The organism is Sinorhizobium chiapasense (assembly GCF_045277575.1).
GTDB classification, from domain to species: domain Bacteria; phylum Pseudomonadota; class Alphaproteobacteria; order Rhizobiales; family Rhizobiaceae; genus Ensifer; species Ensifer chiapasense_A.
This window is the reverse complement of sequence record NZ_CP144205.1, coordinates 1,982,004-2,037,472: the sequence shown is the minus strand read 5'-3', so window position 1 is coordinate 2,037,472 and position 55,469 is coordinate 1,982,004. Positions and strand designations below refer to the sequence as shown.

Annotated in this window: 53 protein-coding genes and 3 pseudogenes (2 of these 56 cut by a window edge); 29 read left to right on the top strand and 27 right to left on the bottom strand. The window is 63.6% G+C overall.

The features are described 5' to 3' along the window. The 3 genes from QM996_RS09955 to QM996_RS09945 form a co-directional block, all read right to left on the bottom strand. Window positions 1–788, bottom strand: the 5' portion of a protein-coding gene (locus QM996_RS09955; RefSeq protein WP_500267333.1) for an arylsulfatase B. The gene continues 745 nt to the left of window position 1, outside the view; 788 of the gene's 1,533 nt are visible here — the first part of the coding sequence; it begins with the start codon at window positions 786–788; the stop codon falls past the left edge of the window. 85 nt (window positions 789–873) lie between these two features. Further along, a complete protein-coding gene (locus QM996_RS09950) occupies window positions 874–1,122 on the bottom strand; it encodes a hypothetical protein (protein ID WP_500267332.1) in 249 nt (82 codons plus the stop codon). A 262-nt stretch (window positions 1,123–1,384) separates the two neighbouring features. Beyond that, window positions 1,385–1,984: a class I SAM-dependent methyltransferase gene (locus QM996_RS09945; protein WP_500267331.1), complete on the bottom strand. Its 600-nt coding sequence runs from the start codon at window positions 1,982–1,984 to the stop codon at window positions 1,385–1,387. 357 nt (window positions 1,985–2,341) lie between these two features. On the opposite strand from QM996_RS09945, the gene QM996_RS09940 reads away from it, so the two are divergent. Next, on the top strand, window positions 2,342–3,571 hold the full coding sequence (locus tag QM996_RS09940; protein WP_500267330.1) for an aminotransferase-like domain-containing protein: 1,230 nt from the start codon (window positions 2,342–2,344) through the stop codon (window positions 3,569–3,571). A 272-nt stretch (window positions 3,572–3,843) separates the two neighbouring features. Next, a complete protein-coding gene (gene recX / locus QM996_RS09935; RefSeq protein ID WP_500267329.1) occupies window positions 3,844–4,404 on the top strand; it encodes a regulatory protein RecX in 561 nt (186 codons plus the stop codon). A 21-nt stretch (window positions 4,405–4,425) separates the two neighbouring features. On the opposite strand, the gene QM996_RS09930 is transcribed toward recX, so the two are convergent. Together QM996_RS09930 and QM996_RS09925 are read right to left on the bottom strand one after the other, a co-directional pair. Beyond that, window positions 4,426–4,893 (bottom strand): group III truncated hemoglobin, encoded by a 468-nt coding sequence (locus tag QM996_RS09930; RefSeq protein WP_500267328.1) that lies wholly within the window; start codon window positions 4,891–4,893, stop codon window positions 4,426–4,428. Between the two features lie 123 nt (window positions 4,894–5,016). Next, window positions 5,017–5,526 carry an NUDIX hydrolase gene (locus QM996_RS09925; RefSeq protein WP_500267327.1) on the bottom strand — a complete coding sequence of 170 codons (510 nt, stop codon included), beginning with the start codon at window positions 5,524–5,526 and terminating at the stop codon, window positions 5,017–5,019. 281 nt (window positions 5,527–5,807) lie between these two features. On the opposite strand from QM996_RS09925, the gene QM996_RS09920 reads away from it, so the two are divergent. Both QM996_RS09920 and QM996_RS09915 read left to right on the top strand, forming a co-directional pair. Next, entirely contained in the window at window positions 5,808–7,475 is a 1,668-nt protein-coding gene (locus QM996_RS09920; protein ID WP_500267326.1) for an arylsulfatase, read from the top strand. A 112-nt stretch (window positions 7,476–7,587) separates the two neighbouring features. Continuing rightward, the gene (locus tag QM996_RS09915) at window positions 7,588–8,004 is read left to right on the top strand and encodes a GNAT family N-acetyltransferase (protein ID WP_500267325.1); all 417 of its coding nucleotides are present in this window, start codon (window positions 7,588–7,590) and stop codon (window positions 8,002–8,004) included. 52 nt (window positions 8,005–8,056) lie between these two features. Here the strand turns inward: QM996_RS09915 and QM996_RS09910 are convergent, their stop codons facing one another. The 5 genes from QM996_RS09910 to QM996_RS09890 all read right to left on the bottom strand — a co-directional run bounded on the left by QM996_RS09910 (window position 8,057) and on the right by QM996_RS09890 (window position 11,903). Further along, the gene (locus QM996_RS09910) at window positions 8,057–8,398 is read right to left on the bottom strand and encodes a DUF6616 family protein (RefSeq protein WP_065376314.1); all 342 of its coding nucleotides are present in this window, start codon (window positions 8,396–8,398) and stop codon (window positions 8,057–8,059) included. A gap of 176 nt (window positions 8,399–8,574) precedes the next feature. Beyond that, a complete protein-coding gene (locus tag QM996_RS09905) occupies window positions 8,575–9,366 on the bottom strand; it encodes a DUF1194 domain-containing protein (RefSeq protein ID WP_500267324.1) in 792 nt (263 codons plus the stop codon). A gap of 80 nt (window positions 9,367–9,446) precedes the next feature. Next, a complete protein-coding gene (locus QM996_RS09900) occupies window positions 9,447–10,265 on the bottom strand; it encodes an arginase family protein (RefSeq protein ID WP_500267323.1) in 819 nt (272 codons plus the stop codon). Window positions 10,266–10,413: 148 nt separating this feature from the next. Beyond that, entirely contained in the window at window positions 10,414–11,298 is an 885-nt protein-coding gene (locus QM996_RS09895; protein WP_500267322.1) for an NAD(P)/FAD-dependent oxidoreductase, read from the bottom strand. A 170-nt stretch (window positions 11,299–11,468) separates the two neighbouring features. After that, the gene (locus tag QM996_RS09890) at window positions 11,469–11,903 is read right to left on the bottom strand and encodes an Rrf2 family transcriptional regulator (protein ID WP_058322403.1); all 435 of its coding nucleotides are present in this window, start codon (window positions 11,901–11,903) and stop codon (window positions 11,469–11,471) included. 220 nt (window positions 11,904–12,123) lie between these two features. On the opposite strand from QM996_RS09890, the gene QM996_RS09885 reads away from it, so the two are divergent. The 3 genes from QM996_RS09885 to QM996_RS09875 all read left to right on the top strand — a co-directional run bounded on the left by QM996_RS09885 (window position 12,124) and on the right by QM996_RS09875 (window position 15,102). Continuing rightward, entirely contained in the window at window positions 12,124–12,774 is a 651-nt protein-coding gene (locus QM996_RS09885; RefSeq protein ID WP_500267321.1) for a LysE family translocator, read from the top strand. A gap of 189 nt (window positions 12,775–12,963) precedes the next feature. Continuing rightward, window positions 12,964–14,367: a DUF1254 domain-containing protein gene (locus tag QM996_RS09880; RefSeq protein ID WP_500270282.1), complete on the top strand. Its 1,404-nt coding sequence runs from the start codon at window positions 12,964–12,966 to the stop codon at window positions 14,365–14,367. 39 nt (window positions 14,368–14,406) lie between these two features. Next, window positions 14,407–15,102 carry an SOS response-associated peptidase gene (locus tag QM996_RS09875; protein ID WP_500267320.1) on the top strand — a complete coding sequence of 232 codons (696 nt, stop codon included), beginning with the start codon at window positions 14,407–14,409 and terminating at the stop codon, window positions 15,100–15,102. A gap of 50 nt (window positions 15,103–15,152) precedes the next feature. On the opposite strand, the gene QM996_RS09870 is transcribed toward QM996_RS09875, so the two are convergent. From QM996_RS09870 to QM996_RS09860, 3 genes are all read right to left on the bottom strand, one after another. After that, the gene (locus QM996_RS09870; protein WP_500267319.1) at window positions 15,153–15,509 is read right to left on the bottom strand and encodes a response regulator; all 357 of its coding nucleotides are present in this window, start codon (window positions 15,507–15,509) and stop codon (window positions 15,153–15,155) included. Between the two features lie 28 nt (window positions 15,510–15,537). After that, entirely contained in the window at window positions 15,538–16,521 is a 984-nt protein-coding gene (locus tag QM996_RS09865) for an HWE histidine kinase domain-containing protein (protein WP_500267318.1), read from the bottom strand. Window positions 16,522–16,688: 167 nt separating this feature from the next. After that, window positions 16,689–17,609, bottom strand: a complete 921-nt coding sequence (locus QM996_RS09860; protein WP_500267317.1) for a bifunctional helix-turn-helix transcriptional regulator/GNAT family N-acetyltransferase — start codon at window positions 17,607–17,609, stop codon at window positions 16,689–16,691. Between the two features lie 216 nt (window positions 17,610–17,825). Between QM996_RS09860 and QM996_RS09855 the strand changes: the two genes are divergently transcribed. Beyond that, window positions 17,826–19,562: an adenylate/guanylate cyclase domain-containing protein gene (locus QM996_RS09855; protein ID WP_500267316.1), complete on the top strand. Its 1,737-nt coding sequence runs from the start codon at window positions 17,826–17,828 to the stop codon at window positions 19,560–19,562. A gap of 120 nt (window positions 19,563–19,682) precedes the next feature. Continuing rightward, window positions 19,683–21,992 carry a rhodanese-like domain-containing protein gene (locus tag QM996_RS09850; RefSeq protein ID WP_500267315.1) on the top strand — a complete coding sequence of 770 codons (2,310 nt, stop codon included), beginning with the start codon at window positions 19,683–19,685 and terminating at the stop codon, window positions 21,990–21,992. Window positions 21,993–22,120: 128 nt separating this feature from the next. On the opposite strand, the gene QM996_RS09845 is transcribed toward QM996_RS09850, so the two are convergent. Continuing rightward, entirely contained in the window at window positions 22,121–22,642 is a 522-nt protein-coding gene (locus QM996_RS09845) for a DUF6428 family protein (RefSeq protein ID WP_500267314.1), read from the bottom strand. Between the two features lie 42 nt (window positions 22,643–22,684). Between QM996_RS09845 and QM996_RS09840 the strand changes: the two genes are divergently transcribed. The 3 genes from QM996_RS09840 to arsB all read left to right on the top strand — a co-directional run bounded on the left by QM996_RS09840 (window position 22,685) and on the right by arsB (window position 24,720). Beyond that, window positions 22,685–23,035 (top strand): ArsR/SmtB family transcription factor, encoded by a 351-nt coding sequence (locus QM996_RS09840; RefSeq protein WP_173517025.1) that lies wholly within the window; start codon window positions 22,685–22,687, stop codon window positions 23,033–23,035. Window positions 23,036–23,140: 105 nt separating this feature from the next. Continuing rightward, window positions 23,141–23,662: an arsenate reductase ArsC gene (locus QM996_RS09835; RefSeq protein ID WP_500267313.1), complete on the top strand. Its 522-nt coding sequence runs from the start codon at window positions 23,141–23,143 to the stop codon at window positions 23,660–23,662. Further along, the gene (gene arsB / locus QM996_RS09830) at window positions 23,662–24,720 is read left to right on the top strand and encodes an arsenic resistance protein (protein WP_500267312.1); all 1,059 of its coding nucleotides are present in this window, start codon (window positions 23,662–23,664) and stop codon (window positions 24,718–24,720) included. The genes QM996_RS09835 and arsB overlap by 1 nt, the downstream gene beginning before the upstream one ends. A 17-nt stretch (window positions 24,721–24,737) precedes the next feature. Here arsB and QM996_RS09825 read toward each other — a convergent pair whose 3' ends face one another. After that, window positions 24,738–25,643: a LysR family transcriptional regulator gene (locus QM996_RS09825; RefSeq protein WP_500267311.1), complete on the bottom strand. Its 906-nt coding sequence runs from the start codon at window positions 25,641–25,643 to the stop codon at window positions 24,738–24,740. 310 nt (window positions 25,644–25,953) lie between these two features. On the opposite strand from QM996_RS09825, the gene QM996_RS09820 reads away from it, so the two are divergent. The 10 genes and pseudogenes from QM996_RS09820 (at window position 25,954) to QM996_RS09775 (ending at window position 36,193) form a co-directional block, all read left to right on the top strand. After that, complete coding sequence (locus QM996_RS09820; protein ID WP_500267310.1) at window positions 25,954–27,399, top strand: MFS transporter; 1,446 nt, start codon at window positions 25,954–25,956, stop codon at window positions 27,397–27,399. A 573-nt stretch (window positions 27,400–27,972) separates the two neighbouring features. Beyond that, complete coding sequence (gene napE / locus QM996_RS09815; RefSeq protein WP_500267309.1) at window positions 27,973–28,161, top strand: periplasmic nitrate reductase, NapE protein; 189 nt, start codon at window positions 27,973–27,975, stop codon at window positions 28,159–28,161. Window positions 28,162–28,169: 8 nt separating this feature from the next. Further along, window positions 28,170–28,670, top strand: a complete 501-nt coding sequence (gene napF / locus QM996_RS09810) for a ferredoxin-type protein NapF (protein WP_500267308.1) — start codon at window positions 28,170–28,172, stop codon at window positions 28,668–28,670. After that, window positions 28,663–28,969: pseudogene (locus QM996_RS09805) on the top strand (chaperone NapD). Before napF ends, QM996_RS09805 begins: the two are co-directional and overlap by 8 nt. After that, complete coding sequence (napA, locus tag QM996_RS09800; protein ID WP_500267307.1) at window positions 28,944–31,451, top strand: nitrate reductase; 2,508 nt, start codon at window positions 28,944–28,946, stop codon at window positions 31,449–31,451. Before QM996_RS09805 ends, napA begins: the two are co-directional and overlap by 26 nt. 110 nt (window positions 31,452–31,561) lie before the next feature. Beyond that, entirely contained in the window at window positions 31,562–32,017 is a 456-nt protein-coding gene (locus QM996_RS09795) for a nitrate reductase cytochrome c-type subunit (protein ID WP_500267306.1), read from the top strand. Between the two features lie 4 nt (window positions 32,018–32,021). After that, entirely contained in the window at window positions 32,022–32,720 is a 699-nt protein-coding gene (locus QM996_RS09790; RefSeq protein WP_500267305.1) for a cytochrome c3 family protein, read from the top strand. Window positions 32,721–33,125: 405 nt separating this feature from the next. Beyond that, window positions 33,126–33,548: a YciI family protein gene (locus QM996_RS09785; RefSeq protein WP_500267304.1), complete on the top strand. Its 423-nt coding sequence runs from the start codon at window positions 33,126–33,128 to the stop codon at window positions 33,546–33,548. A gap of 199 nt (window positions 33,549–33,747) precedes the next feature. Continuing rightward, the gene (locus tag QM996_RS09780) at window positions 33,748–34,596 is read left to right on the top strand and encodes a hypothetical protein (protein WP_500267303.1); all 849 of its coding nucleotides are present in this window, start codon (window positions 33,748–33,750) and stop codon (window positions 34,594–34,596) included. Between the two features lie 160 nt (window positions 34,597–34,756). Then, a complete protein-coding gene (locus QM996_RS09775; RefSeq protein ID WP_500267302.1) occupies window positions 34,757–36,193 on the top strand; it encodes a DUF1254 domain-containing protein in 1,437 nt (478 codons plus the stop codon). 156 nt (window positions 36,194–36,349) lie between these two features. Here the strand turns inward: QM996_RS09775 and QM996_RS09770 are convergent, their stop codons facing one another. After that, a complete protein-coding gene (locus tag QM996_RS09770; protein ID WP_500267301.1) occupies window positions 36,350–36,706 on the bottom strand; it encodes an antibiotic biosynthesis monooxygenase in 357 nt (118 codons plus the stop codon). Window positions 36,707–36,831: 125 nt separating this feature from the next. Between QM996_RS09770 and QM996_RS09765 the strand changes: the two genes are divergently transcribed. Beyond that, window positions 36,832–37,719 carry a LysR family transcriptional regulator gene (locus QM996_RS09765; protein ID WP_500267300.1) on the top strand — a complete coding sequence of 296 codons (888 nt, stop codon included), beginning with the start codon at window positions 36,832–36,834 and terminating at the stop codon, window positions 37,717–37,719. A 115-nt stretch (window positions 37,720–37,834) separates the two neighbouring features. Continuing rightward, window positions 37,835–38,602, top strand: a complete 768-nt coding sequence (locus QM996_RS09760; protein WP_500267299.1) for an adenylate/guanylate cyclase domain-containing protein — start codon at window positions 37,835–37,837, stop codon at window positions 38,600–38,602. 56 nt (window positions 38,603–38,658) lie between these two features. On the opposite strand, the gene QM996_RS09755 is transcribed toward QM996_RS09760, so the two are convergent. Continuing rightward, on the bottom strand, window positions 38,659–39,060 hold the full coding sequence (locus QM996_RS09755) for a GFA family protein (protein ID WP_500267298.1): 402 nt from the start codon (window positions 39,058–39,060) through the stop codon (window positions 38,659–38,661). Window positions 39,061–39,310: 250 nt separating this feature from the next. Between QM996_RS09755 and QM996_RS09750 the strand changes: the two genes are divergently transcribed. Together QM996_RS09750 and QM996_RS09745 are read left to right on the top strand one after the other, a co-directional pair. Further along, complete coding sequence (locus QM996_RS09750) at window positions 39,311–40,870, top strand: sensor histidine kinase (RefSeq protein WP_500267297.1); 1,560 nt, start codon at window positions 39,311–39,313, stop codon at window positions 40,868–40,870. 445 nt (window positions 40,871–41,315) lie between these two features. Next, window positions 41,316–42,512 (top strand): TCR/Tet family MFS transporter, encoded by a 1,197-nt coding sequence (locus tag QM996_RS09745; protein ID WP_500267296.1) that lies wholly within the window; start codon window positions 41,316–41,318, stop codon window positions 42,510–42,512. 81 nt (window positions 42,513–42,593) lie between these two features. Here the strand turns inward: QM996_RS09745 and QM996_RS09740 are convergent, their stop codons facing one another. The 5 genes from QM996_RS09740 to QM996_RS09720 form a co-directional block, all read right to left on the bottom strand. Next, complete coding sequence (locus tag QM996_RS09740; RefSeq protein WP_500267295.1) at window positions 42,594–43,040, bottom strand: GNAT family N-acetyltransferase; 447 nt, start codon at window positions 43,038–43,040, stop codon at window positions 42,594–42,596. A 487-nt stretch (window positions 43,041–43,527) separates the two neighbouring features. After that, window positions 43,528–44,232, bottom strand: a complete 705-nt coding sequence (locus QM996_RS09735) for an RES family NAD+ phosphorylase (RefSeq protein WP_500267294.1) — start codon at window positions 44,230–44,232, stop codon at window positions 43,528–43,530. Next, window positions 44,229–44,633, bottom strand: a complete 405-nt coding sequence (locus tag QM996_RS09730; RefSeq protein WP_500267293.1) for an antitoxin Xre-like helix-turn-helix domain-containing protein — start codon at window positions 44,631–44,633, stop codon at window positions 44,229–44,231. The genes QM996_RS09735 and QM996_RS09730 overlap by 4 nt, the downstream gene beginning before the upstream one ends. Before the next feature lie 440 nt (window positions 44,634–45,073). Next, entirely contained in the window at window positions 45,074–46,123 is a 1,050-nt protein-coding gene (locus QM996_RS09725) for an aldo/keto reductase (RefSeq protein WP_500267292.1), read from the bottom strand. 548 nt (window positions 46,124–46,671) lie between these two features. Beyond that, window positions 46,672–47,352, bottom strand: a complete 681-nt coding sequence (locus QM996_RS09720) for a glutathione S-transferase family protein (RefSeq protein WP_500267291.1) — start codon at window positions 47,350–47,352, stop codon at window positions 46,672–46,674. A 380-nt stretch (window positions 47,353–47,732) separates the two neighbouring features. Between QM996_RS09720 and QM996_RS09715 the strand changes: the two genes are divergently transcribed. Both QM996_RS09715 and QM996_RS09710 read left to right on the top strand, forming a co-directional pair. Then, window positions 47,733–49,691 carry an elongation factor G gene (locus QM996_RS09715; RefSeq protein WP_500267290.1) on the top strand — a complete coding sequence of 653 codons (1,959 nt, stop codon included), beginning with the start codon at window positions 47,733–47,735 and terminating at the stop codon, window positions 49,689–49,691. A gap of 394 nt (window positions 49,692–50,085) precedes the next feature. Further along, the gene (locus tag QM996_RS09710; protein WP_500267289.1) at window positions 50,086–51,984 is read left to right on the top strand and encodes a YwqG family protein; all 1,899 of its coding nucleotides are present in this window, start codon (window positions 50,086–50,088) and stop codon (window positions 51,982–51,984) included. A 262-nt stretch (window positions 51,985–52,246) separates the two neighbouring features. Here QM996_RS09710 and QM996_RS09705 read toward each other — a convergent pair. After that, a pseudogene (locus QM996_RS09705) lies at window positions 52,247–52,396 on the bottom strand (DUF2277 family protein); the annotation flags it as partial. A 68-nt stretch (window positions 52,397–52,464) separates the two neighbouring features. Continuing rightward, a complete protein-coding gene (locus QM996_RS09700; protein WP_500267288.1) occupies window positions 52,465–52,797 on the bottom strand; it encodes a GYD domain-containing protein in 333 nt (110 codons plus the stop codon). A 212-nt stretch (window positions 52,798–53,009) separates the two neighbouring features. Here QM996_RS09700 and QM996_RS09695 point away from each other — a divergent pair. Then, a pseudogene (locus tag QM996_RS09695) lies at window positions 53,010–53,191 on the top strand (chromate transporter); the annotation flags it as partial. On the opposite strand, the gene QM996_RS09690 reads toward QM996_RS09695, so the two are convergent. From QM996_RS09690 to QM996_RS09680, 3 genes are all read right to left on the bottom strand, one after another. Then, entirely contained in the window at window positions 53,190–54,185 is a 996-nt protein-coding gene (locus QM996_RS09690) for a HupE/UreJ family protein (RefSeq protein ID WP_500267287.1), read from the bottom strand. The pseudogene QM996_RS09695 and the gene QM996_RS09690 sit on opposite strands and share 2 nt — an antisense overlap. Further along, window positions 54,182–55,033, bottom strand: coding sequence for a peptidyl-prolyl cis-trans isomerase (locus tag QM996_RS09685; RefSeq protein WP_500267286.1), 852 nt, complete (start codon window positions 55,031–55,033; stop codon window positions 54,182–54,184). The genes QM996_RS09690 and QM996_RS09685 overlap by 4 nt, the downstream gene beginning before the upstream one ends. 92 nt (window positions 55,034–55,125) lie before the next feature. After that, window positions 55,126–55,469: the end of a DUF3604 domain-containing protein gene (locus tag QM996_RS09680; RefSeq protein WP_500267285.1), read on the bottom strand. 1,597 nt of this gene lie beyond the right edge of the window; only the last 344 of its 1,941 coding nucleotides appear in the window; the start codon falls outside the window, past its right edge; the stop codon is at window positions 55,126–55,128.

Below are 55,469 nucleotides of genomic sequence, written 5' to 3'. Positions count from 1 at the left end.
TACTCCTGCGGCGCCTGGAATGGCGTATGCGGGGCGGTGAAGGCGAGATAGAGGAACAGGGGAGCAGCGGGATCGTGCCGTGCGACCACCCGCGCCGCCTCGTCGCCGATGAGGCTGTTGTCGAAGCCGGTTTCCTCGAGCGGCGTGTCGTCCCGGTACCAGTCCTTCACGCCATGCGAGGAATGCTTGAAATGGTCGATCTCCCCGACCAGCGCGCCGTAGAAGCTGTCGAAGCCGCGCTGTCTCGGCCAGTATTCCGTCTTGGCATGGCCGAGATGCCATTTGCCGACGAGAGCGGTCTTGTAGCCGGTATCCTTCAATGCCTGCGGCAGCAGATACTCGTCGAGCGCGAGCCCATAGGAGCCAGCGGCGGGAATGACGCCGGTCTGCAAGCCGTAGCGCAGGGGATAGCGGCCGGTCATGAAGGCGGCGCGCGACGGCGTGCACATGGGCTGGGTGTAGAACTCCTCGAATCGGGCGCCGGTCTCGGCCAGCCTGTCGAGGTTGGGCGTCTTGATGTCGGAACCGTGGAAGCCGACATCGGCCCAGCCGAGATCGTCGGCGATGATGTAGACGATATGCGGCGGCGTCGTGCCATTGGCAAAGGCCTGGCCAGGGGCGGAAAGCGCCGCAAGACCTGCCGGCAGCCCTGCGGCCATGGCGATCGCCGCGCCGCTCAGCAGCGCCTCGCGCCGCGTCAGGCCCTTGTCTTTCCTGTCGGCATTGGTCGTCGAGGCGGGCTTGCAGGCAGCCGCAGGATCGGCTCGCCCGGCATGAGACAAAGGCATGTGCACCCCCTTGGAAATCGACCCCTCATCGAGGTGGGCTTCATTTATTTGGTATTGCTAATATCTACACCTCCCGGTAGCGGCGTCAATTGGTGTCGCCGTGGGAAGCAGGCTCGGCCGCGGCGCCGAAGGAAGGCGACAGGCATGATGCGCCGATCGATTCCCGCGGGTGCAGCCATGCGTTCGTCGGGCAAGGCACGGCAAAAAAATCAGGGCGCCATGGTGCGCGAGCGGGGCCGGACCGAGATGTCGCCAGAAGGTTGTGTCTGTGCGGACGGCGGTTCATAAATTGTGCATTGCCAAAGGAAAAATGCTGCAATGCAAGAATATCCATGAATATTTCCCCGATGGTCGAAGTATAGTTATCGATGCGCCTTTCAATTTTCCTGAATCTGTGCTCTCATAGGTTTAGTTGGAAGGAGGAAATGCATGTTCTCGTTCTTTGAGCACTTCGCACTTTTCGACGCCCTGATCGTTGCTGCGATCTGCACCCTGCTGATCCTGAGTTACTTCAGCCGCGAGGCTTGAGGCAAAGCGGATTGAGAATTGTTGCCCGCCCTTCGCGCTTGGCCAGTGTCGCTTGAATATGCCGGGCGTCAGCCCGCGCGGATCGCAGACACATGCAGCCAGCGGGTCGGCTCGCCGTCGTAGCCGCCGCCATCCGCCTCGCTGATACCAACCTCCGACCAGCCAGCTTCCTCGAAACGGGCGTGCAGCCATGCCGCCGACGGGTAGTTGAAATAGCGGCCGAAGCGGTCGTGGTCCTCGGCTTCGCCGGCCTTGAAGCTTGCATGGAGAAGGCCGCGCGGGCGCAGAGCCTGGCGGAGGCGGGCGAGCACATCGCCGAGTTCCGCGCGCGGCACATGCAAGAGCGACGCTTCGGCCCAGATGCCGTCGAAGCGATCTTGCCAGTCGATCTCCTGAAACCTAACGACTTCGACCTTGCGGCCGATCCGGGCCTCGGCTTCACGCGCCAGCTCCGCCGAGCCGTCGCAGGCCGTGACGTCGAGACCTCCTTCCAGCAGCGCCAGGCTGTCGTGGCCACCGCCGCAGCCGAGATCGAGAACGGCGGCGCCGGGTGCAAGCCGGCGCATGAAGGCGTCAAGCCGTGCCGGTGGCTGGCGTTTCCGCCTCGCATAGGTGGCGGCGTTGTCGCGGTAGAAGGCGAGGGTGTCGTCTGTTTCGGGTTTTGTCATGGATGCTTTTTAGCTCTCGTCGCGGGAAGAAGTGAAGGGAACTGTTTTCTCCTGTTGAAGTCCGCGATTGTGGAGAGGCTAATCGATGATGATACCGGCGCTCCTTTCTCGCGGGCGGCAAGAGCGTAACGCGAGTGGCTTGCATTGCCCGGGGCCGCGTGGCATTCGGCTTGGACTGACGTACGTCGGGTCCTGGACGCTAGGTACAAAGAGCCCGAAAAGTCCGAAAAACGCACGAATTTAGGTCAATAATATTGACATAAATTAGCCGTCGTGGTCCTGTCGCTTCGCCGTCTGCAATGACGCGGGAGGAAGCGGAGAACCGCTTTCCGCACATAATCTCTGAGGAAACAACCCATGCTGGATTGGGAACACATATTCGCGACGCGCTCGAGCCGGATGCGCGCCTCGGAAATCCGCGAACTGTTGAAGCTGCTCGACCGTCCGGACATCATCTCGTTCGCCGGCGGCATTCCCGATCCGGCGCTGTTTCCGGATGCGGAATTCAAGGACGCCTATGCGGAGATCTTCGCAGGCCCGGCCGTCGGTGCGGCGCTGCAATATTCGGTCAGCGAAGGCTACAAGCCGCTGCGCGAATGGCTCGCCAAGCAGATGGCGGATCTCGGCATTCCCGCCGGCGCTGACAACATCTTCATCACCTCCGGTTCGCAGCAGGGCCTCGACTATCTCGGCAAGCTGTTCCTGTCGCCGAAGGATACCGCGCTCGTCACCTGGCCGACCTATCTCGGCGCATTGCAGGCCTTCAACGCCTACGAGCCGACCTATGACCAGCTGAACCCCAACGGCAACCGCACGCCGGAAGCCTACCGCCAGGCGGCGGGCGAGGCGGGCGGCCGCGTCAAGTTCGCCTATCTCTCTGCCGATTTCGCCAACCCGACCGGCGAGACCGTCGACCGGGCCGGCCGCGAGCGCGTGCTGGCGCTGGCCGAAGAGCTCGACATCGCCGTCATCGAGGACGCGGCCTACCAGTCGCTGCGCTACGACGGCGAGCCGGTTCCGCCGATCCTGGCGCTCGAAATCGCCAAGAAGGGCGACATCAACAACACCCGCACCATCTATTGCGGCTCGTTCTCCAAGACCCTGGCTCCGGGTCTTCGCGTCGGCTGGGTCGTCGCCTCGGACAAGGTGATCCGCAAGCTGGTGCTGATGAAGCAGGCCGCCGATCTCCATTCTTCGACGATCAACCAGATGGCGATCTGTACGGTTGCCGAGCGCGGCTTCGACCAGCAGGTGGCCAAGATCCACCGGGTCTACAAGCAGCGCCGCAACGCCATGCTGGCGGCGCTCGAAAGGTACATGCCGGACGGTGTTTCCTGGACGAAACCGGAAGGCGGCATGTTCGTCTGGGTCACGCTGCCGAAGGGCATGGACGGTGCCGCGCTGCTGGCGAAATCGATCGAGACCGCCAAGGTTGCCTTCGTTCCCGGCCGCGCCTTCTTTGCCGACGGCTCGGGCGAAAACACGTTGCGCGTTTCCTTCTCCTGCGCCAACGACCAGATGATCGACGAGGGCATTCGCCGTCTCGGCGACCTGATCCGCGGCGAAGTGGCGGCTCTGGCGGCTTAAGGCGCGCAATTTCCTGCCACTTAAAAAAAACGCGTCCGTTCCGGCGGGCGCGTTTTTCTTTTGGTCGGTGCAGCGCGCACAGGGAGAAGACCTCGAAACACTCTGAGTTGCTGCATGTCTTCGTCCTTAAATCGAGGTCGATTTAAGGAGACATGCAGTCGGCAATTGCGTTGCCCGCGAGAGTCAGGTCATGTCGCAGGCCGATGCGACGATGATCCGCCCGGATCGTGCGATCGTTGCTTTCTTGTTTCACTTCGAGGGGTAGGGCAGGCTTGGACCTCAACGACGAGACGGACGTAAGCGATCAACCGACGCCGCGCATGTATGCCTGGGCGCGCAATTCGGCTGCCTATCGGCTCGCCCGCCAGATGCATACGGAAAAGCAGCTTTTCGACGCGATTGCGCGCAAGGCGCGGGAGAAGTTCGAGGATATCAGCGTCAACCAGGTGGAACTGCTGGCGGCGGCGGCCGTGACTTTCGCCTATGACAATGGCGCGCTCAACGACCAGGCCTATGCCGAGGTCAAGGCCCGCTCGGCCATGCGCGGCGGCAAGTCGAAGCGGGCGATCGCGCAGACTCTGGCGCAGAAGGGCATTGCCAAGGACGATGTCGCGGCGGCCATCGAGGAGGCCGACGACCTCTATGCCGCCGTCGTTCTTGCCCGCAAACGCGCATTCGGTCCGTTCCGCAAGGCGGCGCTCGACGAGAAGCGGTCGGCAAAGGAGCTTTCCGCCTTTGCGCGTGGCGGCTTCAGTTCCGAGATCGGCAGACGCGTCTTCGCGATGTCGCTCGAGGAGGCGGAGGAAATCCTGATCGCGGGCCGCTTGCTCTGATGAGCGTGCAACGCCCGTCCTTCACCCGCGTTTCAGCGCGGGGTCGTCGAGCGCCGGATTGTAGAAGAGCGAGAGCGTCAGGCTTCGGGCGATGCGCTCGGCCGTTGCCATGAACCAGGCCTTGGCCTCCTGGTTCGGGGCGATGTCATCGAGCGTCGCGGAGAAAAGCGCCAGCCATTTCGGGAAGAGATCCGGCGTCATGTTGGCGACGCCGACATGGGCCTGCACCGGCTTGCCGCCATAGGCGCCGTTGTGGAAGGCGACGGCCGACCAGAAGCGCTTCATCTTTTGCATGTGCTCCGGCCAGCGCCCGGAAAGCCTGGCATCGAAGATGGGCCCGAGTTCAGGATGGGCCAGCACGCGCGCGTAGAACGTATCGACCAGATGGCCGATGAAAGTCTCGTCGACGCCGATCGCCTTCATGTCGGCTTCCGCCCGCTCCCGGATCGCCGCGACATGGGCGGCGCGGCCCTGCAGTTCGTCGTTCATCTCATACCCTCGGCTTTGCCGGTCTCATATAGTCGATGCCGCCGCCGGCGCCAAAGGTCGAACCGTCGATTGCGGCAATCTGTCGTCGACGGCGGGCGAGCGCTTGCGGCTTGGACGGCATGTTCAGCGCGGCACGAATTCGACCAGCAGAGATTTCAACTCGATTTCGCGGACACGGCGCGCGGCCTCGTCGGGGCTGACCCAGTCGAGAATGCGCTCGCCGCGCTCCTTGAAATCATCGGCGACTTCATTGACCTCGATCTGGAAGATATCGACCACGCAGGGTACGACGTCGCCGTTGTCGAGCGACTTGAGATAGGTATAGCTGCCGACAGGCTTCTTCCTGACCTTGCCGCGCACGCCCGCTTCCTGCCAGGCCTCGATCGCGGCGGCTTCATACGGCTTCTTGCGCTTCATCGGCCAACCCTTGGGAATGACCCAGCGGCCGCTCTCGCGCGAGGTGACCACCAGGATCTGGATGTCGCGGCTTCCCTTCACGCGGCGGAAGCAAAGTGCGGCGATCTGCTGGCGAAACGACCCGGAGAAAAGCTTCTCGGGCGATCTCGCAAGTTGCTGCAAGATCGTTCCGGCCTTGCCGGTCTTTTGCCCGCTGTCCTTCCTGGTCGGCTTCATGCGTTCCTTTTCTGTCGCGCGCCTTTCCCGAGCGCCTGCGATTTGCGGCGCGAATATTAATGGCAACCGCCTGTTACGCGGAAGCGGCTACCGATGGCAACCGGTTCGTCGAGTGCGTTTCATCCACCGAATAGTTGCGCCCGCGACACGGGCAACGCCGCGCGCCAGGCGTGCCCCTTCGTAACCGTTACGTACTTGCCCCGTCCTCGTTGAGGCGCATCATCTCGCTCAACCGAAAATCGCAGCATTTCACCCCATCGACTTGAGCCAAGGAGAAAGCGATGAGCGCGCATGACGGTAAGGCCAATTCCGCGACGGCCGAGAATGGTTGCGGGGTAACGGATGTCAGTCGCCGTGACCTGCTCCTGAGCGGAACCATCTTCGCGGCAGCCTCGCTGGTTGCATCCGGTGCTTCGGTAAGCCCGGCAAAAGCACAGCAATCCTCCTCTTCGAGCGGCAAGCCGCCGAACATTCTGGTGATCTTCGGCGACGATATCGGCATTCCGCAGATCAGCGCCTATACGATGGGGCTGATGGGCTACCGCACCCCCAATATCGACCGGATCGCCGCGGAAGGCGCCATCTTCACCGACAGCTACGGCCAGCAGAGCTGCACCGCGGGCCGCGCCTCCTTCATCCTCGGCCAGGAGCCGTTCCGCACCGGGCTGTTGACGATCGGCATGCCGGGCGATCCGCACGGCATCCAGGACTGGATGCCGACGATCGCCGATGTCCTGAAGACCAAGGGCTATTCCACCGGCCAGTTCGGCAAGAACCACCTCGGCGACCATGACGAGCACCTGCCGACCGCCCACGGTTTCGACGAGTTCTTCGGCAACCTCTACCACCTCAATGCCGAGGAAGAGCCGGAAGGTTACTTCTATCCGAAGGATCCGGAGTTCAAGAAGAAATATGGGCCGCGCGGCGTCATCAAGTCGAGCGCTGACGGCAAGATCGAGGACACCGGCGCACTCAACACCAAGCGCATGGAGACCGTCGACGAGGAATTCCTGGCGGCGGCCAAGGACTTCATCGACCGGCAGGTGAAGGCCGAAAAGCCGTTCTTCTGCTGGTTCAACTCGACGCGCATGCACATCTTCACCCATCTGAAGAAAGAGTCGCTCGGCAAGACCGGCAAGGGCATCCATGCCGACGGTATGGTGGAGCATGACGGCCATGTCGGCCAACTGCTGAAGCAGCTCGACGATCTCGGCATCACCGAAAACACCATCGTGCTCTACACGACCGACAACGGCGCCGAGCTGGCGCTGTGGCCGGATGGCGCCATGACGATGTTCCACGGCGAAAAGGGCACCACCTGGGAAGGCGGCTTCCGCATTCCGATGATGGTGCGCTGGCCGGGCGTGGTGAAGCCGGGAACACAGATCAACGAACCGGTAACGCTGATGGACTGGATGCCGACCTTTGCGGCCGCCGCCGGCATCGCCGACGTCAAGGAGGAGATGAAGACCGGATTCAAGGGTATCTCGAAGACCTTCAAGGTGCATCTCGACGGCTACGACCTGACGCCGTTGCTGAAGGGCGAGGCGAAGGAGCCGCCGCGCGACACGGTCTATTATTTCGACCAGGGCGGCAACCTCAACGCCATCCGCTGGAACGACTGGAAGCTGAGCTTTGCGATTGCCAGCCACGGCAACATCGCGACGGCGACCCGTGAAGTGCCGAGCTGGGCGCTGATCTCCAATCTGCGCATGGATCCCTATGAGCGCGGCATGGAAGAGGGCGGTGGCGCCACGGACTTCCTCGCCCGCAACATCTGGCTGCTGGTGCCGATCCAGGGTAAGATCAAGGCGTTCTTCGCAGACTTCGATCAGTACCCCTACCAGGCTGGAAACTCGCTGAATGCCAGCGGCATCAACTACGGCCTGCTGCAACAGCAGGCGGCGATGAAGAAGCTGAACGAGCTGGAGCAACTGACCCCACGCTGATCGAACAAACCCCGCCGCCGGCATGGGCTGGCGGCGGGCCCGCTTCCCCCCGAGGTGATTGCCTGGCGCAGCGCGTCGTACTAGCTTCTCGCGAAACTGGGGTAGCTGGGCCATGCAAATTCGACCTGCGGTCAAGGACGACCATCCGGCGCTCTGCGCGATCGACAGCGTTGCTGCCGACGATCCGAAGCGCAGCGACGACATCGCCAACTGGATCGAGACGGGCTGCTGCCACCTGGTCGAAATCGATGGCGCGCTCGCGGCCTATGGCGTGCTGACGTACCAGTTCTTTGGCCACGGCTTCATCGAGATCGTGATGGTCGGTGCTGCCTATCGCCGCCGCGGTCTTGGCGCTGCGTTGATTGCCTATTTCCAATCGATATGCGCCGGCTCGAAACTCTTCAGTTCGACGAACATGTCGAACCGTCCCATGCAGGAGCTCTTCATCAGGGCCGGTTTCCGGCCTAGCGGCTATATCGACAATCTCGACGAGAACGATCCGGAGATCGTCTTCTACAGTCCCCTCTAGCGATCGAGGCTTGAGGAGACCGGCTGTTACAGCGTGGGGAAACGGTCGAGCCCTATGCGGCTTCGCCGAGCTGCGTGAGGTGACCGGCGAAATCGGTGCCTTTGCCGCCGGCGTTGATGGTGTCGAAATACTCGTGCCAGCCCGATTGCGCGATCCCCGAAACGAGGGCCTCCAGTGCGGTGGCATCCGGGCAGCGCCACACCGCGAAGAAGGTCTGCGAGGCCGCATGCAGCTTGGACTGGTCGACCTTGCCGAAGGTGATCAGCTCCACGCCGAGCGCCGAGAGCGCCGGCATGGCGGAACCGATCGCGGTGAAGAACTGCTGGCGCCCCTGTCGGGAAAGGGCGAGCCACGCCGGTTTGGCGCTGTAGAGTTCGGTCAGGTAATGCGGCATGGTCTGCTTTCGTGTCTGTTTGTCAGTCTGACGTCGCGGAATTCCGGACGGGGAACCGTTTCATGCTGCTGGGATTTCAGAGTCAACACGCCGTTTCCTGTTGGCTGTGGATGGAGATCCCGGTCTCCGGCCGGAGCGGCATGCCTGCAACTCCTTGTAGGACAACAGCCTCATGTTTATCGCCCGATCATCCGCTCCTGCATTTCCTCGCCGATGAAGCAATTGTAGTCCTTGCCGTATTCGGCCTGGCGCACCATGGCTGGCGACAGGCGGCTTACCTCCTGGCCGGAGATCTCGATGATCAGCTTGCGCAGGATGGCTCTGGCGAACTCGCCCGTGTCCGACACTTTCACCAGGAAGGCGCCGTCGCCGCCGATCACGCATTCGCGGTAATAGGCATCGAGATCGGGGATCGAGGCGGTATCCGGCTGCGACTTCAGCATGATCGGCAGGCCATCGATGACGATGCCGCGGGCGACGGTGGAGTTGCGGGCGACCGGCGCCGGGACACCTGAATTGTTCGGCCCGTCGCCGGAAATATCGATGACACGGCGGCTGCCCTGGAAGGAGCTGACATCGAACAGCCGCCGCGTGAAGGCCAGCGTGTTGGAGATCGAGGTGAAGGCGATCCGCCGGATCGGTTGCTGGCGAAGTGCTTCGGCAAATTGCGCCGCCGTCGCCCGCCCGTCGATCAGCGTCCAGGGCGTGACCTGCACCGCTGCGCCGCCCCATTCGACATAGGTGACGGCGATGCGGCCAAGAGGGCCGTTCTCGATGGCCTGGATCAAATCGGGCTCGAGGAAGGCGGCGACATAGCCCTGCCGTTGCACCTGCTGCTCGTCGAGTTCCATCGAATAGGAGACGTCGACGGCCAGCACCAGTTCGAGATCGACGCGAAGCGGCGGCTCGGCGGAGGCACTGCCGCCGAGAAGGCAGATACAGCCGATAAGAGCCGATCGCAGTTTCATCGCCGCCGAGATCCGAGCGCAAACAGGGGGACCATGCTACGCCCAAGGCGGCTGTTGGCAATGTGAAGCGTTGGCCGGCGTCAGCGGCTAAGCTTTTCCAGAAGCGGTTCCAGTGCCGCGATCAGCGGTTCGGGCGTCACCCGTTCGCCGCCTTCCGACCAGGCGTTCTGGAACTCGGCGATTTCCAGCCCGACCACCTGGCTCCTGGCAAGGACCGCGCAGGCGGCGCGCAAGTCCTCAAGCGACAGCCCGTCCTCATGCTGATAGTCGGTCGGGACGATGCCGGGGTTCAGCACGTCGCAGTCGAGGTGGATATAGACGGGCCTTCCGGCGACGGCCTCGGCCAGCCTTTGCGCAAGGTCGGCACCGGGGCGGATATGCGGAATGCGCTTCGCCGCGATGAGGTCGGTTTCGAAGGGATCGAGGTCGCGCTGGCCGACCAGGACGACGTTGCCGATGGCGAGCCCGTCGCCAAGGCCGGATTGCCAAAGGCCGCAAGGTCCCGACAGCGCCAGCCCGCCGAGATAGCCGGTGCTGCTGACGTCAGGCGTGTTGAGGTCGCCATGCGCGTCGAACCAGACAACGACGGCCTGCCTGTGGTGTCTGGCGACGGCAGGCAGGGTTGCCAGCGAGACCGCGCAGCGGCTCGTTGCCGCCAGCGAAAAGGCTCCCTCGGCGTAAACCGCGTCCATTCGATCCCGCATGCTTCTCAGCGCCGGCATCGCGGCCTCGAGCTCAACCGTCCAGTGGCCGTTCAGCGACGGTTCCGGCTCTCCGATCACGACGGCATCGAGGCCGAGCTTTTGTGCAAGATGGGTCGCGATGGACTTGGCGCCGGGAATCCCGAGGTCGTTGTGGTCGCCGGCGCGACCCTGGAAGCAGGTGAGGGCTATTGGCATCGATCACTCCAACTCACGTTCGGACGGAACGATGCAAAGCACGGGGGCCGCTGATTTGACAAGGCTGGACGCCGAACGCCGCAGCGCGGATGCGCCGTTCGGTCATTCCCTCAGGCCGTCGCAGGGCCGCCCCTCTGCTGGCTGCTCTCTATCCGAAAACCAGCGAGCGGTGCAGTTGCGCGCCGGCCCAGGCGCCGTCGCCGACGGCAAGCGAGACAGAGTGGGGAACGCGGCCGACGTCGCCGCAGGCATAGGCGCCGGGAATGGTGGTTTCCTTCGCGGCCGTGGCCCGGATCTGCAGCCCCATCGGCGTTTCCTCGATCTCGCAGCCGAGCCGTTCGGCGATGTCGCTTGCGGGCGTGGTGCGGGTGGCGACGAAAAGGCCCGAGAAGGGCAGGCGGCGGCCATCGGTCAGCACCACGTCGGCATGGCCTTCGAGCCTTGCGACCGGGGTTTCGTCGATGGTGACGCCGCGTTTGGCGAGGTCGGCGCGCGCCTCGGCGTCAAGCGCGATGGCGCCATTGGTGAAGAAGGTGACCTTGCCCCATTCGGGAATGAGCTGCGCCTGGTGGATCGACATCGGGCTCGCCGCAATGACGGCGATCTCGCCCTCATTCAGCTCGTAGCCGTGGCAATAGGGGCAATGAAAGGCGCTCTTGCCCCAGCGCTCGGCGAGCCCCTCGATCTCAGGCAGGCCGTCCTTGACGCCGGTCGCGAAGAGCAGGCGCCGGCCTTCATGGGAAACGCCATCGCCGGTGGTGACGACGAAGGCGTCCTGCTTGCCGCTGGCTTTCTCGGCGCGGCCATCGACCCAGGTGAGCGTCGGGTAGGCGGAGAGTTGCGCCCGCGCGGTTGCGGCGATCTCGCCGGGCGCGATGCCGTCCTGGCCGAGGAAGCCGTGGGAACGGCTGGCGAAACGGTTGCGGCGAATGCCCTCGTCGATGACAGCCACGCGCCGGCGGGCGCGCAGGAGCTGGAGGGCGGCGGCCATGCCGGCATAGCTGCCGCCGATGATGATGACGTCCTGTTGCATGGGTCTTCCTTTCGGTTGGGCGCAGGTCGGCCCACCGGCTCTCTGGAACCAGTGTGTCGACCCGAGCTTTGGGCAATGGAATTCCGGCCGGAAAACCGCGTTTTAGGCGGCTCCGGGATGGGCGGATGTATCGGGATCGATCACGTCATGACGTGATCGATCGGCTGCTTTCATTGCGAGCGAAGCCGGTGCCGCCGGGCAAAATCCTCGGCGAGGTCGGCGAGCGTCACATGGGCGAAGCGGTCGAGCAGCAACGCCTCGGCCTCGGCAAAGGCGGTGTCGAGGGCGGCGTTGACCGCCTGTTCGACTAGGCATTCCGGCATTTCCTGCCGGTTGCCGATGGCAAAGATCGCGGGTTCGCCGAGCGTCTCGTGCAACTGCCGGAGCGTCACGGTCTTGAGATCGGCGGTGATCGCCCAGCCACCGGCATGGCCGCGGGCTGACGAGACGATGCCGGCATCCCTGAGAAAGCCCATGGTGCGGCGGACGACGACCGGATTGGTGCGCATGCAGAGCGCAAGCTCGTCCGAGGTCAGTGGTTCGCCGCGCTCGGCCATGTGCAGGAGCGCGTGAAGAACGGAGGAAAGGCGGCTGTCTTTTTTCATGTAACTTCAATTATTACGAATCGTCGCGCGATGCAAGGGCGGTGTGGGAAGCGGGCCAGATGCGCGCCGAAGACGATCTGCGGTGCCGGGTCAAGGGGGCGTATGGTTTGCGCGGTGGAATTAGGCGGAGCAGGCCCGGTATTCCAGACCGCAGGTTGGTCTCGCCTTGGGCGCAGTCCAATGCTATCGCTACTGTAAGAGGAAACGGGGCAAGACAATCATGGATTTGGCAATTTCCAGCGCAACCGATCTCAGCCTGTTCGTCACCGCCACGCTGGTGCTGCTTCTCGTGCCGGGACCGGCAGTCCTTTACATCTTCGCGCGCTCGGTCGAGCAGGGCCGTTCGGCCGGCCTCGTTTCGATCCTTGGCATCCACACGGCCACGCTTGTTCATGTCGCCGCGGCCGCCGTGGGGCTTTCGGCTCTCCTGGCGTCGTCCGCGATCGCCTTCAGCGTCGTGAAGTATGCCGGCGCGGCCTATCTGATCTGGCTTGGCCTCAAGAAGATATTCGGCCCGTCGGACATGCCCGACGTCGAGAGCGGTTTACCAGCGCGCAGCCGCATGCGCCTCTTTCGTGAGGGCTTTATAGTCAACCTCCTCAATCCAAAGACAGCGCTGTTCTTTCTGGCTTTCCTGCCGCAGTTCGTCGAGGCTGACCGTGGCCATGTGGCAATGCAGATCGCTTTTCTCGGGATTCTCTACACAGCGATTGGCGTCCTGACGGATGGCACCTATGCGCTTGCTGCCGGCACGGCCGGCAATTGGCTGAAGCGCAGTCCCGTCTATCTGAAGGCCGAACGCTGGGTCAGCGGTTTCGTCTACATCGGCCTTGGCTTGACGGCCGCTTTTGCGGGCAATCAGAGGAAATAGACCGGCCTGACGTCTCGGGAAGCGATCTTTGCGCGTCTCATAAGGCGCGCGGCGCTGTAATATAGGTAACCGTTACGTAACTTCCGCGCGGAACGGGCGCGGGGTACTTCGCAGCGGACCATCGGCTGGCTGGACACGTCGCATTGCGTCTGGCGGGCCAGCGGGCCATTGCCGAAAGTGAGGATCGTGATGCTTCGGGCTGCCTTTACAGCGCTTGCGCTTCTTGTCGGAACGGCGAGCTTATCCGCACAGGACCTTTCGCCGGAAAGTCTTCAGCGCCGCGCCTTCGAGCGCCGGGCAACGGAAGCGGTCATCTGGGGCATGCCGGCGGTCAATGCCGACCTGATGCTGCAGGAGGCGCTTTCGAAGACCAAGGCCAAGGTCAACGAGATCGTCTACTGGTCGCGGCCGGCCAACTGGAAGAACCAGACGCTGACGCCCAACCCGGACTCGATCTATCTCATGTCGTTCTGGAACGTGAAGGACGGGCCTGTTGTCATCGAGATCCCGCCGGCGGAAGGCGGATCGATCGCCGGCAACATCGTCAACGCCTGGCAGATGCCGCTGGAGGATGCCGGGCCGGAAGGGGCGGACAAGGGCAAGGGCGGCAAATACCTGATCCTGCCGCCGGACTATATGGGCGAGGTGCCGGAGGGCTTTATCGCGCTCCGCTCGGACACCTTCACCGGCTTTGCGCTGCTGCGCTCCAATCTCAAGAGCCATAGCGATGCCGATATCGAGAAGTCGGTCGCCTATGGCAAGACGATCAAGATCTACCCGATGTCTGCGGACGGCAAGCCGCCGGCGACGACCTTCGTCGACGCTTATGACGTGCTGTTCGACAGCACCATCCGCTACGATGCCAGCTTCTTCGACAACCTCAACCGCGTCGTGCAGACCGAACCCTGGCTCGAGCGCGACCGGCTGATGATCGATCATCTGAAAACGCTCGGGATCGAGAAGGGCAAGCCCTACCAGCCGAACGCCGAGACGAAGAAACTGCTCGATGCGGCGGCGGCCGAGGCGAGGGCCGAGCTTTCCGCACGCTATGACGCCGGCTTCCCCGTGATCAACGAGGGCATCCGCTGGTTTCCTGCCGGGCTGCCGGAAATGGTGGCTGCGGCCTCGGGCGCCTATTCCGATCCCAATACCTATCCGGTCGATGCCCGTGGCGTGACCTATACGCTCGGCTTCACCGGCATCAAGCGGCTCGGCACGGCGCAATTCTACCTCATGGCCAACAGGGACAAGGACGGCGACGCCTTCGATGGCAGCGCCAATTATCGCCTCGTGGTGCCGAAGGATGCGCCGGTCAAGCAATATTGGTCGGTGACGGCCTATGACCGCGAGACGCATGCGCTGATCCGCAACATGGACAAGGCGAGCGTCGCCTCGACCGGGTCCGGCGTAAAGAAGAACGCCGATGGTTCGGTCGATGTCTATTTCGGTGCCAAGGCGCCTGAGGGCAAGGAGGCCAACTGGGTGCCGGTGGACCCCAAAGGCAAGTTCGAACTGCTCTTCCGGCTCTATGGCCCGGAAAAGCCGCTGTTCGACAAGAGCTGGAAACTGCCTGACGTCGAGAAGGTGAAGTGACGCGCGGAGGGACAGGCGCCGGCGTCGGGAGCAGCGATCATGTGCGGACGCGTCTATCTGAAGACCACTCTCGAGGGGTTGCTCCGCGCCTTCGGCTTTGCGGAGCGTGGCGGCGTCGAAGTGCTCGCGAACCAGTTCCCGCGCTATAACGGTGCGCCGACGCTGATCTATCCGATCATCATCCGCGATGTGATCCGCGATCCCGATCTCTTCGGCCCGGTCTTCGTTTCGGCGCGCTGGGGGCTGATCCCGAGCTGGACGAAGGATCCGAAGGCGGGGAGGCCGCTCGTCAACGTCAGGAGCGACACGATCGCGGCGAAGTTCCGTTCGAGCTATCAGCGCCGCCGCTGCCTGGTGCCGATCGACGGCTTCTTCGAATGGAAGGACATCCACGGCACCGGCAAGGACAAGCAGCCCTATGCCATCGCCATGAAGACGGGCGAGCCCTTCTGCCTTGCCGGCATATGGGAGAGCTGGCGCAACCCGGCGACCGACGAGGATATCCGCACCTTCGCGATCGTCACCACGGATGCCAACGCCATGGTGGCGGACATCCATGACCGCATGCCGGTGATCCTGCACCGGGACGACTACGAGCGCTGGCTTTCGCAGGAGCCCGAAGTGCCCGATCTGATGAAGCCGTTTCCGCCTGAGCTGATGACGATGTGGAAGATCGGCAGCAAAGTTGGTTCGCCGAAGAACGATACGCCTGATATTCTCGATCCGATCGACTGAAGCGGCCAGATCCGGCCGCTTCGCACTTCCCCGTGCTCCGGGATGCTGCGTCAGGATTGGGTTGCGTCTTCCAGAGCGGCCAGCAAATCCTGCACGTCGGTCGGCTTGCCGACATTGCACGCCCCTGCCAGGACCTCGCCGCCCTGCCTTTCGGGATTGTTGTGGGCGCTGGCGACCACGAAGGGCACGTGCTGCGCACGAAGCGCCTCCGCGACCCGTGTCACCGCTCCGTCCCGCAGCGTAACATCGAGAACGGCCACGGCCAGCAATTTGTCCTTCAGCAGGCCCAGCGCCTCTTCCACCGTCGCGGCCGGTCCTGTCACGCGCCAGCCACGCTGTTCGAGCAGCAGCTTGAGGTCCATCGCGATCAGGAACTCGTCCTCGACAAGAAGCACGGTCTTGCGCATGAAGCCGGTCTCATTGTTGGCAGACCGGTCACAAGGGTGTGACGATCTCTACCACCAAACCCGTTGGCGCATAGTTCAGTTCCACCCGCCCGCCCAATTCGTACCGGACGGCGAACTCGATAAGCCGCGTGCCGAAGCCGGTCGTGGTCGGCGGTGTGACCGAAGGGCCACCGCTCTCTCGCCAGGTCAGCCTAAGATGCTTGGCGCTTGCCTCCTCTATCTCCCACCGGACGTGAATTGTCCCCGTTTCAGCGGACAGCGCACCATACTTCACGGCGTTGGTCGCGAGTTCGTGCAGGATCAGGCTCAGCGACATCGTCCGGTTCGTTTCCAGCGGCACCGGTTGACTCGGCTCGATCACCACCGCCGTTCCGCCTTCGGAATAGGGCTTGAGCGTTCGCTCCAGCAATTCCTCGAGGTCGGCACGGTCTCCCGAGTAGGCCGCATCGTGAGCCTGCACCAGCGCGCCAAACCGGCCGAGAAACGCATCCCGATATTCCTCTCCGGACCGGCCCGCCGCCGTCGTCTGGCGAGCGAGCGCCTGGACCAGGCCGAGCAGGTTCTTCATGCGATGGCGGAGCTCATCGAGTAGCAGGTCCGTTTCGGTCTCGCGCCTGCGCCGTTCGGTCGCGTCCACGATCGAGACCAGCAGGGACCGGCTGTTGTCATCGGGATGAAACAGCCGATGGGCGCTCACCAGCATTATCCTGTTCCCGATGCTCGGAAAGTCGTGCTCGACCTCATAGTCGACCACCGCCTTGCTCTTCGGGATCACCTGTTCGAGCAGGCGGCGCAGCTCGGGAATGTCCCATTGCCCGTTGCCGAGGTCGTAGATGTGCTCACCGATCGTCTCGTCGCGGTCGACCTTGAACGTCTTGAAGAAGGCGCGGCTGGCGGTCCGCACGCACAGGTTCCGATCCAGCAAGAGCAAGGGATCGGGGACGGTGTCGATGATGCCCTGCGCTTCAAGATGATCGTTTCGCAGCAGGCGGTAGATATCTTCCAGGTTCATTATCGTACCCGGGCGCTGATCTTCTTCGCAGATATTTTCCAAGCAATAACGAGCAAGCAAAGAATCTTGTTCCAGGCAGGGGCTATGTGAGCGCGCCTCTTTCGCGCACGATGTCCGGCGCAGGTGCGCCCGCAGCGCCGCCGATGGCGGCAGGCGATATTCGCGCCTCACAGGTCCCGCGCGAAGATCTGGCCGGTGAGGTCCTTGCCGAAGCTGTGGTGCTGTTCTTCCTCGATCAGCGCGAAGCCGGCCTTCTCATAGATATGGCGGGCGGCGTCGAGGCCCGCATTGGTCCACAGCACCATGCGCCTGTAGCCCAGAAGACGCGCGTGGCGCATGCATTCCTCGACCAGCCGGCGGCCGATGCCGAGGCCCCGCGCGCTCGGCTCCACATAGAGAAGCCTGAGCTTTGCCGTCGTCTCGTCGTGCCTTACCAGAAACACCGAGCCGACGATCTTGCCGTCCTTTTCGGCGATCCAGCATCGGTCGGATGCCGGGTCGTAGTCACGCATGTATTTGACGACGATCTCGGCGACCAGGGCCTCGAATTCGGTGCTCCAGCCATATTCCTCGGCATAGAGCGCGCCCTGGCGATGGATGACCCAGCCCATGTCGCCCGGCTGCGGATCGCGCAGGATGTAGGTTGGCACCCGCTCCTCCTGAAGCAGGCTCTCGATCTCGCCCATCGCTGAAACCAGTTGCCGCTGTTCCGGCACCGAGAGCTTTTCCAGCATGGCGACGACTTCGCGCTGGGAGGCATCCTCCAGAGGCTGGAACGTCGCGCGCCCGGCTTCCGTCAGTTCGAGCTGCGCGACCCGGCCATCGGCCGGCGAGCGGGTCTTTTCGACCAGCCCCTTCTTCTCGAAGCCGGCGATGACGCGGCTGAGATACCCGGCGTCGAGGCCGAGCTCCCGGCAGAGATCGGATGCCGTCAGCGCCGGCCGGTGCGCCAGCTCATAGAGAATGCGAACCTCCGTCAGCGAGAAGGCGCTGGCGAGCAGGTGCTCGTGCAGCAGGCCCATCAGGCGGGTGTAGAAGCGGTTGAAGCGCCGCACCGTCAGGGCGCGGTCGTGGATCTGCCGAGACATGGCGATGCCTTCATGAAATTGCCTTTGGCATATATTTAGTTGCCTTAGGCAAGTAATGTCAAGCGACGTCATGTTAGTGCAATTGGGCTAATGGATTGAGGTGATCGAAAAGCAGTTCTCTCTAATTTAGGTAGGCGATCTCGTCGGCGTGCGATAGTATTGCATCGGGAACCTCCTGGTCCGGAACCGGCCGTTTTTTCATTGTATGGCAAGCCCATGGAGCAGAGACTCGCCGCAGTGCTGGCGGCCGATATGGCCGGCTATAGTCGGCTGATGGAAGCCGACGAAGCGGGCACGCTTGCGCGGCTGAGAACCCACCGCATCGAGCTCATCGATCCCGCGATCGCCAAGAACAAGGGGCGGCTGATCAAGACCACCGGTGACGGGCTGCTGGTCGAGTTCCAGAGCGTGACCGATGCGGTCAAATGCGCGGTCGAGATCCAGAGCCGCATGAAGCGGCGCAACAGCGACGTGCCGGAGGACCGGCGGATCGAATTCCGCATCGGCATCAATCTCGGCGACATCATCTTCGAGGATGACGACATCTTCGGCGACGGCGTCAATATCGCCGCGCGCGCCGAGCAACTGGCCGAGGTCGGCGGCATCTGCGTCACCGCGGCGGTGGCAACCCAGGTCGCCGACCGGCTGGAACTGCCGATCGACGATCTCGGCGAAAAGATGCTGAAGAACATCAGCCGCCCGGTGCACCTCTATCGCGTCGGGCTCGAAGGCGCGGCGCTGCCGGCCGCGACCGACGGTGCGGAGGCGAAAAAGGGTGTCTGCAAGCCGACGATCGTCGTGCTGCCCTTCGACAATATGAGCGGCGATCCGGACCAGGAGTTCTTCGCCGACGGCCTGACCGAGGACATCATCACCGAGCTTTCGCGAAGGCACGAGCTCTTCGTCATCTCCCGCAATTCCTCCTTCGTCTACAAGAACCAGTCGGTGAACGTGCGCGAGGTGGCGGCGAGCCTCGGGGCGCAATACCTGGTTGAAGGCAGCGTGCGCAAGATCGGCGAGCGGGTGCGCGTAACCGTGCAGCTCATCGACGCGCAGAGCGATGCTCATATCTGGGCCGACAAATACGACCGGCAGCTCGACGATATCTTCGCCATTCAGGACGAGGTGACGGCGGCGATCGCCGCCACCGTGCCCGGGCGCCTCGAGGCCGCCCAGCGCGACCAGCTCGCCCGCACGAAGCCCGCGAACATGGCGGCCTACGAATGCGCGCTTGCCGCCAAGGTGCTGCACCACCGCAGCAGCGTCGCCGACAACAAGCAGGCGCAATCGCTGATCGACCGGGCCGTCTCGCTCGATCCCGGCTACGCCCACGCCCACGCCTGGCGCGCCTGCATCCTCGGCCAGGCCTGGGTCTATGGCTGGTGCGCCGACAAGGAAGCGACGTGGGCGGAGATCAACGCCGAGCTCGAACGGGCGCTGGCACTCGACGACAACGACGCCGACGTGCACCGCATCCTCGCGGCCGTCAACGTCAACAACAATGCGCTGACGACGGCGCGCTACCACCAGGAGCGGGCGCTCTTCCTCAACCCCAACTACGACCTGGTGGTGGTGCAGCAGGGCGAACTCTTGACCTGGCTCGGCCGGCCGGAGGAGGGGGTGGAATGGATCCGCAAGGCGATGCGGCTCAACCCGCATCACCCCGAGCGCTTCTGGAGCCACCTCGGCAAGGCCCATTTCGCCGCCCGCCAATATGGCGAGGCGATCGAGGCCTTCATGCATCTCTCCAGCATGGACGAGACCCAGCACGCCTTCATCGCCGCCTGCTACGGCTGGCTCGGCGACACGATCGCGGCCGGCGCGCATATGGAGAAGGTGCGCACGCTGGCGCCGAGCTTCAGCATCGAGACGTTTCTGGGCACGCTGCACTATGCGCAGGAGAGCGATGTGCTGCACTTGCGCGAGGGGCTGGTGAAGGCGGGGGCGGGGTGAGACCGGTCCGCGTCCTGTGGGCCAAGCGTAGAAACAAGTGTCGTTCGCAGGCCGGGAGGCTGAGTTCCTGCCCCTGACGACGCGATGGCGAAGCCTTCTACACCTTCGGGAGAGGTGGTCATGGAAGCAGTTCGCGCAGAACGGCGGCTGGTCGCAATTCTTGCCGCGGACATCGTTGGTTATTCGCGGCTCATGGAAGCCGACGAGGCCCGGACACTCGCAGCCATCAAGGCCTGGCGGTCCGAAATCTTCGATCCCCTCAGGGAGGACTATCACGGACGCATCGTCAAGCTCATGGGCGATGGCGCGATCGTCGAATTTGGCTCCGTCGTTGATGCCGTCGCCTGTGCCGTCGCGTCACAAAACACGCTCGCCGCCCGCCAGGCGGATGTTCCGTCCGAGCAGCGGCTGCTGCTGCGCATGGGCATCAACTTAGGCGATGTCGTCGTCGACGGGGAAGATTTGCTCGGCGACGGCGTCAATGTCGCGGCTCGCCTTGAGCAGATGTGCGAGCCAGGAGGACTGTTCGTATCCGGCACCGCCTTCGATCACTTGCAGGGCAGGTTCGAATTGCCGCTGGAATTCATCGGTGAGCAGCACGTGAAGAATATCCAGCGGCCGGTCCGCGTCTACCGGGTGCGGTTCGAGGGAGATGCCCGACCGCGGCGCGTCAATCTCAGGAGCGTTCGCGGCTGGAGATTCGCGTCTGCCTTGGCCCTCCTGGCGCTCATAGGCATTTCTGCAATGTGGCTGGCGCAGAGACGCGAGAGCGCCGACGCCGCAGCCGTTACGCGCATGGCTTTGCCGTTGCCGCAGACGCCCTCGATCGCCGTCCTGCCATTCGAAAATCTGAGCTCCGATGCGGGGCAGAACTATTTCGCCGACGGGATGACCGATGACCTGATCACCGAGCTCTCAAAGCTGTCGGGCATTTTCGTGATCGCGCGAAACTCGACCTTTGCCTACAAGGGCAAGCCCACCAAGGCGCAGCAGGTAGCGGAGGAACTGGGCGTCCACTACATCCTCGAGGGCAGCGTGCGCCGAGAGGGAAACCATGTCCGGGTCAATGCCCAGTTGATAGACGCGATCGATGGGCATCACCTATGGGCCGAGCGCTACGACGGTGAAATGAGCGGGGTTTTCGGGCTGCAGGACAAGGTGATCGAACAGATCGTGTCAACGCTCTCCGTGAAGCTGACGAGTGCCGAGAAGAGCGGGGCGGCGGTGCCGGAAACGACGAACCCGCAAGCCTATGACACCCTGCTGCGCGGCTGGGAGCATCTTCGCCGCGACAGCGAAGCTGAGACGGTCGCGGCTTCCGCATTCTTCCAGAAGGCGATCGTCCTCGATCCACACTATAGCCGCGCCTACGCGTCGCTGGCGGCGGCAAACTGGCGGGCGAGCATCCTGTCCTGGGATTTTTCCCGCAGGGAGGCCGCGTCCAGGAACCTCGCCAGAAATCTCGCCAAGGCGATGGAGAGGCCGACGCCGCTTGCCTATGCCGTCTCGGCGCAGGTGCTTGCGCAGCAGGGGCGTTACGACGAAGCCTTCGCTGCCATCGACCGGGCGATGACGCTTGCGCCGAACGATCCCGACAACCATGTCGGCATGGCGCGGATCCTCAACGCGACGGGGCGCGCGACGGAGGCGGAGCAGGAGGCGCGCCTAGCGATGCGGTTCGATCCCCACCCGGCGCGGGCAACGCTGCGCATGCTCGCAGTCTCGCTGTTTTCCCAGGGAAAATACGACGAAGCCGCGGGCGCCTTCGAACGGGTGATCGAAAAAAAGTCCGATCTGCTGGGGGATTACGCGACGCTGATTTCGAGCTACGGACAGCTCGGACGCACGGGCGGCATTCAGAGGCTGATCGACCAGTACAACAAACTGGCGATGTCTTCTTTGGGAGATCCGCTCACGGTCCAGGAAAGCGCCTATGACTGGTATGGGAGCGCGTTCAGCTACCACAGGCCCTACATCGCCCGGCTGCAGGAAGGGCTTCGCAAGGCCGGATTGCCTGAAGGGGCCGGCACCGACCTCGCCTTTGACGACTATGCGAAGTTCATGACGCTGACAAAGGGCGAGCTGAGCGTCGACGGAACGATAAAGGTCGATGTGACGGAAGTGAAAGCGCTGCTTGCGCGCGGCGTGACCTTCATCGACGTGCGGGCTCCGCTGACCTATGACAATGGCCATATCCCGAAGGCCGTCAACCTGTCGCTTCTCTCCGGCCTGTCGAAGGAAAGCCTTGCCAAGGTGGCGGGAAAGGAGGACGAGGTCGCCTTCTATTGTCAGGGCAGGAACTGCACCCATGCCGCCTATGCTTCGGCCAAGGCGATAGCCTGGGGCTACACGCACGTCTACTATTTTGCCGGCGGATTTCTGGAGTGGGACGATGAGGGCTACCCGCTTGTGATCGAGGTCCGGAAGTAGTGGCCGGAGATGGCTTGGGAAGAGATAGCCGCGAAACATCGCGCCCGTCGCCTTGAGGACGAAGACGTGCAGCAAATCAATGTTCTACAGCGACCTTTGCGCGTCTGAAAAGACGCGCGGCGTTGTCGTCACCCACAACATGCGCCAGCGTTCTCCCTGGGTCCGCAACAAGCGCCTGCGTGGCTGGCTTCGGCCAGCCAGCGGTCGCGCGGCTTGCAACTTGCCGGTCTCGGTTCCAGCGCGACGTGAATGCCGCCATCCTTCAACACAGGGGCGCCGGCGCAGTAGAGCTGCATCGGGCGCACGCCGTCGCTGACCTCGAAGGTCAGGCGAGCTGTGGCGTCAAGGCGAACGTGTTCGGAAACCTTGCGGATGATCGCCGCGAATTTTCCGGCGGAAAGATGCGTTCGGCCGGCTTCCTCGACATCCCAGAGCTGCACGAAGATCTCGGACCAGGCCTCCGGATTGGCGCCGCAATCGAGGGCCGAGAACTGGCCGGCCTTGACCTCCGTGACGTGGTAGCCGGATCTCACCGCATGGCCGTCGTAGTGAAACACCAGCGGCAGATCCCGGGCGGTCTGGAGCGCACTGATGAAGTCGGCGAGGCTGAGGTCGTGGTCGCCGATTTTGGGCTTGTCGGGAACATTCATTTGGGTTAATCCTCATTTCAACTGTTCAAGGATTATTGAAATATGGATGAGCGTCAAGCCCTCGCTGCCTTCGCCGCACTTTCCCAGGAGACCCGCCTTCAGATCGTCCGCCTGCTCGTCGTCGCCGGCGCGGACGGCATGGCGGCGGGGGCGCTGGCGGAAAGGGTGGAGGTATCGCCCTCGAATATCTCCTTTCATCTCAAGGAACTGGAGAGAGCGGGGCTGATCACGCAGCAACGCGAATCCCGCTCGATCATCTACCGGGCCGGCTATGACGCGCTTGGCGGGTTGGTCCGTTTCCTGATGGAGGATTGCTGCGGCGGCCACCCCGAGATTTGCGCCCCCGCCGTGGCTGCGGCGTCGTGCTGTGCACCGGCGGGAGCGAAGGCATGACCGATCGGCGAAGCAAGGCTGCCGTCCGGTCGCTCTTCCGCCCGCCGTCCGCACCCCTCTGGCCCTCGTTCTCCTGGACCCCTCGCATTAACGGAACACACCGCCATGTCTGACCGCATCTACAACGTGCTCTTCCTGTGTACGGGCAATTCCGCCCGCTCCATTCTCGGCGAAGCCATCCTCAACAAGGAGGGGAAGGGTCGCTTTCGCGCCTATTCTGCCGGCAGCCAGCCGAAGGGGCAGGTGAATCCGCACGCGATCCGGGAGCTCGAAGCGCTCGGTTATCCGACGGACGGTTTGTCCTCGAAGAGCTGGGACGTGTTCTCCGGCGCCGGCGCCCCGCAGATGGATTTCATCTTCACGGTCTGCGACAGCGCTGCCGGAGAAGCCTGCCCGGTGTGGATCGGTCATCCGATGACGGCCCATTGGGGCATCGAGGATCCGGCCGCCGTCGAAGGAAGCGAGGGCGAGATCCAGCGGGCCTTTGCTGAGGCCGCGAAGTTCCTGAAGAACCGCATCACAGCCTTCATCAACCTGCCGCTGGCATCGATCGACCGCATGGCGCTGGAGCGCCATCTGCGCGAGATCGGCGGCATGGAAGGCGCGACCGAGCGGAGGGGTTGGTGATGTCGGCATTCGAGCGATACCTGACCCTCTGGGTCACGATCTGCATCGTGGCGGGCATAGCGCTCGGCCACCTGATGCCTGATGTGTTTCAGGCGATTGGCGCTGCCGAGATCGCCAAGGTCAACATTCCGGTCGCCATCCTCATCTGGCTGATGATCATTCCGATGCTGGTGAAGATCGACTTCCGTTCGCTTTCCAATGTCGGAAGCCATTGGCGCGGCATCGGCGTGACGCTTCTCATCAACTGGGCGGTCAAGCCGTTTTCGATGGCGCTGCTCGGCTGGCTGTTCATCGGCTGGCTCTTCCGGCCGCTGCTGCCGGCCGATCAGATCGATTCCTACATTGCCGGCCTGATCATCCTCGCCGCAGCGCCCTGCACGGCGATGGTTTTCGTCTGGTCGAACCTGACGAAGGGCGAACCGCTGTTCACGCTCTCCCAGGTGGCGCTCAACGACGCGATCATGATCGTCGCCTTCGCGCCCATCGTCGGGCTTCTGCTCGGGCTCTCCGCGATCACCGTGCCGTGGGCGACTTTGGTGCTATCGGTCACCCTCTACATTGTCGTTCCCGTCATCATCGCGCAGGTGCTTCGCAAACGCCTCACGGCGAACGCTTCGTCCGCGGCGCTCGATCGCTTCCTGGCGAAGGTTCAGCCGGCCTCATTGGTCGCCCTGCTTGCGACGCTGGTGCTGCTCTTCGGCTTTCAGGGCGAACAGATCATCGCGCAGCCGACGATCATTGCGCTTCTGGCGGTGCCGATCCTCGTGCAGGTCTATTTCAACGCGGGGCTCGCCTATCTGCTCAATCGCCTGTCGGGCGAGAAACATTGCGTGGCCGGTCCCTCGGCTCTCATCGGCGCTTCGAACTTCTTTGAGCTGGCCGTTGCCGCCGCCATCAGCCTTTTCGGCTTCCAGTCGGGCGCAGCGCTCGCCACCGTCGTCGGGGTACTGATCGAGGTGCCGGTGATGCTGTCGGTCGTCTGGATCGTGAACAGATCCAAGGGCTGGTACGAGGCAGCGCCGGCCGTCGCCAGGAATGCCGTTTCGGAGCGCGCCTGACGTCAAGGGGGCCTAATTTAAGATGCCGAACGCGCGCCCCCACACACCTCCCTGACACACCCCCTTAACCACCGGTGCGCCTGGTCCGCATCCAGGCGGGGGTGCCAGAGCAGCGAGATGGTGATCTCGGGCAGGGCGATCGGCAGCGGGAAGGTGAAGAGGTTTGCGCGTAAGGTGCCGGTGTAGCGTTCGGGGACGCTGGCGATGAGGTCGGTGGCCCGGGCAAGCGCCAGCGCCTCGGAGAAGCTGCCGACGGATGTGGCGATATCGCGCTTAAGGCCGAGGGCGTGAAGGGCCGTGTCGATCGGGCCCATGTCGTTGCCGCGGCGGGAGACGTGGATGTGGCGGGCTCCAGCGTAGCGGGCGGGCGTGATCTCGCCATTGGCCAGCGGATGGCCTGAGCGGACGACGCCGACGAAGCGGTCGTGGAAGAGGGCCTGGGCGCGAAGCTCAGGGCCGGTCGCATCGCCGACCACGCCGGTTTCGAGGTCGACGCCGCCTTCGCGCAGGGGGCTGCTTTCCCGATCGAGCTTCTGCACGAAGCGAAGGCGTACGCCGGGCGCTTCCGCACTGACCCGGGCTATCAGATCAGGGCCGAAATTCTCGACGAAGCCCTCGCGATTCCTGAGCGTAAAGGTGCGGGTGAGCGTCTTCAGGTTGAGGCTCTCGGCGGGGCGGAGGCAGGCCTCGGCCGCCTCGACCAGCGGGCCGACGCGGCCGCGAAGCTCCAGCGCCCGCGGCGTGGGCACGAGGCCGCGGCCGGCGCGCACCAGGAGCGGATCGCCGGTCGCCTCGCGCAGCCGCGCCAGCGCCCGGCTCATGGCGGAGGGGCTGAGCTGAAGCCGCCTGGCGGCGCGGGCGACGCTGCCTTCCGAAAGCAGCACATCGAGGGTCACGAGCAGGTTGAGGTCGGGTCTGGTCATAGCCTTTCATAACACGAGTTCGATCGTGATGTGGCGTCAAACGCACGAATGAAGTGCAAATGCTGCGTCTTCCGCCCGATGTGCCGGGAGACTAGGTTCGCGGGAAACCGATTTTGGAGGCTTTCCCGATGCTGATACGCCGGCTGGCGCCCGTGGCCTTTGGCCGTTTTCCGATGTCCCTGATCTCCCGGTCCGATGGCAGGAGATTACCGCACAAACAGAGTCACGAAATCGCTCTATCCATTTGTTTTTCCGTGATCTCCTGCGAGCGATCTGCGCGTCGCGACGCCTTGCGCGCGGGAGGTGGCCGATGACCGCGACAGACACTGCGATCGCTCCGGCCGCTCCGGCGCCCTCCCTTCGCTGGGTGCTCGCCAGCCTTTCGCTTTCCATGCTGCTTTCCTCGCTCGGCACCAGCAGCGCCAATGTCGCGCTGCCGGCGCTGGCCGAGGCCTTCGGTGCGTCCTTTCAGGCGGTGCAGTGGGTGGTGCTTGCCTATCTGCTGGCGATCACGACGCTGATCGTCAGCGTCGGGCGGCTTGGCGACATCGTCGGCCGCCGGCGGCTGCTCGTTGCCGGCATCGCGCTCTTCACCGTCGCCTCGGTCATCTGCGGTCTCACGCCGGGCTTTGCGCTGCTGATCGCGGCGCGGGCGGTGCAGGGCATTGGCGCGGCGATCATGATGGCGCTGACCATGGCCTTTGTCGGCGAGGCGGTGCCGAAGGCGAGGACCGGCAGCGCCATGGGGCTGCTCGGCACCATGTCGGCGGTCGGCACCGCGCTCGGGCCTTCGCTCGGCGGTGCGCTGATTGCCGGCCCGGGCTGGCGGACGATCTTTCTCGTCAACGTGCCGCTCGGGCTCGTGGCGCTCTTTCTCGCCCATCGGCATCTGCCCGCCGACCGGAAGGCCGAGGGCAGGGCGCCGGCCCGGTTCGATGTGCCGGGCACGCTGTTGCTGGCGCTTTCACTCGGCGTCTATGCGCTGGCGATGACCATCGGGCGCGGCAGTTTCGGCGTGCTCAATGCCGCGCTGCTTTCGGCCGCCGCTCTCGGGCTTGGGCTCTTCCTGCTGGTCGAGGCAAGGGTTGCCTCGCCCTTGATCCGGCTTTCGATGTTTCGCGATCCGGGCTTAAGCGTCGGGCTTTCGACCAACGCGCTGGTCTCGACTGTCATGATGGCGACGCTGGTGGTCGGGCCCTTCTATCTCTCCCGCGGGCTCGGGCTCGATGCGGCGCTGGTCGGGCTGGTCATGTCGATCGGCCCGGTCATCTCCGCCTTCGGCGGCGTGGTCGCCGGCCGCATCGTCGATCGACTGGGGGCGGCCGCGGTCGCTGTTGCGGGCCTCGTGGCGATGACCGCCGGCTGCCTTGCGCTTGCTGTTCTGCCTGGCTTGGCCGGCGTCGCCGGCTATGTCGCGGCGATCGCGCTGCTGACGCCCGGTTACCAGCTCTTCCAGGCGGCCAACAACACGGCCGTCATGGCCGATGTCGCGGCCGATCGGCGCGGCCTCGTTTCCGGCCTGCTGAACCTGTCGCGCAACCTCGGTCTCGTCACCGGCGCCTCGGTCATGGGCGCGGTCTTCGCCTCCGCGGTGGCGACGAGCGATATCGCCAAGGCCGCGCCGGAGGCGATCGCCGGCGGCATGCAAGTGACCTTTGCGGTCGCGGGTGTGCTGACGGCGGTTGCGCTTGCCTTGGCGGTTGGGAGCAGGGCGCTTGGCAAGCGGGCCTTGCGCGGCGGGAAAGCATCGGGGTAGCCAGCGGGGCGGAGGCTTGCTCCCCGAGCGCTGTTGACTAGTGACCGGAAGGAGACTTGGCAGAGCGGCGGCGCCGGCGGAAACGGAGAATACCGATAGCGCGATCGGCGCTTCCGATGGTGGGTGGGATGGTCTGCCGCGGCGCATCACGCGCGCGGTCCCGATTGTGAGACGCCGTGTCATGCAGCGAGACATGGAAGCTGAAGCCCTGGGTTGCAGTGGCGATCGGGCTGAGGCGTTGCCGCCGGGGACCCCGCCGCGTCCGCAGGCGGCGCGATTCGCCCGACGTTGCGCTGTTTGCTTCACCTGGGCGAATCACATCTCAGCGAGGTATTCCGTCAAATATAGCGGGTATCGTAGAGTCGATTGATATTTTCGAGCTATTTCGGCGCGCGAATCGAGAGTTGCGGCCGATTTTCGCGTTGGAATCCTGCTGCTTTGACACAGATCAATGCCCCGTCCCGTTCCGTATTTACTCTGTGTGCGGATGCATTCCTGTCATCCTGAAGTCATGGGATTGATTTTTATTTCGGGTGGCGCATCTTACCGTAGATTGTGTTGGGGGACGCAGGGATGTCAGAGATCGTTCAGCAGCAGCCGATTGAAAACCGGCCACGGTCGCGGCGCGCGGAGCTCATTACCTTCCTGGTGCTCGCCTTCGGCATCTGGCCGGTCGTCGCCGTCGGTGTGGTCGGCGGCTATGGCTTCCTGGTCTGGATGCTGCAGATCGTCTTCGGCCCGCCGGGCCCGCCCGGGCATTGAGGTGAGCCATGGGTGCGGAACCTCTCTCACGCCGTGAACTCTTCACCGGCCGCGTTGCCGCAAAGCCGGTGCGCATCCGGCCGCCCGGTGTATCCGAGCTGAGCCTTCGTGCCTGCACCGGCTGCGGCGCCTGCACTGAACGATGTCCGACCGGCATAATCCGTCTTGCCGACGGCCTTCCTTTCATCGATTTCGCGCGCGGCGAATGCACCTTCTGTGGCGCCTGCGCGGAGGCCTGTCCGGAGCCGGTATTCGCCGAGACGGACGTGCGGCGCTTCCCCCATGTGGCCGCCATCACCGACACGTGCCTGGCGCGCCGCAATGTCGCCTGCCAGTCCTGCGGCGAAAGCTGTCCCGAGCAGGCCATCCGCTTTCGCCCTGTCATCGGCGGGCCGTTCCTGCCCGAGATCAACGAGGCCAAATGCACCGGCTGCGGCGCCTGCATCGGCGGCTGTCCGGTCAGCGCGATCGCGGTCAAGGCACTGGAAGCGGAGGTGGCTCATGTCTGAGGCCGCAACGGCAAAGGCGGGCACGCCCTATCACATATCGAGCGCCGTCGTCGCCACGATGCCTCAGAGCACCGAGGCGGTGATCGCGACGCTTCAGGGAATGGAAAACGTCGAAATCCATGGCCATGGCGGCGGCAAGATCGTCGTCGTCATCGAAGGCGGAAGTACGGGCGCGCTCGGCGAATGCCTGTCGAGGATCTCGCTGCTTGATGGCGTGATCTCGGCCAACATGGTTTTCGAGCATGTCGAAATGGAAGAGGAAAGGCAGGAGCCATGAGCGGAGAACTGACGCGGCGTGACATTCTGAAGGCCCATGCGGCCGGCATCGCCGCCGCCACGGCCGGCATTGCGCTGCCTGCGGCCGCACAGCCGGTGCCGGGCGGCGTCGGCGCGCTGGAGATCAAATGGTCGAAGGCGCCGTGCCGCTTCTGCGGCACGGGCTGCGGCGTGATGGTGGGCGTGAAGGAAGGCCAGGTGGTCGCCACCCACGGCGACATGCAGGCGGAGGTCAACCGCGGCCTCAACTGCATCAAGGGCTATTTCCTCTCCAAGATCATGTATGGCAAGGACCGGCTGACGACGCCGCTGCTGCGCAAGCGGGGCGGCGTCTACGCCAAGGACGGCGAGTTCGAGCCGGTGAGCTGGGACGAGGCCTTCAATGTGATGGCCGAACAGGCGAAGAAGGTCCTGAAGGAGAAGGGGCCGACGGCGGTCGGCATGTTCGGCTCCGGGCAGTGGACGATCTTCGAGGGCTATGCCGCGACCAAGCTGATGCGGGCGGGTTTCCGCTCCAACAACCTCGACCCCAATGCCCGCCACTGCATGGCTTCCGCCGCCGTCGCCTTCATGCGCACCTTCGGCATGGACGAGCCGATGGGCTGCTACGACGATTTCGAGAACGCCGATGCCTTCGTGCTCTGGGGCTCAAACATGGCGGAGATGCACCCGATCCTCTGGACGCGCGTCGCCGACCGGCGCCTCGGCCAGCCGCATGTGCGGGTCGCGGTGCTTTCGACCTTCACCCATCGCAGCATGGATCTCGCCGATATCCCGATCGTCTTCAAGCCGGGCACGGATCTGGCGATCCTCAACTACATCGCCAACCACATCATCGAGAGCGGTAAGGTCAACGAGGACTTCGTCAACAAGCACACCAAGTTCGCCCGCGGCGTGACCGATATCGGCTATGGCCTGAGGCCGGACAACCCGATCGAGGTCAAGGCCGCCAATTCCAAGGACCCGGGCAAGACCGAGCCGATCGATTTCGAGGCGTTCAAGGAATTCGTTTCGGAATACACGCTGGAAAAGACCGTCGAGCTGACCGGCGTCGAGCCGGAATTCCTGAAGCAGCTTGCCGAGCTCTATGCCGACCCGAACCGCAAGGTCATGTCGCTCTGGACCATGGGCTTCAACCAGCATGTGCGCGGCGTCTGGGCCAACCAGATGGTCTATAACCTGCATCTTCTGACCGGCAAGATCTCCGAGCCCGGCAACAGCCCGTTCTCGCTGACCGGCCAGCCGTCGGCCTGCGGCACCGCCCGCGAGGTCGGCACCTTCGCCCACCGCCTGCCGGCCGACATGGTGGTCACCAATCCCGAGCACCGCAAACATGCGGAGGAGATCTGGCGCATTCCGCACGGCATCATCCCGGAAAAGCCCGGCTATCACGCCGTGCAGCAGGACCGGATGCTGAAGGACGGCAAGCTCAATTTCTATTGGGTGCAGGTCAACAACAACGTCCAGGCGGGACCGAACACCTCGAACGAGACCTGGCAGGGCTATCGCAACCCGGATAATTTCATCGTCGTTTCCGATGCCTATCCGACGATCACCGCGATGAGCGCCGACCTGATCCTGCCGGCCGCTATGTGGGTGGAAAAGGAGGGCGCCTACGGCAATGCCGAGCGGCGCACCCATGTCTGGCACCAGCTCGTCCAGGCGCGCGGCGAGGCGCGCTCGGACCTCTGGCAGATGGTGGAATTCTCCAAGCGCTTCGTAACCGACGAGGTGTGGCCGAAGGAAATCCTCGATGCCAGCCCCGAATATCGCGGCAAGACGCTGTTCGAGGTGCTGTTCAAGAACGGCGAAGTCGACCGCTTCCCGCTGACCGAGGTCAGCGCCGAGTACGACAACAACGAGGCCAAGGAGTTCGGCTTCTACATCCAGAAGGGCCTGTTCGAGGAATATGCCACCTTCGGTCGCGGCCACGGCCATGACCTGGCGCCGTACGACACCTATCACGAGGTGCGCGGCTTGCGCTGGCCGGTCGTCAACGGCCAGGAGACGAAGTGGCGCTACCGCGAAGGCTTCGACCCCTATGTCAAGGCGGGCGAGGGCGTGAAATTCTACGGCAACAAGGACGGCAAGGCGATCATCCTCGCCGTGCCATACGAGCCGCCGGCCGAATCCCCTGATGAGGAATACGACACCTGGCTGGTGACCGGCCGCGTGCTCGAACACTGGCATTCGGGCTCGATGACCATGCGGGTGCCGGAGCTCTACAAGGCGTTTCCGGGCGCGCGCGTCTTCATGAATGCCGAGGACGCCCGCAAGCGCGGCATCAACCAGGGCATGGAAGTGCGCATCGTCTCGCGGCGCGGCGAAATCCGCTCGCGCGTCGATATCCGCGGCCGCAACCGCATGCCGCCCGGCGTCATCTTCGTTCCCTGGTTCGACGCCAGCCAGCTGATCAACAAAGTTACCCTCGACGCCACCGATCCCATCTCCAAACAGACGGATTTCAAAAAATGCGCGGTCAAGATTCTTCCCGTCACCCTCTAGGGTTTTCTCGGCTGAGGCGGATTTGCGGAAACGTCCTGTCTCGTTGTTTCGGGGCCGTTCCAAAACCGCTTCTGACCTCCGCCGGAACCGGCCCGACGCGATCCGTCTGGATGGCGATGGCCGCCGGTGTCATGGTGTTCGTCACGACGGCGGCGGTGGCTCAAGTGGCGGAAAAGCTGGTGCCGCAGCTCGAAGGGCCGACGCCGCAGATGGCGACGGAGGCGGCCGCACCGCTGCCGAAATGGGTGGTCGACGACAAGCGCAAGATGCGCGCCTATCCCGACCAGCCGCCGGTCATCCCGCATTCGATCGAGGGCTACGAACTTTCGGTCAATGCCAACCGCTGCCTTTCCTGCCACAAGCGCGAGTTCACCCAGGACTCCGGCGCGCCGATGATCAGCGTCACCCATTACATGACGCGCGACGGGCAGATGATCGCCGACGTTTCGCCGCGGCGCTATTTCTGCACGGCCTGCCATGTGCCGCAGGCGGACACCAGCCCGCTGGTGCCGAGCAACTTCAAGGATATGAGCGAGTTGGGTTTCAAGCCGGCCGGAAGCGAGTGACGACATGATCGCATGGATCAGGAAAGCTATCCTCTGGGCCTGGGGGATCATGACGACGCCGGCCGGCACGCTGGGCCTGGGCTTCCTCACGCTCGGCGGCTTCATCGGCGGCGTGATGTTCTGGGGCGCCTTCAACACGGCGCTGGAACTCACCAACACCGAGAAGTTCTGCACCTCCTGCCACGAGATGCACGACAACGTCTACCAGGAGCTGACGCGCACCATCCACTTCTCCAACCGCTCGGGCGTGCGCGCCACCTGTCCGGATTGCCACGTGCCGCACCAGTGGACCGACAAGATCGCCCGCAAGATGCAGGCGTCGAAGGAGGTCTGGGGCAAGATCTTCGGCACGATCAACACCAGGCCGAAATTCCTCGAGAAGCGGCTGGAACTGGCGCAGCACGAATGGGCGCGCATGAAGGCCAACGACAGCCTGGAATGCCGCAATTGCCATTCCTCCGTCGCCATGGACCTGCAGAAGCAGACACAGCGGGCGGCCGAGATCCATACCCGCTACCTGCTTTCCGGCAAGGCCACCTGCATCGACTGCCACAAGGGCATCGCGCATGAACTGCCCAACATGGAAGGCATCGATCCCGGCTGGAAGATGCCGCCGGAACTCGAAGGCAAGAAGATGGCGGGCCAGACGCCGATCGACGATCTCCGGCAGGCGCTGGCCGACCTGCATACACAGGCGCAATAAGGCGCCGCGGCCGAGACATTCGGCGGGCGACAGCGGTGACAAAGGGCCATGCCGGCGCGGCGTGGCCCTTTCTTTGTGGCTGTTGGGGAGGCTGGAGGGTGTTGCGGCCGCCGAGGCTTCCGGGACCTTTGTTCCTGGATGACTGCGATACGCCGCGCCGTCGCTTTCCGTTCGCTTCCTCAACGCCATCTTTTTTCTGAAAAAATTCGCCATCATTGTCGGCACCGTCGTTTGCCGTTCGTCATTTAGCCAGGGAGGCCAATTTGGCTTCCTCCACCGGAGCGGGATAGGAAAAAGTCCGCGCAGGCCTTTCGCCTGCAACCCGCTCGCACTAGTTGGGTTTCACCACGCCGACACCTCAGGGCTCGCAACGACCCGGACCGGCGTGACAGAGGAGAATGGACGATGCGCGTAGTGGTTTTTGTAAAGGCGACCGAGGACAGCGAAGCGGGCAAGATGCCGACGACCGAGCTTCTCGAAGCCATGGGCAAGTATAACGAGGAACTGGTCAATGCCGGCATCATGCAGGCGGGCGAGGGGCTGCAGCCTTCGTCGAAGGGCGCCCGCGTCGCCTTCGATGGGCCGAACCGCGTTGTCATCGACGGTCCCTTCGCCGAGACCAAGGAACTGGTCGCCGGCTTCTGGATCTGGACGGTCAAGGACATGGACGAGGCGATCGCCTGGGTGAAGCGCTGCCCGAACCCGATGCCGGGCCCGAGCGAAATCGAAATCCGTCCGATCTTCGAACTCGAAGATTTCGGCGACGTGCTGACACCGGAGATCGCCGAGCAGGAAGAGCGCCTGCGCGAGAGGATCGCCAAGCAGTGAAGTCGGCCTTGCTGCGCCGGATTTCGGGTTGATGGAGTTTGCCCCTCTCCTCGGATTTAACCCGAGGACTGACCTCTCCCCGCAGGCGGGGAGAGGGAGTCTGCTACGATCGTCTCGTCAGACCTCGGCCGTTTCCCGTAGAGATTGTATTAACCATGTTCGCTTACCTATCCTCAGCGGTTTCAACCGGAGTGGGGCAATGGTCAGGGCGAGCGGTTTCGTCATTTTTCTTTTTTCAAGTGTTTCGTTCGCGGCCGCTGCTGATATCGACGGTCCGCTCGTCGGGACGCAGGACGCCTATGAAGTGCCGGTGGAGCAATCGCTCGGGGGCATCGCCGGTTATATCGAAGGCTCCTACGCAGGCGGCGTCGATACGCCCGGCGATATTGATACCAGCGCCTGGGATTTGCGCGGCGCCGTGAACTTCGACGCCGGCGTCGGCATGAATCTGCAGGTCGATCTCGGCTACACGCGCGCTTCTTATGAGGATGTCGATACGAACAGCTATGACGGCGCGCTGCACGGCTACTACCGCAACGATCTCTATGCGGCCGGCGTCTTCGTTCAGGGCGCGCGCCTCGACCCGGGCATCGGCGTCGACCTCAATGATTACATGGGTGGCGTCGAAGGGGCCTATTTCCTCGACACCTGGACGCTGCATGGCGCGTTCGGCTATGGCCAGGCGAGCGTGGAAGACTTCGACGACATCGACGCCAACCACTATATGGGTTCGCTCGGCGCCCGCATTTACGCAACCGACAATTTGCGCTTCGACGTCGATGGCTCGCTCCATCGCATCAGCGAGGACGATATCGATTACGATCTGCGCAGCCTGAAGCTGACGGCGAATTACCGGCTGGAGACCGTCCCGGTCACGCTCTTTGCCGGCTACAAATATACCAACGAGGAGCTTTCGGGCTTGAACGCGTCGGTCTCCGGCGACACGAGCACCATCTTCGGTGGCCTGCGCTTCTCCTACGGTTCCGCCACGCTCAAGGAAGAAGAGCGCCTCGGCCCGGTCTGGTCCAGCAACCGACTGTCGTTCTGATCGGCTGCCGCGCAGTCCGAGGCATCCCGTGCTGCCCTGCCATGCGGGGCAGCCGCGCTCGTCCGAAGCTCACGCGAAGCCTGAATCGTACACAATGTCTAGTAGTATTCACTAGGCCATGCTAACCTCCCTCCGTCATGAGGGTTCAAGGGAGGCAAACATGGATTTGACACGTCGTGCCGTCGCTTTGGGAGGCGCTGGCCTGCTCGCAACGGTTTCACATTTACCCGCAAATGCTCTGGATGCTCCGCTGTTCGATCCGATCGAAGCGGCCGACGATTTCTGGTTGGCGGTGGACGCCTATATTTACGGCTATCCGCTCGTCACGACGGAAATCACGCGCCGTGTCATCACGAATGTGGAGCAGCCCGAAGGCAGCAAGGGGCCGATGGGCCACATCATCAAGCTGCGGGAATATCCCAACGCATCCTTCAAGGACGTGACGGCGCCGAACGCCGATACGCTCTACACGACCGCCTTCGTCGATGTCGGCAAGGAACCCTGGGTGCTGTCGATCCCGGACATGAAGGATCGCTACTTCCTGTTTCCGATGCTCGACGGCTGGACGACGGTGTTCCAGGTGCCGGGCAGGCGGACGACAGGCGACGGTGCCCAGTCCTACGCGATCACCGGACCCGGCTGGCAGGGCACCCTTCCCGAGGGCGTGACCGAGTACAAGTCGCCGACGAGCATCGTCTGGATCCTCGGACGCATCTATTGCGACGGGACGCCCGAGGACTATGCGGCGGTCCATGCGCTGCAGGATGAGTGCAAGCTGGTGCCGCTCAGCGCCTACGGCAAGGACTGGACGCCGCCGCCCGGCAAGGTCGATCCGGATATCGACATGAAGACGGCGGTGCGCGAACAGGTCAACCGGATGGACGCGGTCGAATACTTCACGCTGCTCTGCGAACTGATGAAGACCAATCCGCCGACGGCCGCGGATGCAGAGGCGGTCGCCAAGTTCGCCGAGATCGGCATCGTGCCCGGCCAGGATTTCGACAAGAGCAAGCTCGACGCTGCCTTCGTCTCGCGCATTCCCGTGACTGCCTTCCATCGCATCATGCTGCATTTCAAGTTCAGCGACGGCGACGTCCAGAACATCAACGGCTGGGGCTTTACCACCAAGACCGGCATCTACGGCACGGGCTATCTCCAGCGCGCGCTGATCACGGCGATCGGCCTCGGCGCCAATCGCCCCCACGATGCGATCTATCCGACCTCGCTCAAATCGAAGGACGGCCTGTTTGCACGCGCCTATCACGGGGCGAACAAATACGTCGTCACCTTCCCGAAGGGGCAATTGCCGCCGGTGCGCGGGTTCTGGTCGATCACCATGTATGACGACAAATATTTCTTCGTCGACAATCCGCTCAATCGCTACTCGATCAGCGCCCGGCAGGACCTCAAGACAAACCCGGACGGATCGACGGATATCTACATCCAGAACGCGTCACCCGGAGCAGACAAGGAGAGCAACTGGCTGCCTGCGCCGAAGGACAAGTTCATCCTGATGATGCGGCTCTATTGGCCCGACGACAGCCCGCCGTCCATTCTCGACGGCTCCTGGGTCATCCCGCCGGTCAAGAAGGCGTGATGACATCCACGCGCTGCCCGGCGCCTTCGAAGGAAGGCGCCGGGACGACAGCGCCGCGCGTCCTATCAGACGCGCAAAGGTCGCGGCAGCATTTTGAAGTGCTGCATGTTTTTGTCCGTTGATCGGGTGCGATCAAAGGAAACATGTGGGTAGCGCTCAGGCCGCGGGTCCGCGCTTCGGCAGGACGAGATCGACGACCGTATAGGTGTGAAACTCGCTGCGGGAGACCTCATCGAGCTTCCGGAACTTCTCCACGAACACCGGATCGGAGAAGAATTCGTCGACATTCCCGGTTCCCTGGATTGCCTCGACGTTGACGACCGTCTCGCCGTCCGTGCTCTTCGCCAGGGTGCTCCACAGGAAGCCTTCCTTGCGCTCGGCGACGTAGTGGACCACGTCCTGGATGACAGCGAAGGCTTCTTCCTGCTTGCCGGGATGGGCGTGGATGACGTTGACGACGAAGGTCGTCGGAACGGGAGACGCTGAGAAAGTAGGGGTAGGGATCGTTGTCATGGTTATCTCCATTTGAACGTCGCGGTGCATCGACCGTGACGGCATCTGGATATCGGGGGAGAAATAGCGGATAAACGAGCGGGTATTCTCATCACTTCGGAAGACATTTCCGCAATCGGCAAGCGATGGACAAGCTCGGAGCGCTCAGCATTTTCATTCAGGTCGCGGAGGCAGGCAGCTTCGTGGCCGCCGGCCATCGCCTGGGCCTTTCGGGTTCTGCGGTCGGCAAGGCCATCGCGCGGCTCGAAGACGAGATGGGCGTGCGTCTCTTCAATCGGTCGACCAGAAGCATGGCCCTGACCGAGGACGGCAGCTTCTTTCTCGACACCTGTCGCCGCATCCAATCCGAATTCGAGTCAGCCCAGGCGCAACTGTCGCGGTCGCATGCGACACCGCGCGGGCAGCTTCGTGTCAGCCTGCCTTTGGCCGGCATGCTGCTGATGCCGACCATATCGGATTTCATGCGCGCCTACCCGTTGATCAACCTCGACCTCGATTTCACGGATCGGCTGGTCGACGTTATCGAGGAGGGCTTCGATGCCGTTATCCGAACGGGCGAGGTCAAGGATACGCGCCTGATGAGCCGCAAGCTCGGGACGTTCCGGCACCGGATCGTTGCGGCGCCGGACTATCTCGCCGCGCACGGCCGACCAAAGGTGCCGGAAGACCTGCTCGGGCACCGCTGCCTCCATCACCGCTACGCGAACTCCGGCCGCCTCGAACCCTGGCCGCTCGTTCGGGACGGGCGCGAGGTCAAGCTCGATCTGCCCGTGACCACGGTTGCGAGCACACTCGAGCCCTTGATCTTCCTGGCGGAGCGCTCCTTCGGCATCACCTGTCTGCCGCCGTTCGCCGTGTCTCCGGAACTGGCGGAAGGCAAGCTGGTATCGTTGCTGGAGGATTGCCTTCGCGAAACGGGCACATTCCGCGTCCTGTGGCCGACCAACCGATATCTCTCGCCAAAGGTCCGTGCCTTCGTCGATTTCATGGCCGCGAACCTGTTTGCCGAGTGACGGCGGCGCCGCGCGGCCGGCGCCTCACATTATTCCAGCCGTTGCTAAAGCGCGGCAAATGGCGGAAGCTTCGTCCACGCCCCTCGGGCCATGTGAGCCGGAGCAGATGCAGACCATGACCGAAGCCTCTACCATCCAGCCGGCCTATCGCGGTGATGCCAGGATCTGCCGCGGATGCTGGGATCAGATGCATGTGCCGATCCCCATTCGCGGGCCGCTGGCGCTGCCGTTTCGCGCCTTCGGCATTACCCGCAGCAAGATGAACCCGAACATCTGTACGATCTGCGAGCGCTCCTTCCGTTACGTCAAGAAGCAGAGCCATGTGGCCGCGAGCGCGACCATCCTGTTTGCCGACATCCGCGGCTTCACGCACCTTTCGGAGCAGATCGAGCGGGTCAGGCTCAGCGAAATCGTCAGCCTGTTCCAGGATCGCTGCGCTCAGGCGATCTGGGCGCATGACGGCATCGTCAACAAGACCATGGGCGACGGACTGATGGCGATCTTCAATTTTCCGATCGTCAGGAAGGACCACGCGCAAGCCGCGATCCTGGCGGCACGGGAGATCCAGCGTCTGTGCGCGGCAGCACTGGGCAGCCTGCAGCTCGACGCGCTCCAGGGCCAGCCGCTCGGCGTCGGTGTCGGCATCCATTCCGGTGATGTCGAGATCGGCGAATTCTCGAGCTTCCGCAGCGATTTCACCGCGATCGGCGGCACGGTCAACCTGGCCTCCCGGCTCGAATCCCAGGCTGAAGCCGGCGAGATCCTGATTTCGCCCGAGGCCGCCGCCGAGGCCGAGGCGCTGATCGCGGGCGCGACGACGCGCCTGCTCGTGCTCAAGGGCATCGACCAGCCGGTCGAGGCAAGGGTGCTCGCGACGCACTGATCGGCTGCGCAGTCGGGATCTGGAGGGAGCCTGCTGCCATCGCCGTCGGCGGCTGGCTAGGCCCAGAGGTCGCGCACGCAGCGACCGTCCGATGGCAGATCCTCGAAGGTGTCGAAGCCGTCGAAATGGTCGATCGGCAGGTCGGCGACCAGCTCCGGCGGCGCCAGCCTGAGGTTGACGGCCATGCGTCGGCGGCCGCGTTCGTCGAGATGCAGGCTGCGCCAGGCGACGACGCCGGCGCAGGTCGGGCAGAACAGGATTTCCAGCGACGGGTTCTTCTCGTCGGCGCGGACGTAGGAGGTGGTCTTCCCGGCAACCGTGATCCGTTCGCCTTCGTAGTCATAGGCCCAGAGCGTGCCGTAGCGGCGGCAGAGCGTGCAATTGCAGGCGGTGATCGAGCCGGGGTCGCCTTCCAATGTCCATTTCGCATTGCCGCAATGACATGTGCCTTCGATCATGGCCGCATCGATCCCGCTGTTGACGTGCCGGGATACTGCGCCGATCGGGCGGCGCCTGCAATGGTGGCCGGCGCCTGCCAAACAGGGCTTGCGCCTGCGCTGACAGCGATCTTCAAGGGGGCGGTTATCTGCGGAGATTCGGGACGCAATGCTGGAACGATGGCGGCGATGTGACGTTCCCGGTAAGCTGAAACGTCCCGGCACGGCTATCGGCCCCGCTGCCGAGGTCTCGTCGAGAAGGGAGCGCCCGATGACCAGCGCGCACCACCAAAGCCAGAAACAGATGAAGGCCGAGCTGGAAGACAGCAAACGGCTGCAGGCCATCAGCCTCGAACTGATCAAGGACGGACGACCGCAGGCCGTCTACGAGACGATATTGGATGGTGCGGCCGCCATCATGCGTTCGCAATTCGCCAGCCTGCAGATGCTGCGTGCCGATCGGGGGGACGGCGGAGAGCTGTGCCTGCTTTCCTATCGCGGCTTCAGCGAAGAGGCCGCGCAATTCTGGCATTGGGTCAGCGTGGACCAGGCCTCCACCTGTGCGCTCGCCCTTCGCACCGGGCGGCGGGTCGTCGTTTCGGACATCGAGGCTGCCGAGTTCCTGCAGGATACGGCGGACCTGGCCTACTATCGGCAGACCGGAATCCGCGCGGTGCAGACCACGCCGCTCCACTCCCGGGTTGGAACGCTGATCGGAATGTTGTCGACCCATTGGCGACATGTGCACGCCCCGACGGAGCGCGAGCTGCGTCTGCTCGACGTGCTGGCACGCCAGGCGGCCGACCTGATCGAGCGCGAGCGGGTGGCGACGGCGCTTCGGACGAGCGAAGAACGGCTGCGGACGGCGGTGGAGGTCGGCGGTCTGGGGCTATGGGACTGGAACGTCCTGACTGGAGACGTGCATTGGAGCGACGCGCACTTCCGCATGCTGGGTTACGGCGCCGACGAGGTGACGCCCAGCTATGAACGCTGGTCAGCGCGCATTCATCCGGATGACCGCCTGGAGGCGGAGGCCGTGCTGCAGCGCGCGCGGGAGACGCACAGCGAGTTCGTCACGGAGTTTCGCACCCTGCATCCGAACGGCACCGTTCGCTGGCTGCACGGCCGCGGCCGCTTCTTCTACGACGAACAGGGACAGACTGTGCGAATGGTGGGCGCGATCACCGACACCACCGAGCGGCGGCAATGGGAAGACCGCCAGAAGGTGCTGGTCGCCGAGCTGCAGCACCGCACGAGAAACCTGATGGCTGTCGTGCGGGCCATAGCCGAAACCACCGCCCGCAGAAGCAAGGACCTGCTGGATTTCAATACGCATTTCGGCAGTCGCCTGTCCGCGCTCGGCAGGGTCCAGGGCCTGCTTTCGCGCCTCAGCGACCAGGAGAGGGTCACCTTCGACGAATTGGTCCGGGCGGAGCTGGCGGCGGTTGACGCGGATATGGGCCGCGTGCGGCTCGATGGTCCCGCCGGCGTGAAGCTGCGTTCGTCGACCGTTCAAACGCTGACGATGGCCCTGCATGAGCTGGCGACAAATGCCGTCGAATACGGAGCCTTGGGGCAGGCCGGCGCCACGCTTTCCGTCCGCTGGCATATCGAAGCCGGACCGGACCGAAAACCCTGGCTCCACATCGACTGGCACGAAAACGGCGTGCGCATGCCGCCGTCGGCCGCCAGGAGCGCCGGACACGGGCGCGAGCTGATCGAGCGGGCGTTGCCCTACCAGCTCGAGGCGAAAACCAGCTTCGCCCTCGGGCCGGATGGCCTGCGCTGCATCATCTCCATGCCGGTCTCCGAGCTGAACATGGCACGATGAGAATTGCCTTCCGGGATTGCGGCGGGGACGCGTCCTGACGAACAGCCGTGCAGGCCAGGCAAGGGCGTGGGGAGCTAAGGGCATGGGGCTTGCCGCACCGTGCCGCCTGGTGTTAAGTGCCGCTATCGCGAAAAGCGACTGCTTCCCTTGATCCGCTGAGCGGCGGAGTAAACAGGTGGACGAATCGGCGTCTACAGCGCCGCGCGTCTAATCAGACGCGCAAAGGTCGCTGTAGAACTTTGAGTTGCTGCATGTCTTTGTCCTTAAATCGAGGTCGATTTAAGGAGACATGCAGTAGGCAGTCAAGCACACGCCATCCCTGCCTCGTTGAGCACGGATCGGCCAGCGTTTCCAGAAAACCTCATCGCCTGCATCGTCAGGTCACCCAATCGCAAGGCATCGGCGCCTGTCGGCGTGCGCGTGCTTGCGTCGATCGGAACGCATCATGAAGAAATCCCTTACCGTCATTTTCACTGCCATCGTGCTCGATGCCGTGGGCATCGGCCTCATCTTTCCCATCCTGCCTTCGCTGCTTAAGGAGGTGACCCACACCGAAAACGTGGCGCCCTATATCGGCACGATGACCGCGCTCTACGCGGTCATGCAGTTCATCTTCGCGCCGGTGCTGGGGGCGCTCAGCGACCGGCTGGGCCGTCGGCCCGTGCTCTTGATTTCGCTGGCCGGTGCTGCCGTCAACTATCTGTTCCTGGCCCTTGCGCCCGATCTCTGGATGCTCTTTGCCGGCCGCGCCATCGCCGGGCTGACGAGCGCCAACATGTCGGTTGCAACCGCCTACATCACCGACATCACGCCCGAGGACAAGCGCGCCCGGCGCTTCGGCCTGTTCAATGCCATGTTCGGCATCGGCTTCATCATCGGTCCCGTTCTCGGCGGGGTCGCCGGCGATCATTGGCTGCGGCTGCCCTTTGTCGCCGCGGCGGTGCTGAACGGCTGCAACCTGGCTCTGGCGTATTTCGTGCTGCCGGAATCGCGAACACCGAGCCGCGGGAAGATCGATCTCGCCGCGCTCAACCCGCTTCGGCCGCTGCGCTGGGTGTTCTCGGTAAAAAGCGTGCTGCCGATCGTCTTTCTCTTCCTGATCTTCAGCGCCACGGGCGAGGCCTACGGCACCTGCTGGGCGCTCTGGGGCAGCAAGACCTTCCAGTGGAACGGGTTCTGGATCGGCCTTTCGCTCGGCGCCTTCGGCATCTGCCAGACGCTGGCCCAGGCGTTTCTTCCGGGACCGGCCGTAAAACTCTTCGGCGCGCGCGGCGCCATCCTTGCGGGTGTCGCCGGCGTGTGCCTCGCCTTGACCGTTATGGCCTTTGCGACCGAGGGCTGGCTGATCTTTGCCATCATGCCTGTCTTCGCGCTCGGCGGCATCGGCGTGCCGGCGCTGCAATCGCTCGCGACCCGGCAGGTGGACGAGAGCCAGCAGGGCCAGTTTCAGGGCGTGCTGGCCTCGGCCGTGAGCCTCGCGTCGATCATCAGCCCGCTTGCATTTTCCAGCATCTATTTCGCCGTCCGCGAACAATGGCCGGGTGCGATCTGGCTTTCGGTCGTCGCCGTTCATCTGCTGGGCGGGCTGCTGGTTCTCGGCCTGCGGCCGACGAAGCCGGTGGCGGCCTCCGTCGCGTCGTAGTGCGGAGCGGGGGTGGTCACGTGGATGTGGATGGGACCGCGATGGTCCCATCCGCGCCTAAGCGGGACGCTGTCCCGCGGGCTATTTCGACGTGCGATCCAGCCGCATCACCTTTTCCTCGCCGAGGATCATGCCGGTCTCGCGGAAGCCGAAGCGGTGATAAAGGGCGTAGGCGCGGGTGTTTTCCGGGTAGACGCCGAGATAGATGTCGCCGCATTCGGGGATCGTGGCCATGTGTTCGATGAGGGCGGCAAGCGCCTTGGCGCCATAGCCCTTGCCCTGGTGCCGGGCGTCGATCATCAGGCGGTAGATCCAATGGTTGCCGTCATCCGGATCGAGCGCATACATGGCGAAGCCGACCGGCGCGCCCTCGGCCATCACGGCAAAGCCGACGCATTCGGGGCGCTCGGCGAGTTCTTCCAGCGACTCCTCGTTGCTGGCGATGAAGTCCATCTGGTTTTCGTGAACGTCCAATTTTCGGATGACATCGGCATCGACGGCATCGATTGGCAAAAGTGTAATCGTCATTCGTTTCCTCATGTTCGACGCCCGGTGCCTGCGTTTGGTGCGGCGCTCGTAGTGTGCCCCTCATCCGCGCGGTGAGGGATTTGCCCCTCATCCGCCTGCCGGCACCTTCTCCCCGCCTGCGGGGAGAAGGGATGCTGTGGCGACCGCCTTTGTCCATCTCCAGCGTTTGCAGGCCGGGCCAATCCTGCCTGTTCGCAGCCTTGGGCAATGGGCTACGGCGAGGCGGGACGCTTGCCGTTTTCCCTCTCCCCGCCTGCGGGGAGAGGGGGAGGGTGAGGGGCAGTGCTTGGCGGATGCGCGCGGTATGGCGTTCAGCCGGGCAAAGGCGTCAATAACAATTTGATTTATAAATGGTTTCTGTTTCGGCCGAATCCGGCCTCGACAACATTAGCGCGGGAATCCGGAAAGGCGAGCCCTTGTCGGCGGGATGTATTGCGGGAACATTGCGGCCCGCTCACGGGCGGCATCTCCGTCCGCTCCTGCCGGATCAGACCTCTTCCAGAATGCGCGGCTCGGGCGCGCCGGTCCATTCGAAGGTGATGGTGCGGCCCTGGCGGATATTCTGGATGACCGAGGGGCGGAAGACGGCGAGGCATTCGCCCCCGGGGTCGCGGGCGGAGGGATAGATCAGGCCGTTGCCGCCTGCGGCGAGGATGGTGGCGGCGAGCGCCTGGCCGGCGGGGTAGGCGACCGCCGTATCGGCATCGAGATAGGCGGCACCCCTTTCTCCGCGCACATCATGAAAGCGGCAGGTGAAGCCGGCGATCAGCTCGCGGTAGCGGCCGATGTCATGGAAACTGCCGGCTTCGCGAAGCGCCCGGGTGCGGTGGTAGACGATCTCCGCCTGGCAGGTTTGAAGCGCCCGCGGGCCGAAGGCGCAATACCAGGCGCCGCGCTCCTCGCCGTTGAAGCGGTTGCCCGGCGGGCGGGCATGGCAGAAGGCGGCATTGATCAGCGACCAGCCATAGCCGAAGGTCTCGTTCAGGAGCTCGGCCGGGTCGACGCCGACAGGCAGGGCAAGCGGGCTCAAGCGCGCCGAGGTCATCGCCTCCAGCCGGTTGAGGATCTCGATCTCGTCGTCATCGTCGGCCAGCGGCTTGACGGCGGGCTCGGTGATATAGGCGGTCGAGATCAGCCGGACGGTCGCCGGCTCGTTGAAATCGATCTCCGGGATCATCGATTGGGTATTCATAGGCCGCCGCGCAGGCCGTCGAGATAGCGCCGCACCTTCAGCATCACGGGAATGCCGCCCTCGATCATCAGATCGACCGGCGAGTGGCCATTGAAGAGCGGACCGGTGTTGACCGCCTTCGGCCATTGATAGGTGAGCGGGCCGTTGAAGAAGAGGCGCAGACCCTTGAAGATGCCGACGATCAGGCTGGCGCGCATGCGCTTGTCCTGGTCGAGCTTGCCCTTGAAGTCACCGGCCTTCATGCGGTTCCAGGTGGCGATCGGCACATCGAAGAGCTGCGCCGCCTCCTTGTTGGTGAGGTTCCAGAGGTCGCAGGCTTTGACCACGGCCTTGACGATCACGGCTTCCTCATGCCGGGCCGCTTGTCTGTCGGGCGTAAAAGCGGGTTGAGCGCTGGCCATGATCGTCTCCTATGCGGTGACTTCGCGTATCATATGATATGAAATGGTGATGTTGGGTGGGAAGTCAAGGGGCGATGGTGGCCTTTGCTGTGCGGGGTGCTGCCGGAGGGGCATCGCCACCGAGGCTCGCTTTGCATCGGATATTTTCCTGCATGTGCGCCTCTGTCGTGAACCGCCTTCTCGTCAGCTTTGCCCCTCACCCTAACCCTCTCCCCGCAGGCGGGGAGAGGGGACGTGGGCGCCGGCGCGGCCACCGTCTTGCTTGGCTGCCGACAAGGATGATGACAGACAACGGTTGGTGTGGCTCGAGCGGGTGCCGCGAGTCTCCTTCGCCCCGCATGCGGGGAGAAGGTGGCCGGCAGGCCGGATGAGGGGCGGCCGCGAACCGTGAAGGCAGTCGGCAGGCCGGATGGGGGGCAGCCGCTTTCCCCAAAGCTACCCTAAAGATGCGGCCCGAGCAGCGACAGGTCCGCCTCGCCGAGCCTATCCTTGGCGGTCCAGAGCTGGTGCCAATAGGGGTAGATCACCGGCGGCAGGCTGACGGCGTCGAGCAGTTCGCGCTCCTCGTCGGAGAGCTTCAGGTTGGCGGCGGCGAGATTGTCCGAGAACTGGGCCTCGGTGCGGCCGCCGATGATGACTGACGTGACGCCCTTGCGGCCGATCAGCCAGGCGAGCGCGACCTGCGCCGGGGAGACGCCGCGTTCGCCTGCAATCGCCACCAGCATGTCGACGATCTTCCACAGCCGCTCCTCGTCGCGGATCGGCGGCTCCTTCCAGCCGGCGAGCTGGCGGGTTCCTTCCGGCGTCTCGTTTCGCCGGTGCTTGCCGGACAGCAGGCCGCCGGCGAGCGGGCTCCAGACCAGCACGCCGAGGCCCTGGTCGATCGAGATCGGCATCAGTTCGTATTCGGCTTCGCGCGCTTCGAGCGTGTAGTGGATCTGCTGGCTGACGAAGCGCTGCCGGCCTTCGAGCGCGCTGATGCCGAGCGCCTTCATGATGTGCCAGCCGGAATAGTTGGAGCAGCCGATGTAGCGGACCTTGCCGCTGCGAACGAGGCTGTCGAGCGCCTCCATCGTCTCTTCGAGCGGCGTTTCGCCGTCCCATTCGTGCACCTGGTAGAGATCGATGACGTCGGTCTTCAGCCGCTTCAGGCTTGCCTCGCAGGCGGCGATCAGGTGCTGGCGCGAGAGGCCGCCGTCATTCGGTCCCGGCCCCATGGAAAAGCGTGCCTTGGTGGCCACGAGCACGCCGTTCTTGCGCTTGCCGCCGAGCACCTCGCCGATGATCTCCTCGCAATGGCCGGTCGAATAGATATCGGCGGTGTCGATCAGGTTGACGCCGGCGTCGAGGCAGAGATCGACATAGCGGCTCGCCTCCTTGAGGCCGACATTGCCGACCTCGGCAAACTTGCCGCGGCCGCCGATCGTCATCGTGCCCATGGTGATAACAGAGATTTTCAGGCCGGAACGGCCGAGCAGCCGGTATTCCATGGTCTCGGGTCCTTTTGCTGGTTCGGGCGGAGCGAACGGGGACACAAGCCTCCGTCGTGGATCAAGCCGAAGATGGCTGAGCCCGTAAGGTAGCAGCCTGTGCCGGACGGGCAAGGTGTGCAAGGCCGTCATGCCTTGCCATCGGGTGGTGCGGCTCTCGAGGCTAATTCGGCGCCAAGAACCGGCCGGAGCGTACGGCCGGCCTCGTCTCCGTCGCCTTTCCGATCGGCACGCCGCCGGCGCAGGTGAAGTAGGCGGAGGCTTTGCCCCTCATCCGCGCGGTGAGGGGCATGCCCCTCATCCGCCTGCCGGCACCTTCTCCCCGCCTGCGGGGAGAAGGGAGGCGTGGCGCCAACGTGGTCATCCCACATCTACCCTCGAATTGCTGAACTTAGATAGCGGCAGAATTTCCGGAACTTGAGATGGTGTCGTTGCGGCTCGGTCTCGTTCCCTCTCCCCGCATGCGGGGAGAGGGTTAGGGTGAGGGGCAGACGTCACCTGGAGCGAGCGTAATCGACAGCGAACGGAGCGGTGGCTTTCCGCCGCGCCTACCTCTCGAAAAACCGCGCCGGCATCAGGTTCTTGTAGGGGAACATGTGGAAGTAGGGCTGGGCTTCGGCGAGCACGCGGCGCACGGAGGCGCGTTCAAGCAGGCGTTCGAAATAGGCTGCGAGATGCGGATATTTCTCGTCGAAGGGCTCGACGATGCCACCGTAGAAGAGAGCAGGCGTGGCGGCGCAATCAGCGAGGCTGAAGGCATCGCCGGCGGCGAAGGTGTTCTCAGTGAAATGCTTGTCGGCCATGCCATAGGCAACGGCAAGGGAGGCTCGGGCGTCGCTGACGCCGCGATGGTCGTTTTCGCCGGAAGCACGCAGCGTGTCGGTGACGATCTTCTGCATCGGCACGTGGATATAGAGATCGAAGAAGCGATCCCAGAGGCGCACCTTCAGCGCCGCGTCGCGATCGTCGGGGATCAGTCGCTGGCGGCCGGGATAGTGGCGGTCGAGATATTCGATGATGATCGAGGTCTCGGGCATCACGACGTTGCGCGCGCTGTCGGTCAGAACCGGCATCTTGCCGACCGGCCAGAGTGCGGCGAAGCGGGCCGCTTCCGTGGGGTCGAGCAGATCGACCAGGCTGCTCGTGAAGGGGGTCTCGTTCTCGTAGAGCGCAATCAGCACCTTGTGGCAGAAGGACGCAAGCGGATGCTGGTAAAGCGTAAGGGACATGCAGACGGTCTCCGGTTCGGACGATTCCAATAGGGCGCTTCGATAGAACTAGCGCCACGCTTTCGGTTGTCTATATACTGATATGAAAATTAAACCGGTATAATATTGCAATCAGAATATGGCGCCTGACGACGTCGCTTGTCAATGCGTCGGGCAGCGGAACTGTGCCGAATTTGCGCAGGGCCATTTGAAAGCGCGAAAGCTGCCCTAGAATTAGTAGAGTAAGGGCGTCGCAACGCTCGGCGCCCCTGCGGCACGCGCGTCTTCATCAGACGGGCAAGGTTGGCCGCAGCACTTTGATCTGCTGCATGTCTCTGGCCTTAAATCGACGCCGACTTAAGGAGACATGCGTTGGCAATCGCGACAGGGGAGGATCGCCGATGCGCTGCTTCACGGTACTTGGGCCCTCACAGACCGGAAAAACCACGCTGGTCGAAAAGCTGGCCGGTCTGGAGGGGGCCTCCAGAAAAGCTGTTTCACCCTATGGATTGAATATCACGGAATTCGAGTTTGGCGGCGAACCCTGGTGTGCGCTCGATGCACCCGGCGGAACCGAGGCGCTCGGCCACGCGCAGCATGCGCTGATCGCCAGCGATGCCTGCGTGCTCTGCGTCTCGCCGGCGCCGGACGAGGCGGTGCTGGCCGCCCCCTATCTCAAGGTGATCGAGGCCTCCGGCACGCCCTGCATTCTCTTCATCAACCGCATGGACGAGCCGCGGGCGCGGCTGCGCGACGTGATCGCGGCCCTTCAGGACTATTCCGGCCACATGCTGCTCCTGCGCCAGGTGCCGATCCGCGAGGGCGACAAGATCGTCGGCACCTGCGACCTGATCTCCGAGCGCGCCTGGCGCTACCGCGAAGGGCAGACCTCGGCGCTGATCGAGATCCCGGATACGGTGATGGAGCGCGAGAAGGAGGCGCGCACCGAACTGCTGGAACATTTCTCCGAATTCGACGACTGGCTGCTCGAAGAGCTGATCGAGGACCGGGCACCGGCAAACGACACGATCTACGCGATCTCCACGCGGCTGCTGAAGGAGAACCGGATCATCCCGGTGCTGGTGGGTTCCGCCAGCCATGCCAACGGCATCATGAGGCTGATGAAGGCGCTGCGCCATGAGGCACCTGAGGTCGATGCGCTGCGCAACCGGCTGGCGGCCGCCGGCTCCATCGCCGAGGGCGCGCTTTCAGCCGTCAGCTTCCATGCCTACCACCGCGCCAATGTCGGCAAGACCGTGCTGGTGCGGGCACTGACACCAGGGATCAAGCAGGGCAGCTCTCTCGGCGGCGGCAGCCTCGGCTCGCTGCAGGACCCGGCGACCGGCAAGCCGCTGCCAAACGCCACGCCGGAGGAGGGCGCGATTTTCGCCGCGGTCAAGTCCGAGCATCTGCCGGTGCCGGCGCTGCTTGCCGGCAACAACACGGCCGAGGCCCCGGATTGGACCGTGCCACCGACGCCGATGCTGGAGCGCATCCTGGTGCCCGACAGCGAGCGCGACGAGACCAAGCTTTCCGGCACGCTCGCAAAACTCGCCGAGACGGACCGCGGGCTCGTGGTCATGCAGGAGGAGGGAACCGGCGCGCAACTGGTCTGCGTGCAGGGGCCGATGCATCTGCGCGATCTCTGCAAGACGCTCGCCGAGGTCTTCCATGTCGGCGTCACCGACAGGCCGCCGAGCCCGACCTATCGCGAGACGGTGCTGAAACCTTCCGACGTGCATTACCGCCACCGCAAGCAGACGGGCGGCGCCGGGCAGTTTGCCGACGTCAAGCTCAGCGTGCATCCGAATGAGCGCGGGACCGGCTTCTCCTTCGCCGAGACGGTGAAGGGCGGGGCGGTGCCGCGCAACTTCATCCCGGCGATCGAGGCCGGTGCGCGCGAAGCGATGGAGAAGGGCCCGCTCGGCTTTCAAGTGATCGATGTCGGCGTGACGCTGACCGACGGCCAGCACCATTCGGTCGACAGCAACGACTTCGCCTTTCGGGCGGCGGCGAAGATGGGCGTGCGCCAGGCGCTGTCGCAGGCGTCTGCCGTGCTGATGCAGCCGGTCATCCGCATCGAGATCCACATCCCCTCGATCTATTCCGGCAGCCTGGTGCCGATCGTCTCCACCTACAAGGGCCAGGTGCTCGGTTTCGACCGGGACGAGACCGCCAAGGGCTGGGACATCTTCCGCGCACTGGTGCCGGGATCGGCGCTCGACGATCTCGCCCGGGCGCTGCGCGCGGCGACGCAAGGGATCGGCTATTTCTCCAAGAGCTTCGACCATTTCGAGGAGCTCTACGGCAAGGAGGCCGATGCGGTGATCCACGCGCATGGGGCGCAGCACGCGGGGTGAGGGGCGGTTAACGCAGGCGGGTTGCGTGGCAATTGCCGGCGACCCCCGTCTGCATGGGCAGCTTCTGCGTCCCCACCGGCATCAAGTGGAAATGTCGCTAACCATCGCAACGGCAGCTTTGCGCCATGAGCGGCCATTGCGGTAATGCAAGAATTCCCAATTCGCGACGTCGCAAAAATGTCGGATGCAGACCTGTCGCTTTAATCGGGGACCTTGCGGGAAACGCAAATCTTTGTGCTCGGCGGTCTCCCTGTTGAATCGCACGCAACCACCCGTGAGCCTCTCCCGACAGGACGGCGAGCCAAGTCGCCTCTACCTCCGATAGAAGATTTTCAAGATATTTACCGTTCTATGGTAGTGTCCCGTCATTCCCATCGAAAGGGCTGGAGCTGCCATGAGAAATCCATTCCGCCGACAGCCACCCTCTTCCGAAGCCGGCGCGCTCGCCTATGGCGATGAGAAGTTTTTCAAACTCGAACAGTTCCGTACCGACGCGCGTATCGCCAAGCAGGTTCCCGTGGTCCGGGGAGAAGCAGGACATGGTTGGTACGGGGGAGAGCCGAGGATGCCCTCCTATTTCTCATGGCCGGTCGGACCGGACGGCGAGCCGCTGATTTTCGTGGCGCAACTGGACTGCCGTGCGTTTCCCGCGAGGTTATGGGGCGGTGTGGGCCCGCGGGAGGGATGGCTGCTGTTCTTCATCGGGCACACGTCGTACATCGAGCCCGATTATTACGGGCAATCCTTTCCGGTTCGGGTGCTGCACACATTGGAACTCGGCCCCGAACAGCCACAGCGCTTTATCGGTGAGGTCGAATGGCTCACAAACTACCCTAAAAACCTCTCGGGCAATGCCCCCGTCATGCTGCCGCGATGGCCGATCACTATCTACGAGCACGAAACGGAAGCGGAAGAACGCTACAAACGGTTCGTTGGCACGGGAGGTTGGGACGATCAAGGCCGTCCGGCACCTTCTCTATGTCGCTGGCCGGGCGGGGCGGCGGGAAACCCGCTGACGGGGGACGGAGTGGCACTACTCTTCGAGGCCTTACGCAATCGGCTCGACAAAGTCGAGCAGCGCAATGATGACCTTCTGCAGAAATTTCACAAGCAGATCGCCGCATTCGAGGCCTGTCAAGCCGGCGCTACGACGGACATAAGCGATGCCGACCAATTCCAATTCGAATATACCGTGGCCAAGCACCGCCTTGATGAAGTCGCTGCAACGCGCGCGCTGAACAGCGCTGCCCGCACGCGGCTCGAAGCAGTCATTGCCGCCCATCCGGCCGAACGCCATCCTGAACTTCTTTCCCCGGCTGATTGGCAGGGCCTGTCAGACGAACTGGCAGCCATCGAATTCGCCGATGTCGAAGAGCTTCATGTCGTCTTTGCCGTTTCGAGGGTGTTTGGCGAATCCTACAGCGAGCAACGCTTCGAACTGGAGCAGGCTACGAATCTTGAAGACCTATGCCGAAAAGTTTTCGCAATTTCATACAAGATCAGTCGCGTCGCCAAGAAGCTGGACAATGCGGCCTCTAACCGTGTTCACCTGCTGAACAGCCGCAGCAACATGACGGCACAAGCACTCGCATTTCAAAGCGCGTGTCTGGAGTACGCGGAAAAGACACTTGATCAGGCCCAACGCTACGCAGCCGCCGCAAAGAGCGCACATAAAGAGCTGCATGCGCTGGCAGTGCGATTGTGGAACGCGAACACCTCCCTGGAATCTTCGGCCTATGAGGCGCGGGCTCTTGTCGCCGGCATCGTCGTCATGGATTTCGAGTTTGTTGAAATATCCAAGGGAAGATCGGCAAGGCAGGATTACGAGGTTCGAATGCGGAGCTTGATCGACACGTCCGGCAGCTTCGATCGGTGGTCGATAGACCTGGAAATCCATCGGAAATTCCACGCCCGGTTTCTTTACTGCGCCGATCCGCTCAAGCTCCCTGAGCCGGTTCGAGCCCATTTTGAACCCATCTGGTCGTCGGCTGCGCTCGATCGCCATGACGGAATGGGAGGGGTGCCCCGATGGGAATGGCATTCCCTGAAATACTTCAATGCGCCAATGTATTACGATGCCCGCGATCGGAAGCGATTTCTCAAGGAGAACGCCTTGATGGCGCCCGAATACATCATTGATCCACCCTTTGACAGGGACAACGCAGTTCTCCTGCAGCTATTCCCGGATGCCATTTTCAACTGGCGCTGGGGTAATCACCTGACACTGATCGTTCCGCGCCATGAACTGGCACAAGCCAGCTTCGAGAACATTCGCGCCATCGTAAGCGGTTGAGCGCCGCCTGTTGTCGTTCGCTAAGGACCATCTAAACCGCCGGTGAATATATGTCGCACAAATCGGTTCTCAGAGGTCGGCTTTTCGCGACCGCCTTCTCGGAGTCCGCAGTCCGCCTTGGCCCAGCACCGGAGATTCCCGCCGCCATCGGTGAAGGGCAGCTTCGGGCCGACGGCAGACGATGGCCCAACGCTGAAGCGCGCCAAATTGAGACCTGCCAAATTGAGACCTGACTGAGATCTCCTGTGCGTGACGGACTCTCTTACGCGAATCGGATCGCTGTTCTCACGCGCGCCTTTGCCGCTACTTCCTCGCGATTGCGAGGAGGTTGAGAAATTTCCAGCGAATCGAGCAACTCGCGGACGCATGCCGCGATCGAACCGACCGCGCGCTCGTTCACGGCCTCATTGCGCGCCAACACGTCGTTTCTGGCAGCGGAGGTTCGATCCGCTGCCAGCCATGTTTCAACCGGTGGCCTGCTTATTTTGCCGGTGGCTTGTAGGAAGATGCGATTTTGCCGGCCTTCTCTTGCGCAGCCTTGAATTCCGCGCCCGTGAAGGCTCGCACGGTTTTGACATTCGATACCGCTCCCGATGCGCCAACGACGAGAAGTGCGGGGATCAGGTCAGCACCATCGTCGAATTCCGTGATTGCCATCCAGTCGGTTTCGCCGGTCGTGACGTAGAAAGAATGCAGTTTCCCGCCCGCTGCTTCCATGATGTCACGGGCCGCCATTTCTCGGTTCGATGGATTGTCAACCATTCCCTTCGCTGACGTGGCTGTATAGCACCCTGTGGTTACGAACAGTGGCATAGCACATCCTCCCTCGATAATTGGGCAGATCAGGTGATCTGCCGAATACTCACTATCTCAAAAAACGTGGTGTTAGACGAGCGTCGGACCGCAGAGCGCTACTGCGTGTTTCCTTGAATCCTAGCCGATTTAAGGACAAAAACATGCAGCAGCTCAAAGTGCTACAGCGACCTTTGCGCGCCTGATAAGACGCGCGGCGCTGTAGATTGGTCGCCGCCTATCTCGGCGCTGTCATGGGGGCCTGCCCCCGATGGCCTGCTTGGCGCGGCGATCTGCTTAGTCGCGATCTTTCTGCCTGGATTCTTGCTGCTCTTGGGCGCGTTGCCGTTTCTGGGGCAACCTACGGAAGCGCCCGATGGCTCAGGCCGCCATGTGTGGCGCGAACGCTCGCGTCACGCGCCAAGGTTGGCGATCCTGGGGATGAGCCAAAGCATCGCGCTGGTGCCGATCCCGTAGGCAATTACCCGGCGCGCAAGGGCAGGGCGGAAACTGACGATTGCGCGCGCCGCCCCGGCAATTGCCAGAGCCGCGGCAACGAAGATGAGCTGCCCTGCCTCGACGCCGAGGTTGAAGGTCAAGAGGCTGAGCGGTACATCCGATTGCGGCAAGCCGATCTCCTTCAGGGCGCCGGAGAAGCCGAAGCCGTGCAGCAGGCCGAAGGCGAAGGCAACAATCCAGGGATAGGTCTCGGAGAGGCGCGTCTCGTTCGGTTTGGCCTTGAGCAGTTCGCTTGCGACGAAGGCAATGCTGAGGGCGATCGTCGCTTCGATCGGCTTTTGGGGAAGGCTGAAATAGCCGAGCGATGCGCCGGCGAGCGTGATGCTGTGGGCGACGGTGAAGGCGGTGATCGTCTTGAACAGCATAAGGCGGTCATGGATGAGCAGCATCAGCGCGAGCACGAAGATCAGGTGATCGAAGCCGAGCAGGATGTGCTCGACGCCGAGCAGGAAATAGGTCCGGGCAACTTCGAGGCTGGTCTGCGCGCCGGCCGCCGTGAAGGAGGGCGCCTCGGGCATGAGGCGCCCGACCTCGGTGCCGCCATTCTCGTATTCGATGCGCACCAGCGCTTCGGTCAGCGTCGCCTTGAGCCCGTCGATGATGATCTCGCCATTGCGCAATCCCCCCGCGCAGTCGACGGTCCAGCGCTCCAGATAGGCGCTGCCTTCGAAGGACCGTGTCGGCGTGGCCCTTTCGACGCATTGTTTCGGCAGATGCGCGTCGAGTGCCAGACGCATCCTGCCCTGTGCCGGCACCTTCCAGAGAACGGCGAAGGCGTCGGGCGCCGTTTCGCGTATGTCGAGATAGGCCGGACGAACCTCATGAGCCACGGCCGAGGCGCCGAGGAGCAGGAGGAGAGGCAGGGCGAGAAGGGCACCAAGCGGTCTCAAGGGTTGTCTCCCGCGACCGTGGGGGCTTCGACACTGACCTCATAGCGCGCCAGCAATTCGCCGAAGCGTTGCTGCTCGAGTTCGCTGCGTCTCGCGTTTTCCCACTCCCTCGCCACCTCGTCGCGGATATCCGCGAGTTGCGGCACCCGGCCCGGTGTGTGCTCCGACACCCGGACCAGATGGAGGCCGAAGCTGCTGGCGATCGGCCCCGTCCACTGGCCGAGCGGCGCCTTTTCGAGCCCGTCCGCAAGCGCGCCGCCAAAGATCTGGTCGATCGCCGCCTTGCTCGTGAGCTGGACTGCCGCGGGAAGCAGGGAGGCATCACCAAGCGCAGCGGGGTCGGCCGTATCGTTGCTGCGGAGCTCCGCGAGCAAGGCGGCGGCGTCCGCAGCGATCGTGTCACCGTGCCGCGCAGGATTGAGGAAGACCTGTTCGAATGCCAGCGTCGCATCGGTGGCGAAGGTTGACGGATTGGCCGCGAGATAGGCTTCCAGTTCCGGATCGGTGACCGTCAGCGGGGCGGCGTCGGCGGCGTTCAGGAACTCCATCTTCTGGCGCAGGCGGCGGCGCACGACCGTGTCGTCCCGGTCGAGCCCGAGTTCGAGCGCCTGGCGCACCAGAATTTCCTCCTTCACATAATCGTCGATCATGCCTTTCAGCTCGTCCGCCGTCGGCGAGCGCTGCCAGGTCTTGGTGAAGACCGTGGCCATCTGCTCGATCTTCGACGCACTGACGACGATTTTTTCCGGCGCATCCGCACCGCCGCGCAGAAGGCCGTGGGCGGCGAAAATAAGGAGTGCCAGCGCCAGGAAATGGACCAGCGGCTCTCGTAAAATGCGTTTCAGCATGGCCGTCTCCGCTCGCTCGACGGATGGCGGCGGGCGCACGGTGCTCGCGCGTCCGCCTGCATGCCGTCATCCATCTCCGGGATTATGGCGTGTTATGGCGTGTACCAGATGGGCGAGGTGTAGGCGCGCTCGGTTATGGTCATGCGCGTGCTTTCCAGTGGCTTCGTGCCGAAACGCTTGGCGTCATAGGCCGTCCACCGCGGCGTCGGGATTTCAAGGACGCGACCATAATAGAAGGCCTTCTGCTTCGGATCGAACTCAGGATCCTTCCAGACCGCGATCAGTTCCGGCGCACCGATGGTGTTGGTCCATGTGGCATTCGCGACATCGACCGTATCACCGACCGATGGCACCTTACCGTCCGGGCCCGGCTTGCGGTCTCCGCCCCAGGCGACATCATAGACCTGTTCGTGCGTCTCGCCCTTGTCGTCGAGCC

Excerpts from the sequence above, each read along its gene's own strand:
- QM996_RS09950 (WP_500267332.1), bottom strand. The coding sequence starts at position 1,122 with ATGGATATTCTTGCATTGCAGCATTTTTCCTTTGGCAATGCACAATTT.
- QM996_RS09945 (WP_500267331.1), bottom strand. The coding sequence starts at position 1,984 with ATGACAAAACCCGAAACAGACGACACCCTCGCCTTCTACCGCGACAAC.
- QM996_RS09940 (WP_500267330.1), top strand. The coding sequence starts at position 2,342 with ATGCTGGATTGGGAACACATATTCGCGACGCGCTCGAGCCGGATGCGC.
- QM996_RS09930 (WP_500267328.1), bottom strand. The coding sequence starts at position 4,893 with ATGAACGACGAACTGCAGGGCCGCGCCGCCCATGTCGCGGCGATCCGG.
- QM996_RS09925 (WP_500267327.1), bottom strand. The coding sequence starts at position 5,526 with ATGAAGCCGACCAGGAAGGACAGCGGGCAAAAGACCGGCAAGGCCGGA.
- QM996_RS09920 (WP_500267326.1), top strand. The coding sequence starts at position 5,808 with ATGAGCGCGCATGACGGTAAGGCCAATTCCGCGACGGCCGAGAATGGT.
- QM996_RS09915 (WP_500267325.1), top strand. The coding sequence starts at position 7,588 with ATGCAAATTCGACCTGCGGTCAAGGACGACCATCCGGCGCTCTGCGCG.
- QM996_RS09910 (WP_065376314.1), bottom strand. The coding sequence starts at position 8,398 with ATGCCGCATTACCTGACCGAACTCTACAGCGCCAAACCGGCGTGGCTC.
- QM996_RS09905 (WP_500267324.1), bottom strand. The coding sequence starts at position 9,366 with ATGAAACTGCGATCGGCTCTTATCGGCTGTATCTGCCTTCTCGGCGGC.
- QM996_RS09900 (WP_500267323.1), bottom strand. The coding sequence starts at position 10,265 with ATGCCAATAGCCCTCACCTGCTTCCAGGGTCGCGCCGGCGACCACAAC.
- QM996_RS09895 (WP_500267322.1), bottom strand. The coding sequence starts at position 11,298 with ATGCAACAGGACGTCATCATCATCGGCGGCAGCTATGCCGGCATGGCC.
- QM996_RS09890 (WP_058322403.1), bottom strand. The coding sequence starts at position 11,903 with ATGAAAAAAGACAGCCGCCTTTCCTCCGTTCTTCACGCGCTCCTGCAC.
- QM996_RS09885 (WP_500267321.1), top strand. The coding sequence starts at position 12,124 with ATGGATTTGGCAATTTCCAGCGCAACCGATCTCAGCCTGTTCGTCACC.
- QM996_RS09880 (WP_500270282.1), top strand. The coding sequence starts at position 12,964 with ATGCTTCGGGCTGCCTTTACAGCGCTTGCGCTTCTTGTCGGAACGGCG.
- QM996_RS09875 (WP_500267320.1), top strand. The coding sequence starts at position 14,407 with ATGTGCGGACGCGTCTATCTGAAGACCACTCTCGAGGGGTTGCTCCGC.
- QM996_RS09870 (WP_500267319.1), bottom strand. The coding sequence starts at position 15,509 with ATGCGCAAGACCGTGCTTCTTGTCGAGGACGAGTTCCTGATCGCGATG.
- QM996_RS09865 (WP_500267318.1), bottom strand. The coding sequence starts at position 16,521 with ATGAACCTGGAAGATATCTACCGCCTGCTGCGAAACGATCATCTTGAA.
- QM996_RS09860 (WP_500267317.1), bottom strand. The coding sequence starts at position 17,609 with ATGTCTCGGCAGATCCACGACCGCGCCCTGACGGTGCGGCGCTTCAAC.
- QM996_RS09855 (WP_500267316.1), top strand. The coding sequence starts at position 17,826 with ATGGAGCAGAGACTCGCCGCAGTGCTGGCGGCCGATATGGCCGGCTAT.
- QM996_RS09850 (WP_500267315.1), top strand. The coding sequence starts at position 19,683 with ATGGAAGCAGTTCGCGCAGAACGGCGGCTGGTCGCAATTCTTGCCGCG.
- QM996_RS09845 (WP_500267314.1), bottom strand. The coding sequence starts at position 22,642 with ATGAATGTTCCCGACAAGCCCAAAATCGGCGACCACGACCTCAGCCTC.
- QM996_RS09840 (WP_173517025.1), top strand. The coding sequence starts at position 22,685 with ATGGATGAGCGTCAAGCCCTCGCTGCCTTCGCCGCACTTTCCCAGGAG.
- QM996_RS09835 (WP_500267313.1), top strand. The coding sequence starts at position 23,141 with ATGTCTGACCGCATCTACAACGTGCTCTTCCTGTGTACGGGCAATTCC.
- arsB (WP_500267312.1), top strand. The coding sequence starts at position 23,662 with ATGTCGGCATTCGAGCGATACCTGACCCTCTGGGTCACGATCTGCATC.
- QM996_RS09825 (WP_500267311.1), bottom strand. The coding sequence starts at position 25,643 with ATGACCAGACCCGACCTCAACCTGCTCGTGACCCTCGATGTGCTGCTT.
- QM996_RS09820 (WP_500267310.1), top strand. The coding sequence starts at position 25,954 with ATGACCGCGACAGACACTGCGATCGCTCCGGCCGCTCCGGCGCCCTCC.
- napE (WP_500267309.1), top strand. The coding sequence starts at position 27,973 with ATGTCAGAGATCGTTCAGCAGCAGCCGATTGAAAACCGGCCACGGTCG.
- napF (WP_500267308.1), top strand. The coding sequence starts at position 28,170 with ATGGGTGCGGAACCTCTCTCACGCCGTGAACTCTTCACCGGCCGCGTT.
- napA (WP_500267307.1), top strand. The coding sequence starts at position 28,944 with ATGAGCGGAGAACTGACGCGGCGTGACATTCTGAAGGCCCATGCGGCC.
- QM996_RS09795 (WP_500267306.1), top strand. The coding sequence starts at position 31,562 with ATGGCGATGGCCGCCGGTGTCATGGTGTTCGTCACGACGGCGGCGGTG.
- QM996_RS09790 (WP_500267305.1), top strand. The coding sequence starts at position 32,022 with ATGATCGCATGGATCAGGAAAGCTATCCTCTGGGCCTGGGGGATCATG.
- QM996_RS09785 (WP_500267304.1), top strand. The coding sequence starts at position 33,126 with ATGCGCGTAGTGGTTTTTGTAAAGGCGACCGAGGACAGCGAAGCGGGC.
- QM996_RS09780 (WP_500267303.1), top strand. The coding sequence starts at position 33,748 with ATGGTCAGGGCGAGCGGTTTCGTCATTTTTCTTTTTTCAAGTGTTTCG.
- QM996_RS09775 (WP_500267302.1), top strand. The coding sequence starts at position 34,757 with ATGGATTTGACACGTCGTGCCGTCGCTTTGGGAGGCGCTGGCCTGCTC.
- QM996_RS09770 (WP_500267301.1), bottom strand. The coding sequence starts at position 36,706 with ATGACAACGATCCCTACCCCTACTTTCTCAGCGTCTCCCGTTCCGACG.
- QM996_RS09765 (WP_500267300.1), top strand. The coding sequence starts at position 36,832 with ATGGACAAGCTCGGAGCGCTCAGCATTTTCATTCAGGTCGCGGAGGCA.
- QM996_RS09760 (WP_500267299.1), top strand. The coding sequence starts at position 37,835 with ATGACCGAAGCCTCTACCATCCAGCCGGCCTATCGCGGTGATGCCAGG.
- QM996_RS09755 (WP_500267298.1), bottom strand. The coding sequence starts at position 39,060 with ATGATCGAAGGCACATGTCATTGCGGCAATGCGAAATGGACATTGGAA.
- QM996_RS09750 (WP_500267297.1), top strand. The coding sequence starts at position 39,311 with ATGACCAGCGCGCACCACCAAAGCCAGAAACAGATGAAGGCCGAGCTG.
- QM996_RS09745 (WP_500267296.1), top strand. The coding sequence starts at position 41,316 with ATGAAGAAATCCCTTACCGTCATTTTCACTGCCATCGTGCTCGATGCC.
- QM996_RS09740 (WP_500267295.1), bottom strand. The coding sequence starts at position 43,040 with ATGACGATTACACTTTTGCCAATCGATGCCGTCGATGCCGATGTCATC.
- QM996_RS09735 (WP_500267294.1), bottom strand. The coding sequence starts at position 44,232 with ATGAATACCCAATCGATGATCCCGGAGATCGATTTCAACGAGCCGGCG.
- QM996_RS09730 (WP_500267293.1), bottom strand. The coding sequence starts at position 44,633 with ATGGCCAGCGCTCAACCCGCTTTTACGCCCGACAGACAAGCGGCCCGG.
- QM996_RS09725 (WP_500267292.1), bottom strand. The coding sequence starts at position 46,123 with ATGGAATACCGGCTGCTCGGCCGTTCCGGCCTGAAAATCTCTGTTATC.
- QM996_RS09720 (WP_500267291.1), bottom strand. The coding sequence starts at position 47,352 with ATGTCCCTTACGCTTTACCAGCATCCGCTTGCGTCCTTCTGCCACAAG.
- QM996_RS09715 (WP_500267290.1), top strand. The coding sequence starts at position 47,733 with ATGCGCTGCTTCACGGTACTTGGGCCCTCACAGACCGGAAAAACCACG.
- QM996_RS09710 (WP_500267289.1), top strand. The coding sequence starts at position 50,086 with ATGAGAAATCCATTCCGCCGACAGCCACCCTCTTCCGAAGCCGGCGCG.
- QM996_RS09700 (WP_500267288.1), bottom strand. The coding sequence starts at position 52,797 with ATGCCACTGTTCGTAACCACAGGGTGCTATACAGCCACGTCAGCGAAG.
- QM996_RS09685 (WP_500267286.1), bottom strand. The coding sequence starts at position 55,033 with ATGCTGAAACGCATTTTACGAGAGCCGCTGGTCCATTTCCTGGCGCTG.